This is a genomic window from Nonomuraea sp. NPDC050556, assembly GCF_044457355.1.
Taxonomy (GTDB): Bacteria; Actinomycetota; Actinomycetes; order Streptosporangiales; family Streptosporangiaceae; genus Nonomuraea.
The window spans coordinates 1354752-1411089 of sequence record NZ_JBITGU010000002.1; the positions used below are offsets into that span (position 1 = coordinate 1354752).

Here is a 56338-nt window from a genome sequence, read left to right on the forward strand (position 1 = left end):
CCAGATGCCCTCGGACTCCCCGGCGCGCAGCGCGTAGTCGCGGCACTCGGCCAGCACCTGGCACCCCGCGCACACGGCCTTGGCCCTGGCCGCCTGCAGGGGGGACGGCGCGAGCGGGAAGAACAGCTCAGGATCGCTTGACCGGCATGCGCCTTTACGCAGCCAGGTGATCTCGCCCAGTGGCATGGTTCAACCGTAGACGCGGCGCCCGCGGCCCGCATCCCTCTCGCGGTGGACACCCGCATACGCTCAGCGGCGTACGGGCTCAGCAACCTCCGACACCGTCGCGGTATCCGGTCGTGAAGGCGTTCTGCCGCTCCCGTGCCGTCCCGTGCGCCTGCGGGTTGAACCAGTCCTGGCTCGGATCCCCCGCCGCGGCCAGGTTGACCAGCAGCTCGGTGTCGTCGCCCGCCTCCGGCTGCAGCACCTTGGCGGAGACCAGCCCGCCGAGCGCCCCGCCCGCGTAGCAGTCGGCCTGCAGCTCCCGCTGGACGTTCAGCTCGAAGGCGGTGCCGAGCTGCTGCTGTACGGCGTGGCCGAGCTCGTGCGGGATGATCACGTAGACGGAGCCGTCGCCCAGCTCCTCGTAGAGCCCCTTCAGCCAGCCCTTGTCGTAGGCGATGAAGTGCCCGTCGGAGCAGTAGAAGGCGTTGTCGGGCACCGACGGCTGGCCGCCGCACGCCGGTCCGCCGTCCCCGCTGTAGGCGATGAACCCGCGCACCGGCCGGTAGGCCCTGCCGAGCGCGGAGAACTGCTGCGTCCAGAACGCCTCGGTCTGCTCCTGGGCGAGCCGCAGGTCCTCCTCGAACGTGTCGCCGGAGACGTCTGGCGACGTACCGCAGCCGGTGAGCAGGAGCAGGACCAGAAGGATCACACGTCCCATAGATGCACCGGCTCGTTGGTGTGCATGCGGTCGAGGTACTCCAGCGTCATCCTGCGCAGCGCCTCGTGCCGGTCGCCGCCGATGGCCCGCACCTTGTCCACCTGCCACGTGGCCCCGGTGCGCAAGCTGAGGCAGCGCCCCTCGATGACGCTGAGCAGGCGGTCGGCCACGCCCCTGTCGACGCCCCACGCGGCCAGGCCCTCGTGCGCCATCGGCAACAGCCTGCGCAGGATGAGCTCGGAGGCGGGCACCTCGCCCAGTCCTGGCCAGTAGAGGCGGGCGTCGATGCCGTTGCGCGCGGCGCTGTTCAGGTTGTCCTCCGCTGCCGCGAACGACATCTGGCTCCACAGCGGCCGTTCCATGTGCGGCAGGACGCGCATGAGCCCGTAGTAGAACGCGGCGTTGGCCGCGACGTCGACGACCGTGGGCCCGGCGGGCAGCACCCGGTTCTCCACGCGCAGGTGCGGAACACCGTCCACGACCGCGTACACCGGACGGTTCCACCGGTAGACGGTGCCGTTGTGCAGGGTCAGCTCGGGCAGCTCGGGGATGCGCCCCTGCGCCAGGGTCTCGCGCGGGTCCTCGTCCTCGACGAGCGGGAGCAGCGCGGGGAAGTAGCGCACGTTCTCCTCGAACAGGTCGAAGACGCTGGTGATCCAGCGCTCGCCGAACCAGACGCGCGGCCGTACGCCCTGCTCCTTCAGCTCGGCCGGGCGGGTGTCCGTGGCCTGCTCGAAGAGGGCGATCCTGGTCTCGCGGTGCAGTTCCCTGCCGAACAGGTAAGGGGAGTTGGCGGCGACGGCGACCTGGGGTCCCGCGATGGCCTGGGCGGCGTTCCAGTGCGCGGCGAACTCGTCCGGGCTGACCTGGAGGTGCAGCTGGACGCTGGTGCACGCGGCCTCGGGAGCGACGCTGTCGGCGTGGGTGTCGAGGTGTTCCACCCCCTCGATGCGCAGGTGCAGGTCCTCGCCCCGGGCGGCGAAGATCTGCTCGTTGAGCAGCTTGTAGCGCGGGTTGGCCGACAGCGTGCCCTCGGTGAGGTCCTCCTCGCGCAGCGTCGGCAGGATGCCGATCAGCGCCAGGTGGCCACCGACGCTCCGCGCCCGCTCCTCTGCGTGGTTGAGCCTGGCCCTGACGTCGTCCTCGAGCTCGCGCGCGCCTGCGCCGTCCAGGCCGCGCGGGGCGACGTTGATCTCGACGTTGAACTGGCCGAGCTCGGTGGCCCAGTCAGGTTGCTCGATGGCGGCGAGCACCTCGGCGTTGCGCATGGCGGCCTCGCCGTACTCGTCGACGATGTTGAGCTCGATCTCCAGCCCCGCCTGGGGCCGGTCGAACTCGAAGCGGGACTCGCGCAGCATCTGGGCGAAGACATCCAGACACCGACGCACCTTGTCCCGATATTTCCGGCGGTCTTCCCGACTGAACACGACGACTGGCACGTCCCTGCCCATATCCGGAATGTCCCACGCCAAGAGCGTTACGGGAACCCCTGGAGATCAGACGAGACGGCGCGCGGTGGCCCAGCGGGAGAGTTCGTGCCGGTTGGAGAGCTGCAACTTGCGGAGTACGGACGACACGTGCGTCTCCACGGTCTTCACCGAGATGAACAGCTCCTTGGCGATCTCCTTGTACGCGTAACCACGCGCGATGAGTCGCAGCACCTCGCGCTCGCGCTGCGTCAGCGAGTCGAGCTCAGGGTCGATCGACGGCGCCTCGGACGAGGAGAACGCGTCGAGCACGAACCCGGCCAGCCTCGGCGAGAACACCGCGTCGCCGTCGGCCACCCGCCTGATGGCGTCGGTGAGCTCGCGCCCGCTGATGTTCTTGGTGACGTACCCGCGCGCGCCGCCGCGGATGACCCCGATGACGTCCTCTGCCGCGTCGGAGACCGACAGCGCGAGGAAGCGCACCTGCGACCCGGACCCGAGCACGCGGCGCAGCACCTCCTGGCCGCCGCCGCCGGGCATGTGCACGTCGAGCAGCACCACGTCGGGCTCCAGCTCGGCGATGGCCTTCACGGCGGACTCGACGTCCTCGGCCTCGCCGATCACCTGGATGGAGTCGCCCAGCTCGGCGCGCACGCCGGAACGGAACAGCCGGTGGTCGTCGACGATCAGTACCTTCGTGGTCATGAGTCCTCCTTCGTCGGACTCATGACCAAGGTCCCGTGCTTATTTGTGCCCTCGCGATGCTCGGTCACGGTTTCTCCACCTTCATCGTCAACATCACTTCCGTCCCCTCGCCCGGCTCCGAACGAACCCTGGCGGCGCCACCGTGGCGTTCCATTCTCCCGATGATGGACTCCCTGATGCCCATCCGGTCGAGCGGAACCTCCTCGAGGTCGAACCCCTTGCCCCGATCCTTCACGAAAATGGTGACTTCTTCACCCTCCACCTCCGCATAGACCGAAATGACCGGGCTCTCAGAGTACTTCTCCGCGTTCACCATGGCCTGACGCGCTGCCCCCAGCATCGCACCCAGGCGCCCCTGCGCGTCGAGTTCGATGTCGCCGACGCAGACGATCTCGATCGGCACGCCGTGCGCGTCCTCCTCCTCTGCCGCGATCCGCTTCACGGCGGCGGCGAGGGTGGCGTCCGCGTCCTGCTTCGGCTGGTACAGCCAGTTACGCAGGTCGCGCTCCTGCGCGCGGGCGAGCCTGGTCACCTCGCGCGGGTCGTTCGCGACGCGCTGGATCAGGGTCAGCGTGTGCAGCACCGAGTCGTGCACCATCGCGGCGACCTCGGCGCGCTCCTCCTGCCTGATGCGCTCACGCCGTTCGAGCTGCAGTTCCTTCCACAGGCCGGCCAGCCACGGCGTGGCGATGACCAGCAGGCCGCCGACGACCACCGCGGTGAACAGCAGACCAGGCCTGGCCTCGCGCAGCTCACCCTGGGCGTAGAGGAAGCCGCCGCCGCCGATCACGACCAGGGCCACGCCGAGCAGCGTGCGCACCCGGTTCTTGCGCATGCCCTTGGTGGCGCCGGTCATCCAGCTCTTGCGCCGGTCGGGGTCGGCCTGCTGCCAGAGGATCAGCGCGCCGATGCCGCCCACGGCGAACGGCAGCATGCCGATCCCGCCCTGGGAGGCCCCGAGCAGCCAGCTGAAGGCGAACAGCGCGACGCCGATCGCCGAGAAGGCGGCGAGCTGGCTCCAGTCGCGCGCCGGTGCCTGACCTTCGTACGGCTTGCGCGGCGTGATCATCCAGAGCACGGCGTACACGACGACGCCGACTCCGTCCACCACGCTGAGCAGCACGAAGGCCAGCCGGATCACCACGGGATCCAGCCGCAACTGGGTGGCGAGGCCCTGGGCCACGCCGCCCACCAGATGCCCCTCCATCGGGCGCATCAGCCGGCGGAAGGGCGCGTCGCCGGTCTCTCGCAAAGTCTTCTGGTCAGCCATAACACCTGCATCGTCACATGGCGGACGCGCTGTCGGCATCAGGGGACAGCCCTGTTCGCCATCTAGGGGTCGGCTCAGGGGTGTCCCGGATGGAGTTCCCACGCAGGCCAGGCCACGATAGGAGGCATGACAGAAGCGCCTCCGGCAGAACCGGCCGCCCCGCCGCGCACCCTTCAGCGCAGCAGCGAGGGCAGGATCCTCATGGGGGTCTGCTCAGGGCTGGGGCGCTACACGGGGATCGACCCCGTCGTCTTCCGCGCCGCCTTCGCGATCCTCGTCCTGGGCTCCGGCATCGGGATCTTCCTCTACATCGCGGCCTTCCTGCTGATGAAGGAGCCGACCGGCCGATCCGGGCTGGTCGAGCAGTGGACGGGCCGCGACTTCGACGCGGACACGGTCATGGCGCTGCTGACCGCGGTGCTGGGCTTCGGCCTGATGATCAACCTGGCGACGGTGTGGCTCGGCACGGGCACGCTGGTCGTCGGCACGCTGCTGGCGATCGCGCTGCTGGCTGCGCACTCCAACGGGGTGGACCTGATGGGGCTGGCGCGCTCGATGCCCGAGCGGCTCAACCGGCGCCGCACGGCCACCGCTCCCCCGCACGTGGCTCCCCCGATGCCCGACTTCTCCGGCTTCAACCCGCCCACTGCCCCCATGGCAGCGGAAAGGCCCACAGCCGCCTTCGCCGCCGAGGCCCCGGCCGCCGCCACCCGCGTCAACGAGACGCTGGACGCCCCCAGGGAAGCGGCCCCCGGGGAGGCTCCCCCCAGGGAGGAGCCCTTCAGGGAGGAGCCTCCCCGGCAGGAGCCCCGCCCGACCAGCTACGCGCACGGCGAGCCGTTCGCCCCCCGCGGCCCGTACCAGCCGCTGGACCCGCGCAAGCGCGCCGGTTACGAGCCGCCCCCGTACGACTCGCCCTACGACCCGGCCCTGTACGGCAGGCCGATCCCCCCGCAGAAGCGGCAGGAGCGGCAGAAGCGCCCGAGGTCGTTCATCGGCGGCATCACCTTCCTACTCGCAGCGATCATTGGAGGGATCGTCGTGGCGGTCCAATCCACCTCTGGATCAGGACTCAGCATGACCGCCGTCGGCGGCGCGATGCTCATCACCATCGGCGCCGGCCTCCTGGTCGCGACGTGGTGGGGCCGCGGCGCCGGCCTGGTCGCCCTCGGCACCCTGGTGGCGCTGGTCGTGGGGTTCGGCCTGATGTTCGGCGGCGTCCCCAGGAAGATCGGCAGCCCCGTCTGGAACCCGACGAGCGTCGCCGAGGCGAGCAAGCGCTACGAGGTCGGCCTCGGCGACGGCAAGCTCGACCTGACCGACCTGGAGATGACCCCGGGCACGAAGGTGACGTTCAACGCGGAGATCTCGGTCGGCGAGCTCCTGGTGATCGTCCCGCCCGACGCGCGGGTCGAGGTGCACGCCAGGAACAAGTTCGGCGACATCAAGATCGACCACTCGGTGACCGGCGGCGCGGATGTCACGGTCAACGAGGTGCTCACCCCCGACGTGCCCCCCAAGGGAGACGTGTCCACCATCGTGCTGAACATCGACGGCGGCATCGGCGACATCGAGGTGCGCCGTGGCGCGTGACCTCGAAGCCCCGCGCCGCGTGCACAGGACGGACTGGATGGCCCTGCTCAGCGGCATCCTGTTCGTCGTGCTCGGCATCCTGCTGGTGACCGGCGCGCTCACCGAATGGCTGGTCCTGATCCCGGTCGTGGTGGTCGGGCTCGCCTTCGCCGGCTTCGTCGCGATCATCGCCAGGGTGTTCCGCGGGAAAGAGCACTAGAGATAGCACCTTGACCGGCGTAAGTACCGGCGTACGTTGGGCTTTGTCCACCTTTCCTCCGCTAACTGGGAGGACGTATGCCCCGAATCGCCGTCACCGTCGACGGAATCCGCTACGAGGAGGATGTCGAGCCGCGGCTCCTCCTCGTTCACCTACTACGCGAGCGGCTGGGCAAGACAGGCACTCCGGTCGGCTGCGACACCAGCAACTGCGGCGCCTGCACCGTGATGCTCGACGGCAAGAGCGTGAAGAGCTGCTCCGTGCTCGCCGTACAAGCTGACGGGTGCGACGTCGTCACCATCGAGGGCCTGGGCGCCAACGGCGCCCTCCATCCCATGCAGCAGGCCTTCCACGAGGAGCACGCGCTCCAGTGCGGCTACTGCACCCCCGGCATGGTGATGGCCGCGATCGACCTGCTCAGAACAGATCCCGATCCTTCTGAAGAAGCCATCAGAGACGGCCTCGAAGGCAACCTGTGCAGGTGCACGGGCTACTGCAACATCGTCAGGGCGGTACGGCGGGGCGCCCAGAACATGGGCCAGGCGGTGAAGACGACATGACGGAGCAACTGGAGGTCGGCAGGGCGCGCAAGCGCAAGGAGGACGCCCGGCTGCTCACCGGCAGGACCAACTGGACCGACAACATCCAGCTCCCTGGCCTGCTGCACGTCGCCTACCTGCGCAGCCCGATGGCGCACGCCAGGATCACCAGCGTCGACGTGTCAGGCGCCAAGGGCCTGCCCGGCGTGGTCGCCGTCTTCAGCGGGCAGGACTTCGCCGACGAGCAGGGCAGCCTGCCGTGCGCGTGGCCGGTCAGCGAGGACATCGTCATTCCAGACCACCCGCCGATGGCCGTGTCCGAGGTGCGGTACGTCGGCGAGGCCGTGGCCTGCGTGGTCGCGACCGACCGGTACAAGGCGGCGGACGCCCTCGACGCGATCGAGGTCGAGTACGACCCGCTGCCCGCCGTCCTGGACATGAACGACGCGCTGGCCGACGGCAGCCCGAAGGTCCACGAAGCGGGCAACCAGGCGTTCACCTGGAAGTTCGCCCAGGGCGACATCGAGGCGGCGATGCGCGACGCGCCCGTCGTCATCGACAGGACCTACATCCAGCAACGCCTGATCCCCACCGCGATGGAGCCGCGCTCCGTCGTCGCCACCACCGACGGCGAGTCGTTCACGCTGTGGTCGGCCACGCAGATCCCGCACGTCCTGCGGGTGATGCTGGCGCTGACCACGGGCATCGCCGAGCACAAGCTGCGGGTGATCGCCCCCGACGTCGGCGGCGGGTTCGGCTCCAAGCTCCAGGTCACCGCGGAAGAGGTGCTGGCGCTGCTGCTGACCCGCAGGCTGGGCAAGCCGGTCAAATGGACGGAGTCGCGCTCCGAGGGCAACCTGACCGCGCACCACGGCCGCGACCAGATCCAGCACATCACGCTGGCCTGCGAGGCCGACGGACGTATACGCGGGCTGAAGGTGGACCTGCTGGCCGACATGGGCGCCTACCTCATGCTGGTCACGCCGGGCGTGCCGCTGCTGGGCGCGTTCATGTACAACTCGATCTACAAGATGGACGCGCTCGACTTCGGCTGCACCGGCGTGTTCACCACCAAGATGCCCACCGACGCCTACCGCGGCGCGGGCCGTCCTGAGGCGACCTACGCCATCGAGCGCGTCATGGACGAGCTGGCCGCCGAGCTGGGGCTCGACCCCCTGGAGGTACGGCGGCGCAACTGGATCAGGCACGAGGAGTTCCCCTACACCACGATCGCCGGGCTCACCTACGACTCGGGCAACTACGAGGCGGCGACCGACCGGGCGATGGCGCTGTTCGGCTACGACAAGCTCCGCGCGGAACAGGCCGACCGGCGCGACCGGGGCGATCCCGTCCAGCTGGGGATCGGCGTCAGCACGTACACGGAAATGTGCGGTCTGGCACCGAGCAGGGTCCTGGGCAGCCTCGCCTACGGCGCGGGCGGCTGGGAGCACAGCTCCATCCGCATGCTGCCCACCGGCAAGGTCGAGGTCGTCACGGGCAGCTCGCCACACGGGCAGGGACACGAGACGGCGTGGAGCCAGATCGTGGCCGACGCGCTCGGCGTGCCGTTCGAGGACGTCTCCGTGCTGCACGGCGACACCGCGATCTCGCACAAGGGCATGGACACCTACGGCTCGCGCTCGCTGGTCGTGGGCGGCATGGCCGTACTGGCCGCGTGCGAGAAGGTCAAGGACAAGGCCAGGAAGCTGGCCGCGCACGCGATGGAGTGCTCCCCCGACGACGTCGAGTTCGACAGGGGCGCCTTCAAGGTCAGGGGCACCGAGACCCAGAAGACCATCCAGGAGCTGGCGCTGGCCGCCTTCGCCGCGCACGACCTGCCGGACGGGGTGGAGGCCAGGCTCGACGCCGACGCCACGTTCGACCCGGAGAACTTCTCCTTCCCGCACGGCACCCACCTGTGCGCGATCGAGGTGGACACCGAGACCGGCATGTCGAAGATCCGCTCCTATGTCGCCGTCGACGACGTCGGCAGGGTCGTCAACCCGCTGATCGTCGAGGGCCAGGTGCACGGCGGGCTCGCCCAGGGCATCGCGCAGGCCCTGTACGAGGAGGCCGTCTACGACGCGGAGGGCAACCTGCTCACCACGACGATGGCCGACTACCTGCTGCCGTCGGCCGCCGACCTGCCCGACTTCGTGACGGACAGGACGGAGTCCCCCGCGACGTCCAACCCGCTGGGCGTCAAGGGCGTCGGCGAGGCGGGCACGATCGCCTCCACCCCGGCCGTGGTCAACGCCATCGTGGACGCGCTGCGCCCGCGCGGCATCCACGACATCCAGATGCCCTGCACGCCGGAGCGAGTTTGGAGGGCACTGCAATGATCCCGGCGTCCTTCGACTACATCAGACCGCAGTCGCTCAACGAGGCCTGCCAGGCGCTCTCCGGCGACGACGACGCCAAGGTCATCGCGGGCGGCCAGTCGCTGATCCCGCTGCTGCGGCTGCGCCTGGCCTACCCGTCCGTGCTCGTCGACGTCGGGCGCCTGCCCGAGCTGTCCGGCGTGCACGACAGGGGTGACCACGTCTTCATCGGCGCGATGGCCACGCACGACGAGGTGATCAGGTCGCGCGTGGTCAACAACGACGTCCCGCTCGTGGCGTTCGCCGCCGCGACCGTGGCCGACCCGGCCGTACGGCACCGCGGCACGTTCGGCGGCTCCCTGGCGCACGCCGATCCGGCGGGCGACCTGCCCGCCGTCGTGCTGGCGCTGGACGGCGTCTTCGTGGTCAGGTCGGCGGACGGCGAGCGGGAGATCCCCGCCGCCGACTTCTTCGCCGACTACCTGGAGTCGACCATGGAGGCGGGCGAGATCCTGGTCGGCGTGAAGATCCCCAAGCTCGGCCAGGGCTGGGGGTTCCACTACGAGAAGTTCCACAGGACCGCGCAGGCCTGGGCGATCGTCGGCGTGGCCGCCGCGGTCCGCCGGTCCAACGGCGCGATCCAAGAGGCGCGGATCGGCCTGACGAACATGGGGCCGACCCCCGTGCGCGCCAGGGCGGTCGAGGCCGCGCTGCAGGGTGTGGAGCTCGGCGACGCGGTGCGTACGGCGTGCCAGGCGGCGGACGCGGATACCTCCCCGCCCGCCGACCTGCACGCGCAGCCCGACTACCGCAGGCACCTGGCCCGGGTGCTCACGCACCGGGCGATCCTGGCGGCGGCCGGAACGCCCTGACCACCGAGGGAGGCGCTCGCTCGCGCGGGTGCCTCCCTCCGGCGTAGTGTCGTAGACAGAAGGAGCGGATCGATGGCGATGCGGTTCGAGCACGAGTTCTCCGTCCCCGTCCCGGTCGAGCAGGCGTGGGCGGCGCTGCTCGACGTCGAGCGCGTGGCGCCCTGCCTGCCCGGCGCGACGCTCGACATCGTCGAGGGGGACGAGTTCACCGGCAGGATGAAGGTCAAGGTCGGTCCGATCACCGTCACCTACCGCGGCACGGCCGGGTTCGAGGACGTCGACAAGGACACCTACTCGCTCAAGCTCAAGGCGTCCGGCCGCGAGGCCAGGGGCTCGGGCACGGCGGAGGCGACGGTCGCGGCGGCGCTCGCCGCCGAGGACGACGGCGGCACCAGGGTCAGGGTCGAGACGACGTTCAACGTCACGGGACGGCCGGCGCAGTTCGGCAGGGGCGTGATGTTCGAGGTGGGCGGCAAGCTCATCGACAGGTTCGCGGTCAATCTGGCCGAGCTGCTCGCCGAGGAGCCCCAGGAGACGGAGAGGCATCTCGCCGCGGTTCCTGAACCCGCGGCCGACAACCATCCCGTCGGCACGCTGCGCACCTCGCGCACCCCTGACGAGGAGGCGCTCGACCTCATGGAGATCGCGGGCGCGCCGATACTCAAGCGCGCCGCCCCGATCGTCGGCGCGCTAGCACTGCTGGCGCTCCTTGTGTGGGTCATCCGGCGGATGCTGCGGTAATAATCCCACCAAGTCCGGACACATCCCCCGAAGACGGGGAATGCCTCCTGACATGCCGCGATGCACCGTTGTCGTCATCACCTTCAACGACGCCACCAGACTGCCCAGAGCGGTCCGGTCGGTACTCGGCCAGACCCTGCGCGACCTCGAGGTCGTCATAGTTGACGACGCCTCGACGGACGGCACCGAGCGGGTGGCCGCCGAGCTCGTTCGCGCCGACCCGCGCGTGCACTACCTGCGCCGCGAGCGCAACAGCGGCGGCTGCGGCGCGCCGCGCAACGACGGCATCGACGCGGCGGTCTCGCCGTACATCATGTTCCTGGACAGCGACGACGAGCTGCCCAGGCACGCGTGCAAGAGCCTGCTGACCGAGATCGAGCGCACCGGCGCCGAGTTCGTCTCCGGCCAGATCTCCCGGCTGTACGAGGAGACCGGCAGGCTGGAGCGCTACTACCCGTGGCTGTTCGCGGGGCGCCGGGTGGTCGAGGGCATCCGCGAGGAGCCCGAGCTCTTCCTGGACGGCTTCGCCACCAACAAGCTGTTCAGCGTGGACTTCCTGCGCAGGCACGTGCTGCGCTTCCCCGAGGACATCCACTACGAGGACCACGTCTTCAGCGCCGAGCTCTACGCGGCCGCCACCCGCTTCGCCGTCGTGCCGTGGGTGGTCTACCACTGGTACCGCGCGCCGGAGGACACCTCGATCTCGCTGAGCATCAAGGAGATGGCCAACGTGCGCCACCGCGTGGCCGCCGCCGAGATCAGCGACCGGATCCTGCGCGACCACGGCATGGGCGACCTGGTGCCCGACCGCCAGCACCGCTTCCTGCGCCAGGACCTGCGCGTCTACCTGAACCCGCTGCCCGGCCGCGACCTGGTGTGGGCCAAGGAGTTCGCCTCGGTCGCCAGGCCGTACCTGGAGCAGATCCCCGCCGAGGTGATCGACCGCACCGAGCCCATGGTCAAGGTCTGCTGCCACCTGATCCTCGACGAGCGCATCGACGACCTGCTCGTGGCGGCCCGCTCGCTGTCCGGGCCCAAGGCGCCGCCGCGCGCGGCGCTGCAGCACGAAGGGCGCACCTACTGGGGCACCACGCTCGACCCTGGCATGGACATCACCGCGCTGCACCTGGCCGAGCTGCCCTACACCGCCAGCAGGCTGCGCCACGAGATCACCGAGATCGCGGCGGACGGCGAGGCGGTCACGATGACTGTGCACACCTACGACCCGTTCTGCGCGCTGCCCCCCGAGTGGAAGGCCACCTTCAGGTACGGCTCGCGGCGCATCCCCATCACCCCCAAACCGGCCGGCGAGGGCGGCTACATCAGCGAGATCACCTTCGTCCCGACGGCCAAGTGCGACCCGCGCATCGGCTTCACCAGGAGCTCGGACGGACACACGACGACCGACCGGCTGCTGGTCGACCCGAACCTGGAGCCGCTGGTGCTGGACAGCGGGGTTGTCGTGAAGGCCGAGGGCACCTCGGCGTTCCTGCGGGTGACCGTACCGGCGGCCAGGCCGTCCCTGCTCAGGCAGCTCAAGCGCAAGGTGATCGCCAGGCTGAGCACGCCGGAGCTGAAGCTGAAGGTGTACAAGGCGCTGATCAGGGTCGTGCCGCAGCGCAGGAACCTGGCGCTGTTCGAGGCCGACTGCGGCAAGGGCTACACCGGCAGCCCGCGCGCGATCTACGAGGAGCTGCGCCGGCGCGACCTGGACGTCGACGTGGTCTGGTCGGTGGCCAGGCGCAGGTCCGACTTCCCCGCCGACGCCGGGAAGGTGCGCCGGTCGAGCTGGCGCTACATCTGGACGATGGCCCGCGCCGGCATCTGGGTGGACAGCCACGGCTTCCCGCTCGACTACCCCAAGCCGCCGCGCACCCGCTACCTGCAGACCTGGCACGGGCAGGGCATCAAGTCGATCGGCTTCGACGCGCCCGACCTGCGCTCCGACTTCGCCCAGCCGCGCGAGCAGTGGCGCAGGGCGATCGCCAGGTGGGACGCGCTGATCTCGCCGGGACCCGAGTTCGAGCGCACCTTCGTCCGCGCCAACAACTTCTCCGGACCGCTCCTGCGGTACGGCACGCCGCGCTGCGACGCGCTCGTCCGCGGATCCGAGGCCGAGGGCGTGCGCGAGCGGCTGGAGATCCCGCCCGACCGCAAGATCCTGCTCTACGCGCCCACCTACCGCGACACGGCCAAGGGGTCGGGCAAGTCGGTGCGCGCCGACCTGCGGCTGATGGCCGAGGCGCTGTCCGACGAGTGGGTGCTGATCCTGCGCACGCACCCGGTGGAACGGTACAAGGTGCCGCAGGACGTCAGGCACTTCGTCCGCCCGGCCGGGTCCTATCCGGAGATCAACGACCTCATGCTGGTCTCGGACGCGCTGATGACCGACTACTCCTCGGTGAGCAGCGACTACGCGGTCACCGGCAAGCCGATGCTCTTCTACATCGACGACTGGGACGAGTACCGGCTCAACGAGCGCGGCGTCTACCACGACCTGCCCGCGATCGCCCCTGGCCCGTGCGTCACGACGACCGAGGACCTGGTCGACTGCATCGCGAACCTGCCCGCCGTACACGCCTCGTTCGCCGAGAAGTACGCGGCCTTCCGCGAGCTGTGGTGCTCGCAGGAGCGCGGCAACGCCTCGGCCCGGGTGGTCGAGGACTTCTTCGCCGTGCCGCTGACCGTCCACGAACCGGCCTCGAACTTCCTGTGGGGTGCACCGTGACCGTTGTCTTCGCCTGCGTCGACGCCGACACGCTCGGCGGCATCCAGCAGGTCACCCACACCCTGGCCCAGGGCATGGCGGAGCGCGGGCACGAGGTGCACGTGGTCGGGCTCGACCCGACGGCCGCGCCGTTCACCTATGTCGAGGACCCGCTGTACGGCAGGCTCTCCCCCAAGCGGCTCGACGCGCTGTCCGACGGGTTCATCGTCATGACCTCGCCCGGTGTGGTCACCAGGCTGGCGGGCATGTACGGCGAGCTGCGCCCGATCGGCCAGTACCACGGCTCCTACCAGCACGCCCGCGGCTGCGCCCACCTCGGCTCGATCCGCAAGAACTACGGCGCGCTGGACCAGGCGGTGTTCCTCAGCGAGGACGACGCCTGGCTCTTCTCCGAGCACGCGCTGCTGCCCAACACGTGGGCGCTGCCGAACCCGCTGGCGACCTGGCCGTCGACGGTGTCTTCCCTGGAGACCCCGCGCGTGCTCGGCGTGGGGCGGCTGGAGGGGGTCAAGCGCTTCGACCGGCTGATCAGCGCGTTCGCCCTGGCCAGCGCGCCGCCGTGGGAGCTGCACCTGCTGGGCGACGGGGCGGAGCTGGGGCGGCTGCAGTCGCACGCGGCGCGGCTCGGGGTGGCCGACCGGGTGGTGTTCCGCGGCCGGGTCCCGGTATCGGAGATGTCAGCCGAGTACGCCTCGGCGGCTCTCCTGGGGTTGTCGAGCGAGCACGAGGGGCTGCCGCTGGTGCTCGTCGAGGCGGCCGCGCACGGGGTGCCGTCGGTGGCGTTCGACGTGTCGGGCGGCGTGCGGTCCGTCGGGCCCGTCCTGGTGCCGCCGGGCGACGTGGAGGCCTTCTCCTTGGAGATGGGCCGCCTCATGGGCTCTACAGAGGAGCGGCGGCGCCTGGGCGCCGCCGCTCGGTCACGCGTGGAGGTGTTCCGCCTGTCGAACGTGCTCGACCGGTGGGACGAGCTCTTCGCTCACATCACGCGCTGAGGCAGGTCGGCCGACGTCGCCCGCTGCTGCGGGAACCCGGCCAGCGTCTGCTGCCCCTTGGTCAGCAGCGCGGCGACCGGGCTCGGCTCGCGCAACCTGTTCAGCCGGTCGCGCATCCCCTTGCGCTTCCTGGCGGCCTTCCTGCGCTGCATCGTCTTCTGGAAGGCGATCACGTGCTCCCTGGCCGCCTTCGGCGCGCCGCTCAGCTCGTAGCCGTGCGACTCCAGCCGCTCGGCCAGCATCTGCTCGGTGAGCGAGATCTCCCAGTCGTCCAGCCGCTTGGCCCAGCTGCCCACCCGCGACCTGGTGACCTCGCTGTGGGTGTTGCTGTGCCAGACCTTGTGCAGCGGCACGGCCACGCTGGCCGCCTCGCGCGGCGAGACCATGGCCGGGTCGTAGTCCTCTTCGAGGAAGTGGCAGAGCTTCTTCAGCTCCGTCTCGGTGTCGTCGGTGAGGTCCTCGTACCGCAGCTCGTAGTAGCTGTCCTCGGGCATCGTCTTGGACAGCCTGCGCCCGGCGTCGATGGCCTCCGCCCAGGTCGAGGCGGCGTGGAAGGAGTCCAGGGTGTACCAGGGCATCTCCTTCAGCGACGCCACGCAGTCGCGGCCGTCCCTGATCAGGTGCACGAACTGGGCGTCGGGGAACAGGCGCGTGAGCAGGTCGACCTGCTTGACGTAGCTCGGCCGCTTGTCGCCCCAGCGGGCCTTGCCGAAGCGCTCGGCGTACATCTTGAACGCGGTGCCGATCACCGAGCCGAGGCTGCCGGGGCCCTCGGCCGCCTGCCGTACGAACTCCTGCCTGTCGATCCCCAGCTCGCGGAACTTCGTGCTGCGGTCGGTCGAGATCCACTCGGCCAGGGAACGACGGCGGTCGGCCAGGCGCATGTCACCGAACACGCGCCGCTTGTAATAAGCGGGAACCAGGAAGCGGGTCTCCGGAGCGACCGCGATCCGCGGGTGCGAGTGCAGCATGAGCTGCAGCATCGTGGTGCCCGAACGTGGACAGCCGATGACGAACACTGGCCGATCTGACATGTGGTTCTAACCCCCGATAAGCACGTGGCTCTTCTGCGGAACCGCCGTCGCCCGGCGGGTGAAGAGCCACATCCGATACACGACGAAGATCTCGTTGACGAGCAGCAGCGCGCTGGCTGCCACCGAGACGGGAATGAGCGCTGCCGCGCCGATCAGCGGGGCGATGACGAACACCGCCGCGTGGAACTCGATGCCGCTGATGAGGTGCGACCTGACCCTGCGCCGGGCCAGGAATCCGTTGAGCCTTCTGAAGAAGGACGGCCGGTTTCTCGGAGCTCTCTCCTCCTGTGAGATGGTTTCCCGCACCACCTCGCGCACGCGCTTCATCTGCGGCGCGTTCACGTACCTGAACAGGTCGAGCACCGCCACAGCCGCGCCCAGCAGGACGTAGGCCACGTCGCCCGTGAGCACGTACTGCCCGTAGGCCAGGCCGGCGGCGCAGAAGACCACCCTGATCCGGTCGCCCACATAGTCGAGCCAGAGCCCGAACGGCGTCCCCGTGCCCTTCAACCGCGCGATCTTGCCGTCGACACAGTCGATCATGAAGCTCAGGTAGAACAGCACCGCCCCGGCCACCAGGCCGTCCGTGGCGAAGCACGCCGCCGACAGCGCACCCAGGAACAGCGAGAACGCCGTCAGCGCGTTGGGCGTGACCCGCGTGTGGTTGGCCAGGACCAGCGCCACCCGGCACGCCAGCGGGTCGACGAAGTACACCGTCCACCACGAGTCGCGCGGCTTGCGGGTGGCCAGGACGTCGGCGAGCGAGTATCCGCCCATTCAGCCCACCTTCATCGGCACGCGCTGCCCGCTGGTCAGCATCGCCGCCACGGGACCGGGCTCGCGCACCCGGTTGATCCGGTCGCGGAACTGCTTGCGCAGCCTGCTGAGCGAGCGCTTGCGCGCCGTCTGCCGGAACGCGGCGACATGCGCCTTGTCCGCCTCTCCCGCCATTCCGGTCAGCTCGTACCCGTTGGCCTCCAGGCGCTCGCCCAGGACCTCCTCGCACAGTGCGATCTCCCACGGTTCCAACCTGTTCGCCCAGCTACCGACCCGTGCCCTGGTGACCTCGCCGTGCGTGTTGCTGTGCCAGACCTTGTGCAGCGGTACGGCGACGCCGGCCGCCTCGCGCGGCGAGCACATGGCGGGGTCGAAGTCCTCGCCCAGGAAGTGGCAGAGCTTCTTCATCTCCGTGGACGGGTCGTCGGTGACGTCCTCGTAGCGGAGCTCGTAGTAGCTGTGCTCCGGGAGCGACTTCCTGAGCTTGGCGCCCGCGTCCATCGCCTCGGCCCAGGCGGAGACCGCGTGGAAGGAGTCGAGGGTGTACCAGGGCATCTCCTTGAGACTCGACACGCAGTCGCGGCCGTCCCTGATGAGGTGGACGAACTGGGCGTCGGGGAAAAGCCTGGAGAGCATGTCGACCTTGCGGACGTAGCTGGGACGCTTGTCACCCCAGCGGGCCTTGCCGAAGCGGTCGGCGTACATGCGGAACGCGGTGCCGATCACCGACCCGAGACTCGCGGGGGCCTGCGTGGCCTGCCGTACGAAGTCGTGCTTGTCGAGGCCCAGGTCACGAAATTTCGTGCTCTTGTCGTACGCGATCCATTCGGCGAGCTTCCGCCGGTTCTGCGGGTCGCGCATGTCCCCGTGCACGCGCCGCCTGCTGTAGGCCGCCTCGAGGAACCGCGTCTCCGGCGGAACCGCCATCCTCGGGTGCGAGTGCAACATGAGCTGCAGCATCGTGGTGCCGGAGCGTGCACATCCGACAACGAATACCGGCCGATCCGACATGTGTTCTACCCCCCGTTACTCTCCAACACGAACGGCTGCGCGTCTGGCTGACGGGCCCGCCTCCCTGTTGCGAACGAATCTGGCCGAACGGGCGGAGGATGCCCCCGCATCCTCCGATCGCACGGTCACGAGGCTCCGGAACAGGTCCTCGCGGATCCAGCATGGACACCGAGAGTTCCAACACGATTACTCTCTGGAACTAATGGAGAATGTCCATGCCTCTTCTTGACCTTCAATTACCTGCGGCCCGCGATCGCGCCGCCGGCGGCGGCTGATCATCGCCGGACCATGAGGACCTGTGCTTTGCGGTCGGGATCCGCAAACTTTCCCGAAAGCCGCCTGAGTCCTGCGAGCCCGCTGTGCCTTGATGTGAGTGATCGGTTCGCCCAGAGGAGCTCCTATGCCAGAACCACCTCACGCCGAGGTCATCGAGGTTTGGCCGCGCGATCGAGCCATCCGCATCGTCGGCAGCCTGCCGCCCACGGCCGGCGCGCCGGCCAAGGGATGGCGGCTGCAGGTGAGCTGCCGTCCGGGCCAGCGATACGCCTGGCTGCGAAGGAAGCGCAAATACCCCGTCACCGTCACCGGCGACCGCTTCGACGTGGTGGTTCCGCTCGAGTCGCTCCCCATCCCGTCGCGGATGCGCCCGGTCGAGTCGTGGGACCTCCACCTGCGCCTCCCGCGGCACGCGCCCTTCAGGCTGGGCGCGCACGAGGACGGGATAGAGAACAAGGAGAAGATCATCACCTTCCCCCCGCAGAAGAGGGGCGAGGCCACGGTCCGGCCGCTCTTCGTCACAGGAAACCATCTGATCATCCGCTGCCGCCTGAGGGGCGGCCGATGAGGATCACCTACCTGCTGCTCACGGCGTACGGCATGGGCGGCACCGTCCGCACCGTGCTCAGCCAGGCGAACACCATGGCAGAGAACGGGCACGACGTCGAGGTCGTCAGCGTCTGCAGGACCCGCCGGGTGCCCCACTTCCAGATCAGCCCCAAGGTCCGCGTGCGCCGGCTGATGGAGACCTCGCTCGCCGAGCCCGACGTGTCGCCCGTGCTGGCCGAGAAGCTCATCCCGTTCCTCCGCGAGGAGCGCGACGGCATCCTCGTCAGCACCCGCCCCTCGATCGGCCTGCTCGTCGCCGAGCACACCACCTCGGACGTCATCAAGGTCACCCAGGAGCACACCCCGCTCTTCTCGCGGAGGGACGAGATCCAGGAGGCCATCGCCCGCACGTACGGGGCCTTCGACGCCATCGTCACGCTCACCGACGAGGACGGCGCCGCCTACGCCCGCTGGTTCGACACCGTGACGAGCATCCCCAACGCCGTCCACACCACGGACGTCCCGAAGACCGATCACCAGAGCAAGACCATCATCACGGCGGGACGGCTGGTCGGCGTCAAGGGCTACCCGCTGCTGCTGCGCGCCTTCAAGCAGGTCGTCGCCCGCCACCCCGACTGGCGGCTGCGGATCTACGGCAACGGCTGGCAGCAGGAACGGCTACGCCGGATCGTCGTGCGCAACCACCTCTACAACCACGCGTACGTGCTGCCCTCGACCACCGACCTCGACGCCGAGCTGGCCAGGTCCGCGATCTTCGCGATGAGCTCGCGGTCCGAGGGCTTCCCGATGGTGTTGCTCGAAGCGATCAACTGCGGGCTGCCGGTGGCCAGCTTCGACTGCCCGGTCGGTCCCCGGGCGATCGTCACCCATGGGCACGACGGGCTGCTCGTCGCGCCCGGCGACGTCGACGCGCTGGCACAGGCGCTGATCCAGCTGATCGAGGACGAGCCGCTCAGGCGCCGCATGGGCGCCAACGCGCTGGCCACGGCCGCCCAGTACGCGCCCGAGGCGATCCACCCGCGCTGGGAGCGGCTCTTCGAGGACCTCACCGCGCGCAGGCACGCCGACCCGACCACTCGTACGCAGGAGGATTCTTCATGCGCCTCGCACTAGCGTGGATGATCGTCGCCGCATACCCCGTCATGGTGCTCACCGGCCTGTGGCCGTCGCCGTGGCTGTTCGCCCCGGCCATCGCGCTCACCTACGCGGGCGAGATCGCCATCCAGCAGGCGGTGCCGCGCATCGGGCAGACGCTGGCCAGATGCCACCTCAAGGCCGGGTTGCGTTCGCGGATCAGGGAGCTGGCCGCGTTCCTGCTGCTCATCCAGGCGGGGCAGGCGGAGTCACCCTGGTTCGCCCCGCTGGCTGCCGGGCTGCTGGTCGTCCACTGGCTGTGGGCGGCGCAGACCGACCGGGCGCTGGCCCTGCTGAAGCGGCACAGGGAGATGGCGCCGGTCGAGACGCTCAACATCGACCTGCCGCCGCTCGGGCCCATCGCCGACCCGCCGGCGATCCTCACCCACGAGCGCGGCAAGCTGCGCCGCCGCCTGGAGATGCTCCTCGTCGGCTCGATCACCGTCGCCGTCCTGCTCGGCTCCACCTGGCTCGCGGCCGTCGCCGTGGCCGCCGTCCTGCTCCTGGAGACGGCCGGGATCGTCGCGCTCTCCCTCCACCTGCGCAGGATCGCCGGGATCGACGGGCGCGACCTCGTCCCCATGGTCGACGAGGCAGTGTCGCGCTACAACCCGCAGGTCATCGTCTACTTCTCCGGCTCCACCACCTCGGCCTACCAGGTCAACATGTGGCTGAGCACGCTGGAGCGGGTCGACGCCCGGGTGGTCGCCGTCCTGCGCGAGCGCAGGGTCTTCCAGCGGCTGGCGCCCACGTCGCTGCCCGTCGTGTGCTCGCCTGGCTCGGTCGACACCATGAGCTTCAGCTGGATGAACACGGCCAAGGTCGCGCTGTTCCCGGCCAACGCCGGCAAGAACATCCACATGCTGCGGGTCGCCGGGGTCACGAGCGTCTTCATCGGGCACGGCGACAGCGACAAGGAAGCGTCGTTCAACCCCTACTCCAAGGTCTACGACGAGATCTGGGTCGCCGGGCAGGCAGGGCGGGACAGGTACCTGCGCGCCCAGGTCGGCGTCCAGGACTCCCAGATCGTCGAGGTGGGCAGGCCGCAGCTCGACACCATCAGCTCCCTCCGCACCCGCCGGCCGTACAGCACGGTGCTCTACGCGCCGACCTGGGAGGGCTGGAGCGAGGACCTGCAGCACACCTCGATCATCGGCATGGGGCCGAAGCTCGTGCGCGCGCTGCTCCGCGAGAACGTGCGGGTCATCTACAAGCCGCACCCGCTGACCGGCGAGCGCGACTCGGCGGCGCGGCTGGCGCACGCGAGGATCGTGCGGATGATCGAGCGCGCGGACACGTCGGGCAGGCCGTACGAGCACCTGGTCGTGGACGGGCCTGAGCCACACCTGTACGACTGCTTCAACGAGGCCGACCTGCTGGTCAGCGACATCTCCAGCGTCATCGCCGACTTCATCGCCAGCGGCAAGCCGTACGCCGTGACCAACGTGGCCGACCGGCCGGCCGGCGAGTTCCGCGACCGCTACCCGACGACGCAGGCCGCCTACCTGATCGGCCCGGCGCTCGGCGGCCTGCCCGAGGCGCTCGCCGCCGCTCAGGACGAGCACGACGCGATGGCCGCGGAGCGGCTCAGGGTCAAGACCTACCTGCTGGGGCCGGACGAGCCGGACGCGTTCACCCGGTTCAACGACGCGATCAACAGGCTCGTCGGAGACGACGCGACCGTCGGGCGCGAGATGCCGGTGGGCGTCGGAGGTTAGCCTCAAGCACCGCATGGCATGCGTTTGGCAAAGAGAAAGGACACCCCGGTGACGCGCCCATAGAGTCGCGCCACCTGCGAACAAGGGGGGTCCATCTTGGACGGAAAACGAGCGCGGACCGTCGCGGTCGTGCTGGCCGGCGGGGTCGGCCAGCGGGTGGGGCTGAACACGCCGAAGCAGTTGCTGAAGATCGCCGGCAAGACGATCCTGGAGCACACGCTCGGGGTGTTCAGCGCCCACTGCGACATCGACGAGATCATCCTGCTGATGGCTCCCGGCTTCGTCGAGGACGCGGCGGCCCTCGTGGAGAAGAACGGCTTCCACAAGGTGAGCCGCGTCCTCGAGGGCGGCGCGAGCCGTACGGACACCACCTGGCGGGCCATCCAGGCGCTCGGCCAGGACGAGTGTGACGTCCTCTTCCACGACGCGGTGCGCCCGCTGGTCGAGCCGCGCATCATCACCGAGTGCGTCGAGGCGCTGCGCACCTACTCCGCCGTCGACGTGGCGATCCCGAGCGCCGACACCATCGTCGTGGCCGTCCCGCTGCCGCGCGGCGAGGTGATCCGCGACATCCCCGACCGCTCAGGTCTGCGGCGCGGGCAGACGCCGCAGTGTTTCCGCCTGTCGGTGATCCGCGCGGCCTACGAGCGGGCGTTCGCCGACCCCGACTTCGAGCGGCGCCCGCCCACCGACGACTGCGGCGTGGTCCTGCGCTACCTGCCCGACGTGCCGATCTACATCGTGCCGGGCAGCGAGCACAACATGAAGGTCACCCACCCGGTCGACGTCTACCTGGCGGACAAGCTGTTCCAGCTGGCGGCCGCCACCGCGCCGCACTCGTCGCCGCAGAGCCGCAACACCGCCATGGCGGGCAGGACCATGGTGGTGTTCGGCGGCAGCTACGGCATCGGCGCCGACGTCGTCGAGCTGGCCCGCCAGTGCGGCGCCTCGGTCTTCTCCTACTCCAGGTCCCAGACCGGAACCAGGGTCGAGGACGCCGACGCGGTGGAGGAGGCGCTCGCCTCGGCCTACGCGGCCACCGGGCGCATCGACTACGTGGTGAACACCGCGGCGGTCCTGCACGTGGGCGAGCTCGCCGACGTGAGCAGGAGCACGGTGACCGAGTCCGTCTCCGTCAACCTGCTCGGACCGGTCAACATCGCCCGCTCGGCCTTCCAGTACCTCGCCAAGACGCAGGGGCACCTGCTCCTGTACACCTCGTCGTCGTACACGCGCGGACGCGCCAACTACAGCCTCTACTCCGCCACCAAGGCGGCCGCGGTGAACCTCACCCAGGCTCTGGCCGACGAGTGGACCAAGTACGGCATCCAGGTCAACTGCGTGAACCCGGAGCGCACCGCCACCCCGATGCGGGTGCGCGCCTTCGGCGACGAGCCGGCCTCCACGCTGCTGTCCTCGGAGCAGGTCGCCCAGACCAGCGTCGACGTGCTCGTCTCGGCGCTGACCGGCCAGGTCGTCGACGTACGGCTGAACGCCTGAGCAACGCCAAAGGGGCCGGGGGTCTCCCCCGGCCCCTTTGGCGTTGGCGGTCTTCAGACCTTGAGCGCCGGCTGCGGGTTCTTCTCCGACGGCGCGAACAGGTGCCTGCCGAAGTAGACGGAGATCTCCTGCTGGCGCTCGACCGACGGCGTGAACAGGACGTAACGCTTGCGCGGGCCTCCCGCCTTCGTCGTCGCGACCTCCGGCAGGCGGAAGTCGACGTACACGTCGTTCTTGCGCGCGATGTGCGCCAGGGCCCTCGGCGAGTAGTACGAGGTGTGGCCCTTGATGAAGAGGTAGTCGTGGTTGTTGGCGTCGCGGCCGCTGTTGATGTTCGTCGAGCACACGACCAGCCCGTCGTCCTTGACGTACGACAGGGTCTTGGCGAAGTCGTTCGGCGGGTCGGTGAAGTGCTCGACCACCTCGCAAGCGATCACGATGTCGAACCGCTCGCTCACCGGCGAGTTGAGGTCCACCCACTCGACGTCGTCCACCAGCTTCATGAGGTCGGCGACCGCCACCTTGCGCACGTTCTTGAGCTTGGCGATCCAGCGGTAGTCGACGCTGCGGCCCGGCCCGCAGATGAGGACGGTCAGCTCGCCCCTGCCCATGATCTCGGCCGCCATCTTGGCCATGTGGTACTCGCGGCCCGGCGCCTCGTCCGAGCCCACCCGCGGGGTGTTGCCCAGCTGCGTGAGGGAGGTGAACTTGCTGTAGTCCTTGACGTTCGCCGGCGCGGCGATGTGCTCGCAACGACGGCACATGAGGACGCTCTGGGTCTTGTTCAGCCGCGCGTGGGACACGGTCTCCCAGGCGACCTTCTTGGACCCGCACGCGTAGCAACGGTCGACCCTGACCGTGTTGACGGGCGGGCGCCGCCCGATGAGCGCCTTGGCGGCGCGTCCGCGGCGAACCAGCCCCCTACGTACCTTCCGAAGAAGAATCATGCGACGAATACTGCCGGAGCCTGTACTCCCAGGGCCCCACCTGACCTGCTGTTACATCAACCTTGGCAGGGCATTGACCGATCAGGCAGTCGGTCCTCGACTCCCGCACCACAGCGGCGACGCCGTAGAAGCGGGCCACGAACCCGAGCAGCCAGTCGTGCTGGTGACCGTTCATGAACGGCTCGGCCAGCGCCGCGATGGGCAACGGCCGGTACGGCACGACAGAGGCGCCGAAGGCGCGCTGCCGGGCGATCGCCGCGCTCTGCGCGTCCCAGACTGCGGCCCGCTCGGTCATCTCCCGCCCGAGCTGCCCCAGGACGGCCGCGTAGCCGACGCACGCCAGCATCAGGCACGGGTAGACGGCCAGACCCACGGCCAGCCCGCCGCGCCCCCGCCTGACCAGCAGCGACGCGGCGAGGAAGCCCAGCCACACGAGCGCGATCACCATGACGACGGAGAAGTTCACCCAGACGCGGTAGACGATCCAGCCGATGTCGCCGTACCCGTAGCGCACCGCGTACTGCACGGCGAACCCGGCGCAGGCGACGGCGAGCACGGGCCCGGCCACCATCCAGACGAGCCGCCATCGGGCCAGCCGCACGTCACGCACGTGCAGGGCGACGACGCCGCCCAGCGCCAGCGCGGCGAGGAGGTAGCCGCGCCCGGCCAGCTCGCTGAAGGCGGCCACCGTCATGCTCGCTGCGTCCCCGATCACCTGCGGGTCCAGCGGGCTGGACGCCGCTCCGTGCCACGCGGGCGCCCCCGCCTGGCGCAGCCCGTTGCCCGGCGAGGTCAGGACGATCGCCAGCCCGGCGACCAGCCCCGCCGCCAGCACCGCGCCGAACACCAGCAGGAAGGTCCACCGCCTGGCGAACATCAGGTGGGTGAGGCAGATGAACCCGTACACCACCAGCCAGACCAGGGTCGCCGGCTCGCTGGTGGTCCCCAGCAGGAGCGCGAGTACGAAGGCCACCCCCAGGAAGGGGAGGCGGAAACGCGGGCCGCAGCGCAGCGCCAGGGCGACCAGGACGATGAGCACGATCGACGGCAGCGTGTGCGAGATGACGCCAGGAGCCCAGAACAGCGTCTGGTACGCCCGGGGCTGGCCCAGCAGCACCAGCGCGGCGACGCCCATGCCGACCAGCGCGGTCAGCGGCAGGTTGCGCGGACGCCCGGCCCGCGACAGCAACGCTCCGACGAGCATGCCCACCGCCAGGGCGAGCCCGAGGAAGGTCAGCGACGGGATGATCTTCAACATGATCTCGGGCCTGGCATAGAGGAGGACGGCCAGCAGCGCGTTGCCCACCCGGCCGGTCACCCGCAGGTAGAACTCGGCGCAGGCGTCGAGGATCCCGCCGTCCATGGACAGCACCGCCAGCCGGTAGTCGTCGGACGTCGGCCGCACGTAGAGGCCCAGCACGGCGACGACCGCACACAGGCCGGCGAGCGGCGCGAGGACGACCCAGGTCAGACGCGAATGGCTCACAGAAGGTCTCGGAATATCCATCGGTCGAGGAGCAGGAAACGGAGCGCCACCATGGCGAAGGCCGCCCCCACGACCACGGCGCTCTCCCACGGGAGGGACGAGGCCTGCGACAGCAGGAGCGCGCACGTGGAGATCGTGTAGGTGAGCGTGAACATCACGGCCGTGCGGACGTGACGGGGCAGCGCGCGTCCCACCCGGTTGAACGTCCACCGGCGGTTCGCCTCCGTGTTCGCTGCCGAAGTGAGGGCCAGTGCGGCCAGGTTGGCGACCGGGATCGCCCACACCTGGCGCGCGACGCAGTACAGCAGCACGTGCATGACGGCGGAGACCAGCCCGATCAGGGCGAACGTGGCCACCCTGCCGAGCGTCCCCGAGGTGGCCATGGCCGCGTCAGGATGGGACGGGCGCAGATCGGGGATCGGCGGGAGTTGCACCCGCGCCTGCCTGCTGCCGATCGCCCTGGCGACCCGGTGCAGGCCGCGCAGGTTGCTCAGCGAGGTGCGCCAGATGTCGACGCTGGAGTCCTCGTCCTCGATCCAGTCGACCGGCACCTCCCTGATCCGCGCCCCGTTGTACTGCGCGAGCAGGAGCAGTTCCGTGTCGAAGAACCAGCCCTCGTCCTTCACCTTGGGCAGCAGCGGGCGCACCACGTCGGCCCTGGCGGCCTTGAATCCGCAGGTGGCGTCGGTGAACCTGGCGCCGAACCCGAGCCTGAGCAGGCCGTTGTACGTGCGGGAGATCAGCTCGCGCTTCGTCCCGCGCATGGTGCGCGAGCCGTTGCCGAGCCTGGTCCCGATGGCCACCTCGCAGTGGCCCGCCGCCACCGCGGTCACCAGCGGGGGCAGCGCCTCCAGGCCGGTGGAAAGGTCGACGTCCAGGAAGGCGACCACGTCGGCAGGGCTGCGGCGCCAGGCCTCCTTGACCGCGGCGCCCTTGCCCCTGCGCTCGATGCGCATCGCGAAGACGCCGGGCACGGTGGCGGCCAGGTCCTGCGCGATCTCCCACGTGGCGTCGGTGCTCCCGTTGTCGGCGATCGTGATCCGCCACGGAAGTTGCAACGCCTCGCTCAGATAGGCGCTGACCGTCCTGATCGCCCCCGGCAGGGCGCGCTCCTCGTTGAGTACCGGGATGACGATGTCGACGGACGCACCCGTGCGTGACGGTCGCGCCTCGACGAAGAGGGCGCTTTTCAAGGCAGCCGGGTCCTGGCCATGAGCGAGACCCCGGGCAGCCGTCCCACCGGCAGATAGCGTTCCAACCTGACCACCCCTCCGATCGCGGCGTTCACCAGCGGCGGCAGGTCCTCCAGGTCGCAGCCCGTCGCGTTCTTCCGCCGCAGCGCCGCCACCGGGCGCAGGAGGACGTTCCAGCTCCACAGCCGGTCGATGACCAGCCCGGCGCCCTCGATCAGCTGGACGAGCCCCTGCCTGGAGTAGCGGCGGCGGTGGCCGAGCGCCACGTCGTGCGCCGACCAGAGCGCCATGTCGCACGGCACCGCGATCAGCGCCGTGCCTCCGGGACGCAGGAGCCTGGCGATCTCCGCCGCAGCCGCCCTGTCGTCGTCGAGGTGTTCGAGCACGTCGAAGGCGACGACCAGGTCGACCGTGCCCGACTCGAGCGGCATGGAGCACACGTCGGCGTGCAGGGTCTTGAGCCCGCGCTCGGCGGCGAAGGCCACGGCCTCGGCCGAGTTGTCGACGGCCGTGGCGTCCCAGCCGTTCTCCACCAGCACGCGGGTGTTGCCGCCCCCCGCCGCGCCCACGTCCAGCGCCGTGCCCGGCCGTCCCAGGCCGCGGACCTGCTGCGCCAGGATGGCCCTGCGCTCCCTGTACCACCAGTGGCGGTCCTCGAGCGTCACCACCCGGCCAATCTCCAGAGCATCCATCCCTACTCCTGAGTCTCGGGCAGAACGCACCTCATGCCGCTTAAGTGTGTCCCGTCCCTTCTAGGGGCTCACGGACCTTCGGTGCCTACCTGTGGTGGCTTAGGGCAACATTGACCAGACGATGACGAACGGAGGCGGCACGTGGTGATTCGAGGCTTGGCGGCTGTGCTTCTGGCAGCAGCGGTGTTTCCCGCCGCACCCGCGCAGGCGGCGCCGAAGGTGGACTGCGCCCGCATGAAGTGCCTCGCGCTCACCTTCGACGACGGGCCGGCGCCCGCGACGACGGGGAAGCTGCTCACACTGCTGAAGAAGGAGAAGGTCAAGGCGACCTTCTTCGTCGTCGGCAAGGCGGTGGAGAAGCGGCCTGCCGTACTGAAGCGCACCTACGCCGAGGGGCACGAGATCGGCAACCACACCTACGACCACCCATCGCTGCCCGAGATGATGGACCAGGAGATCACCCAGCAACTGCAGATCACCCAGGACGCCATCGAGGGCGTGATCGGGAGGCGGCCGACCATGTTCCGCCCGCCGTACGGGCATTCGGACGACAGGGTGCTCGGGCTCGCAGCCCAGGAGGGCCTCGCGCAGGTCAAGTGGACCGCCACAACGCTCGACTGGAGCCTGCGCGACACGGAGAAGATCACCAGAACGGTCCTGAAGCTGGCCAGGCGGAACGGCGTGATCCTCATGCACGACACCGTCCCGCAGACGGTCGCGGCGATGCCCGCAGTGATCAAGGAACTCAAGAAGCGGGGGTACCAGCTTGTGACAGTGTCCCAGCTCACAGCGGGTAAGCCGCTCAGGGCAGGTGACAAATTCCCGTAGGCTAAGGCGACATGCGCCGGACGCCCGTTGTCACGTTCCTAGCGATCCAGGCTGTCCTGTTGCTGTGGTGGCTGGCCTTTTTCCCTGGTCTCTTCAGCCGCGACTCCGTCCTCTATCTCAGCCACACCCTGGTCGGCCCGTGGATCAGCGACCACTCGGTGCTCTACGACGGCCTGACGTGGCTGTCGGTCAAGCTGACCGGCGACCTCGGCGCGCTCACGCTCCTGCAGACCACCGCGATGGCCGCGGCGCTGACCTGGCTGGCGCAGGCGCTCAGGCGGCTGGGGTCACCGCCGCGGACCACGACGGCGATGGCGATCGTGCTGGCGTTCCTGCCGCCGTTCGGCGCGTTCTCCGTGACCATGTGGAAGGACGTGCCCTTCACCGCGTGCGCGATCGCCATCGCCGCCGTGAGCTGCACGATCGCCGCGAACAAGACGGTCAGGACCCGCGACCTCGTGGCCCTGGGGCTGCTGTTCACCGGGCTGGGGCTGTTCAGGGCCAACGGGTTCCTGGTGACGGCGATCGCCGTCGTCGTCCTCGTCCTCGTGGTCAGGGTCATGAGGGTACGGCTGGCGCTGGTCGGGCTGGCGGCGGCCGCGATCCCGATGCTGCTCACCAGCGTGGTCCTGCCGATGGCTGGCATCTACGCGCCGTCGAAGACGTACGTCTACCACACGGCCTTCGGCGATCTGGCTGTCGCGTTCCGCGAGCGGCCGGAGCAGTTCGACCCGTGGGACCGGGCCGTCCTCGCCAGCGTGGCCCCCCTGTCCCGCTGGGCCAAGGGCGGGGCCTGCCACACGATCAACCCGCTGATCTGGCGGGGTGACTTCAGCTGGCAGCAGGCGGACGCGCACGCGTCCGAGCTGCTCGACATGTGGCGGCGCCTGCTGCTGCGCGACCCCGGGCTCGTGGTCGAGACCCGGCTGTGCCGCGGCGCCATCGCCTGGAAGATCACCGACAACCCCCACGCGGAGGGTGGCGGCACCTACCACTTCTCCAGGAGGCCGACGGCCGACTTCTACGTCGGTCCGGGAAAGGTGCCCTACTTCCCGGAGACCGCCCTCTACACGCTGCGGCCGCTGTCCCAGCCCCTCTACGACGTGGCGAGCGGCTGGCTCGACGCCTCGCTCAACCACGACCTCGACTGGCTGCTGTGGCGCGGCGCCTTCTGGTGCTATCTGTCCTACCTGGCCATCGGAGCGACCGCCCTCGTACGGCGGAGCCGTCACGTGCTCGCGGTCGGCGCCGTCATCGTGGGCCAGCAACTCGCGATCCTGGCCAACATCTCCGCCCAGGACTACCGCTACATGGCCTCGCCGATCTTCATCGGCTTCATGTTGCTGCCGCTGCTGGTCAGCTCCGCGAGTCGTAGGCTTCGCGAGACCTGGCGACGCACGCCGAGTGCCGGCGCGACCAGTTCGTCAGCGTGAGCATCGCCTCGTAGAGCTCCAGCGCCATGGGCGTGGCAACGTACTCCACCTTCGGCGGCACCGTCGGGTAGACGGTACGCACCAGCAGGCCGTCCCGCTCCAGGTTGCGCAGGGTCAGGGTGAGCATGCGCCGGCTGATGCCGTCGATCAGCCGCTCCAGCTCGGTGAACCGCAACGGCGCCTTGGCGACGGCGACGATGATCTGCACGGCCCACTTGCCGCCGATGGTGTCGAGCAGCTCGCGGGGCGGGATGGGGCACTCGCCCATCTCGATCATCAGTTGAGCGTCGTCCAACGTCCTGAGCTGGTCTGGTACAGCGGTGTTCCCCTGGGACATGAAAGTGCCTTCTTCCTGGTCGAGCCAATGGTCACACATGATGTCCACTGTTACAAACAGTTCCCCTAGGGAGACGTCGTGAAGAACAAGTGGGCCGCTCTCGCACTCCTGGCCGCCACGCAGTTCGTGCTGATTCTTGACCTGACCATCGTGAGCATCGCGCTGCCGCCCCTCGGCAGGGATCTGGGGCTCGACCAGCAGGACCTGTCGTGGCTCACCACCGCTTACTCGCTCGTGTTCGGCGGGCTGCTGCTCCTGGGCGGGCGGCTGTCGGACTTCGCTGGGCGGCGGCGCGTCTTCATGGCCGGGATGGTGTTGTTCGCCGCCGGGTCGCTGGTGGGCGGGTTCGCCTCTACCGGCGAGGTGCTGGTGGCTGTGCGTGCCGTACAGGGGCTGGCTGGGGCGCTGGTCGCGCCTGCGGCCATGTCGCTGGTGATGACGATCTTCGAGGGGGATCCGGCGTTCGGGAAGGCGATGGGGATCTGGGGCGCGGTCGGCGGGGTCGGCGGTGCTGCCGGGGTGGTGCTCGGCGGGTTGCTCACCGACTGGTTCGGGTGGCGCTCGGTCTTCTTCGTCAACGTGCCGGTCGGGGTGGTCGTGGCGGGACTGGCTTTGGTGATCCTGCCCGCAGCCGGGCCCGCGGCGGTCAGGAAGGGCTTCGACCTCGCCGGTGCGGTCACCTCGACCGCTGGGCTCGCGCTGCTGATCTACAGCCTGGTCGACCTCGACATCCGCTGGACCGCCGTCGCCGTCGCCCTTCTGGTCGTGTTCGTCGTCATCGAGTCGCGTTCGGCCAACCCGCTGCTGCCGCTGGGCATCTTCCGCAAGAAGCTGCTGCGGGCGGGCAACGTGCTGATGTTCCTGGTGGCGTCCGCGATGCAGGCGGTGTTCTTCATCCTGACGCTGTACACGCAGGTCGTGCTCGGCTACAGCGCCACGCAGTCGGGGTTGTCGATGGCGGCGATCGCCGTTTCCATCGCGCTGACCGCGTCGATGCTGGGCGGCCGTTCCGTGGCACGGTACGGCCTGCGGACGACGGCGGGGATCGGCATGGGCCTGATCGCGGTGGCGGTGGCCTGGTACACCCGGATCGGTGTCAACGGCGCCTTCCTCGCCGACCTGCTCGGCCCGGAGATCATCAGCGGGATCGGCTTCGGCCTGCTCGTCGTGGCGGCCACGATCGCCGCCACCTCCGAGGCCTTGCCTGCGGAGGCTGGGCTGGCGTCCGGGCTGTTCAACGTGACGCAGCAGGTGGGCATCTCCGTGGGCATCGCGGTGCTGATCACCGTAGCCTCAACCCGAACGGCAGGCGCGACAGACACGGCCTCCTTGGTGGCGGGCTACCAGGCCGCGATCTGGGTGGGCCTGGGCATCATCGTGGCAGGCGTGATCGCCGCCCTCACCCTGCTCCCCCGCAAGACGGCCACGAAGGAACCCCAGCAGGCAGCACCGGTCCCCACAGCGTGACCACCCCAGGGCCGGGCCCCGTCACAAGGACGGAAGCCCGGCCCTTCTACATACCGGCATTCGACAAATCTGCAAGGCAGCTATGAAATCGTCGATATTAGGCGATGCAAACAACCCGATTGCCATGCACGTCCCTTCGCGCGTGGCCTCTGCGGCTGGCAAGGGTGCCTGAGGCGCTCGCCCTACGATGTCGCGCCTTCAAAGACCACAGCAAGAAGTAGGGCAACCAGGCTGCGGAACTGCTTGAGGTGGACGATGCCGCGCCCGCGCAGGTCGGTGCCGGATGCCGCTGGAGCTGTAGCCCTGTCCGGCGGCCACAGCCAGGCGAATCTTGTTGGGCCCGTCCAAGGCCGACAGTCGAACCCGGTGTAGCGAGACTGCCAGGATCTGTACCGCTCAGGGACAGCCCGTCGGGCCGACGAGCGCCCGTCGATCATAAAGACACGGCGCGATGCCTCATGGGCAACCGACCACGCGCGCGGAGAACGCTCGTCCGTCGTTCGGGAAGGGCAGGATGCGTCGGACGCGAAGAGCGTCGAAATAAGAGCCCGAGCGTAGCGAGGTCCCTTTCCGGGGCGGAGCCCCGTGGCGAGGCCGGAGGCCTCGCCAGTCAGCGCAGCCCGAGCGACAGCGAGGCCCTCGCCGCTATTCCCACTCGATGGTGCCCGGGGGCTTGCTGGTGACGTCGATGACCACGCGGTTGACGTCGCGGACCTCGTTGGTGATGCGCGTGGAAATACGGCCCAGCACGTCGTACGGCACGCGGGCCCAGTCGGCCGTCATCGCGTCCTCCGAGGTGACCGGGCGCAACACCACCGGGTGACCGTACGTGCGGCCATCGCCCTGGACGCCGACCGAGCGGACGTCGGCCAGCAACACCACCGGGCACTGCCAGATCTCCCTGTCGAGCCCCGCCCGCGACAGCTCCTCGCGAGCGATCGCGTCCGCCTCGCGCAGCAGGTCCAGGCGCTCCTTCGTCACCGACCCGATGATGCGGATCCCGAGCCCAGGCCCGGGGAACGGCTGGCGCCAGACCATCGCGGACGGCAGGCCGAGCTCCTCGCCCGCCCGCCGTACCTCGTCCTTGAACAGCGTGCGCAGCGGCTCCACGAGGGAGAACTGCAGGTCGTCCGGGAGCCCGCCGACGTTGTGGTGGGACTTGATGTTCGCGGTCCCGGTGCCGCCGCCCGACTCGACCACGTCGGGGTACAAAGTGCCCTGGACCAGGAAGTCGACCGGACCGTCGGCCATGATGGCGCGCTGCTCGTCCTCGAAGACGCGGATGAACTCGCGACCGATGATCTTGCGCTTCTCCTCGGGGTCGGTGACCCCGTCGAGCGCCTTCAGGAAGCGGTCCGCCGCGTCGACGACCCGCAAACGAACCCCGGTCACCGCCACGAAGTCGCGCTCGACCTGCTCGGCCTCGCCCTTGCGCAGCAGCCCGTGGTCGACGAAGACGCAGGTCAGCCGGTCGCCGATGGCGCGCTGCACGATCGCGGCCGCCACGGCCGAGTCGACGCCGCCCGACAGCGCGCAGATCGCGCGCCCCTCGCCCACCTGGGCGCGGACCGCGTCGATGGCGTCCTCGACGATGTTGAGCATGGTCCAGGACGGACGGCAGCCGGCCGCCTCGAGGAAGTGCTTGAGCACCGCCTGGCCGTGCTCGGAGTGCAGCACCTCAGGGTGGAACTGCACGCCGTACAGGCCCATCGACGGGTGCTCGAAGGCGGCGACCGGCGTGGCCGAGGTGGAGGCGGTGACGGTGAAGCCGATGGGCGCCGCGGCGACGCTGTCGCCGTGCGACATCCACACCGTCTGCTCGGCCGGGAGCCCGGCGAACAGCACGCCCTCGCGCGTGACCTCGAGCGGCGTGCCGCCGTACTCGGCCGTGCCGGTCTGCGCGACCTCGCCGCCGAGCGCCTGCGCCATGACCTGGAAGCCGTAGCAGATGCCGAACGTCGGCACCCCGGTCTCGAACAGGCCGGCGGGCGCGGCCGGCGCCCCCTCGGCGTACACCGAGGAGGGGCCGCCGGACAGGATGATCGCCTTCGGGTTCTTCGCCAGCATCTCCTCGACGGGCATCGTCGAGGGGACGATCTCGGAGTAGACGTGGCACTCGCGCACCCGCCTGGCGATCAGCTGCGCATATTGCGCACCGAAGTCGACCACGAGCACTGTGTCGAACTCTGACACCGAGAAGACCCCCCAAAGGCGTATGCGGTGTCCCCAGTGTATCGAGCGCGACGGGTCACTCGTAGGCGGGCAGGTCAGGTAGGCCGCCACTGAGAAGGCGCTCGGTCTGCGTGCGCAGGCCCCTGTCGTAACCGGGGTGGGTGAGCACCAGGAATCGCTCCTCGTGGATCGCATCGACCACCTGGTCGGCCACGATGGACGGGGCGATGCCCTTCTCCACCAGGCCCTCGATGATGGCGCCCGCGTCGAGGTCGTCGCGGGTGCGGGCGACGGCCAGATCGGCCGGCCGTACCCGGTCGGATCGGTGGATCTGGGTCTTGACCCCGCCCGGGCACAGCGCGCTGACCCGCAGCTTGGAACCGACCAGGGCCAGGTCCTGGGCCAGCGACTGGGAGGCGGCGAAGGCGGCGTATTTGCTGACGGAGTACGCACCAGAGTAGGGAGCGGCGAACAACCCGGCGACGGAGACGGTGTTGACGATGTGCCCCTCGGTGTCCTGCTCGATCATGCGCGGGACGAACGCCTGGATGCCGTGCAGCACGCCCCACAGGTTCACCCCCAGGAGCCACGCGAAGTCCTCGCTGGTCCTGGTCCACATGTGGCCGCCCTGGAACACCCCGGCGTTGTTGCACAGCACGTGGACCGCGCCGAGCTCGCCGAACGCCCGGTTGGCCAGGTGCTGGACGGCGTTCTCGTCGGAGACGTCGGTGATCTGGGTGAGCACCTTGCCGTGGCCCGCCATGGCGGCGGTCTCGGCCAGCCCGCCCGGGTCGACGTCGGCGAGCATCAACCCCATGCCCTCTTCCGCGAACCGTACGGCCAGCGCCCTCCCGATGCCGCTCGATGCTCCAGTGACGACAGCGACTTTCCCCGATAAATCAAGCACGCGACGCCCTCCCTGTTCATGGCGACGCTTCGCGTCGCGACCGAGGTGCCCTGAAGGCCCGGGTCTTCCCTCGTCGCTCTGTCGCTACGCTCCGTCGCTCCTCAGTCCAGACCGGGCCGCACCTCGGCCTAGCGCTCGCTTGGATATCGACGTTAGCGTGATCTGATCGTCGTGGAAAGGAAGCCAATGAGTGCGGTCATCGTCACCGGCGGGGGCTCGGGCATCGGCAGGGCGTGCGCCGAAGCCCTGCTCCAGGCGGGCAGACCCGTCGCGATCTGGGACCTCAAGCCCTCGCCTCTCCACAACGCGCTCTCCGTGGAGATCGACGTCACCGACACCACGGCGTACGCGGAAGCGATCGAGAAGACCAGGAGCCTCGGCCCCATCGGCGGCCTCGTGCACGCCGCCGGAGTGGCCAGGCCGATGGCGATCGCCGACCTCACCGAGGAGTCGTGGGACTTCGTCCTCGACGTGAACCTCCGCGCCCAGGCCCTGCTCACCCGGGCCCTGCTCAAGGACCTCCAGGACGTGGAGAACGCCGCGATCGTCGGCATCTCCTCCATCGAGGGCCTCGTCGGCCAGGCGTTCATCCCCGCCTACTGCGCCTCCAAGGCGGGCCTGCTCGGCCTGACCAGGTCGATGGCCCACGAACTGGCCCCGATCAGGGTGAACGCGGTCTGCCCCGGCTACATCGACACCCCGATGCTCGGCAACGCCACCGGCGGCAACGAGGACTACCTGTCGGCCTTCAGGAACAAGTCCCTGGCCAAACGGCTGGGCAGGCCGGACGAGGTGGCTGCCGCCGTACGGTTCCTGATGAGCGACGAGGCGTCGTTCATCACCGGCACCCACCTCGTGGTCGACGGCGGCGCTACAGCTGTAGACCGCTAGCCAGCAGCCCGAGCGGCGGCGAGCCCAGGTCGAGCATCGCCTTGTGGAAGCGCTGCAGCGTGAAGGCCGCGCCCCACTGCCGCCGGGCGCGCGAGCGCAGGTCCATGATCTCCAGCTTGCCCCAGGTGTAACGGCCGTAGGTGGGGTCGAACGTGGCCCGCCTGGCCTCCGAGAGCGCGGCGGGCCCGGCCAGGTGGGTGTCGTTCTCGAAGCGCCGCGCGCCCTCCTCCACCGTGAGCGAGCCGGTGTGCACGCCGATCGCGCAGGCCAGCCGGGTGACGCGGATCAGCGCCTCCAGCCAGACGCCGATCTCGAAGCGCGGGTCGTCGGCGGAGAACCCCTCCTCCACGCACAGCTCCTCGGCGTAGTGCGCCCAGCCCTCGACGAAGGAGAGCGACTGGAGCATCCTGCGCACGTCGGACGAGACGTGACGCAGCGCCCTGCCGTGCGAGAAGTGCCCGGGGGCGACCTCGTGCACGTTGATCGCGGGCAGCGTGGTGTCGCTGAAGACCTCCAGCCACTCCTCCTGCTCCTGCTTCGGCCAGGAGGGGTCGGGCGGGGTGATGTGGTACCAGGACGGGCCTTCAGGCTCACCTGGAGAGTTCCAGCTCATCATCGCCATCGCCCAGCGCCGCGACTCCGGCGCCAGCCCGACCAGGCACTCGCCGTCGTGGTAGGGCACCAGGTCCTTCTCGCGGGTGAACGCGATGGCCTTCTCGGTGCCGATCCTGGCCGCCTCGATGACGCCGTCGGCGTCCGGGTGCTGCCTGACGAGCTCGCGCGCCACGTCGAGGGGGTTGTCCGTACGGCCCAGCTTGGCGCACGCCTCGGCGAGCAGCCCCATCAGGCGGTCGCGCTCGGCGTCGGCCCGCGTGGCGAGCGCGCCGAGGTCGACGTCGGTTCCCTCGGTCGCGCCCATGAGCCGGGCGAGCGCCGCGCCGCCGAGCGCGGCGTCCGGGTCGCCGACGGCCGCGGCGCGTTCGACGTGCGCGACGAGCAGGGCGTGCGCGTCGAGGGCCGCGGCGTCCGTGACCCCGGCGGCGAGGCCCCTGACGGCGCCGACGAGGGAGGCGGCGACCGGCTGGCTCAGGCGGTCGAGCGAGGCGATGGCCCCCTGGACGGCCTGCGGCCACAGCGACAGGTGCGCGGCCTTGGCCGCCTCGCGCTGCGCGAGGGGGGCGTAGTCGCGGTCGTAGCAGGCCAGGTCCATGCCGGCGATGTGCGTGTAGGGGTTGCTGCGGTGCAGTTCGAGCTCGCCGAACTGCACGCGCAGGCCCTCCTCGAACACCTCCAGGTGCGCGGCGTCGTGCGCGTCGGACGGCGGCGCGCCCTCGCCCAGCCTGGCCAGGCCCGCCTGGACCCCTTCCGGAGAGAGGTCCTGGATGACGCCGTCGTACTCGTGCCTGCCGCACTGCTCGCGCACCTCGGCCACCATGAGGTCGGCGACGGCGCGGAGCCTTCCGTTTAGGGTCATGCGACCGACGCTAGCGCACGCTCTTGATCTTCATCACGCCGAAAGCGGCGATGAGCGAGATGACCACGCCGACGACGAACAGCGAGGGGTATCCGCCCAGGCTGACCACGGTGGCGGCGATGCCGGGGGCCAGGATCTGCGGCCCCGCGTTGGCGATGTTGATGACGCCCATGTCCTTGCCGACCTCGTGCGCGTTGGGCAGCACCTTGGTCACCAGCGCCATGTCGACGGCCATGTAGATGCCGAAGGAGACGCCGTGGACGACGTTGTAGACGACCATGCCCTCGAAGGTCGGCATGAACAGCGGGATGGAGAGCGCCGCCGCCGAGACGAGCCCGGCGACCAGGGCGAACAGCTTGAACCTGTCGACCTTGTCGGACAGCGGTCCGACCACGAGGACGGCGGCCAGCGTGGCGACCTGACCGATGATCATGAGGATGCCCATCTTGGGCACGACCTCGTCCTGCGGGATCTTGATGAAGTCCTGGAGCAGGTAGGCGTTGAAGGTGAAGATGATCATGTATCCAGCCATGACCCCGAAGCGGGACAGGAAGGCCCACCGGAAGTCGGGGCTGGTGAGCGGCCGGAAGAAGGCGGCGAAGAAGGCGCCGAGCCGCAGCGGCTCGTTGACCCGCTCCCGGGACGACCGGTCCGGGCTGGCGAACACCATGAGCAGGGCGGCGACCGCGAGCACGACCATCACCACGTAGTAGGCGCCACCGGCCGCGAGCTGGGGGAAGCTGATGAACATCATCGAGCCCAGGATGGTCGCGATGGGTACGGCCAGGCCGATCAGCCCGGAGAAGGTGCCGTAGCGCCGGTCGGGCACCCGGTCGGGCAGGATCGCGGTGATCGCCGCCTGGTAACCGTTCATGATGGTCTGCACGGCCGCCCAGCTCAGCCCGAGCATGAGCACGGTGCTCGCGCTCGCCTGCACGGCCAGAGCGATGATGCCCAGCGCCACGCACCCGAGGATCCACGGCGAGCGGCGGCCGAAGCGCGAGCGGGTCCTGTCGGAGAGCTGGCCGAAGATCGGGTTGGCGATCGTGGCCATCAGCGGCCCGATCGTGTTGGCGAGGCCGAGGGCGGCCACGCTGTTCTCGCCGGTGATCGCCCGGACGTGCGCGGGAAGGACGAAGGCGCCGATCGTCATCCACAGGAAGAAGACAGCAACATTGGCGAAGGGCAGCGTCACGTACAGCGGGCCGAGCTTGTAACCGCTGACGTCCTTGGCGGAGGGGGGAGCACCCTTGATTTGGGTCATGGCGCCAGAACCTTTCGAGATGGTGATACGTATCACCGACGATTGCTCTGGAGCGTAGGTCGCAGAAAAAGAGCTGACAAGGCACGCGGCCAAGTTGTTACGTGCTGTCCCGCACCACGAGACGTCCGTTGAAGAGCTTCATCACCGCGCCGGGGGCGGCTTCGCGCTCCCCGCGCACGATGGCGTCGACGAGGGCGACCAGCTCGCCGGGCGAGGCCGTGGTGTCGAAGTGCACGCTGGTCAGCCTGGGACGCATCAGCGAGGCGAGCGGCAGGTCGTCGGCGCCCATGACGGCGACGTCCTCGGGAACCCGCACACCGGCGTCCTGCAGGGCGCTGATCAGCAACATCGCGTACTCGTCGTTGTAGGCGAAGATGCCGTCGGGCAGGTCGGGCCGCGCGGCGACCTTGGCCGCCTCCTCCTCGGAGAAGGCGAGGTCGATGCGCTCGGCGTCGGGGGCGTGGCGGCGCACGCCCTTCCACCGGCCCACGCCCATGGCGTCGATGCCCTCCTCGCGGGGGACGATCGCGCCCAGGCGGGTGCACCCGCGGTCGAGCAGGTGCCTGGCCGCGCAGGCGCCGATGACCTCGTGGTCGAGGACTACGGCAGGGACGAGCGGCGAAGGCCCGGCCGAAAAGCCGATCACCGCCTTGGTGCCCGAGGCCTTGAGCAGCTCGACGGACGCCTTGGTCAGCCGCGACGCGTCCACCATGATCGCCACGGGGCGCAGCGCCGCCCACGCCTTGGCCGCCGCGACGCCCTTGAGGCGGCGCTCGCCGTACTGGACGAGGGTGTAACCGCGGGCGCCGAACTCCTCGCCCATGTCGTCGAGCAGGTCGGCCACCAGGCGGCCCGTCCTGGCCGGGGCGAGCGGGACGAGCACGAGGCCACTGTGCCCCGTGCGCAGGGTGCGGGCGCTCTGGTCGGGCACGTAGCCGAGCCTGGCCGCCGCCTCGCGCACGCGCTGTCGCGTCTGCTCGCTGACCCGCGCGTTGGGGCTGTCGTTGAGCACGTACGAGACGGTGGCCTGCGAAACCCCTGCGGCACGCGCCACGTCCACACTGGTCGGCGGCCGCCTAGAGGTATGTTCTGTCAAAGTCCTTGTCCCATCCGTCCCTGGGATGTTATCAACTGCTTATACGTATAAGTGAGGTCAACATGAAGCTCAACACCCGCGAGTGGGGTACCGGCGACCGGATCGCCGTCCTGATCCACGGCATCATGGCCGACTCGCAGTGCTGGTGGCGGGTCGGTCCCGCGCTGGCGGAACGCGGTTACCGGGTCATCGCCGTCGACCTGCCTGGGCACGGCAGGAGCCCGCGCGCCGAGCACTACACCCCCGAGCTGTACGGCTCGTCGGTGGTGGAGTCCGTGCCCGCCAACCCGGCGCTGGCCATCGGCCACTCGCTCGGCGGGCTCACGCTGGGCGTGGCGGTCGAACGGCTCAAGCCGGGCAAGGCCATCTACTCCGACCCCGCCTGGCGCATGCCCGTCATGGAGGGCATGAACCTCGGCGAGATGATGGCGGCGGCCAAGAACCTCACCGGCGAGCAGATCGCCGCGATGCACCCCGGCTTCTCGGCCGAGGAGGTGGCCGTCGAGGTCGAGATGCTCAAGGGCTGGGACCCGCAGACGGCGCTGTCGCTCAGCTCGATCATGGGCGAGGACCTGACGCCCGCGCCCGTGGTCCCCTCGCTCGTCCAGCTCGCCGACCCGAGCCACCTGGTCTCTCCTGAGTACGCCGAGGAGCTGCGTACCAAGGGTTTCGAGGTCCGCGTGGTGAAGGGCGCGGAGCACACGATCCACCGGCATCTGTTCGACGACTTCATGACCGGCCTGGACGGCTGGATCTGAGGATCGCAACAATACGATCATGACGTTGCGGATCACTACCCTTGCCGAACGGCCCGAGTTCGCCGACTCGCTGTTCGACATGGAGCACTCCTGGGCGGAGTTCATGTTCAACGATCCGCTCGCCGATCTCTACTACCCCTTCGCGCACACCACGTACGCGGACTGCGTCATGGTCGCCGACACCGCCGACGAGCCGGGCAGGCTCGCGGCTAGGTCGTGCATGGTCGCCTTCGCCGACACCGCCGACGACCTTCCGGACGACGGCTGGGACGCGGCCGTCCGGAAGGGCTGGCTGACCAGGGAGAAGGGGCTGACGGCCAACCGGGTGTCAGCGCTGGAGATCACCGTGCGGAAGGACCTGCTCGGCGGCGGCCTGTCCGGCCTGATGCTCGCCGCGATGCGCGACAACGCGGCGAAGATGGGGTTCACCGAGCTGCTCGCTCCGGTGCGCCCCAACCAGAAGCACCTGGAGCCGCACACGCCCATGCAGGAGTACGCCTTCCGCACGCGCCAGGACGGCCTGCCGTACGACGCGTGGCTGCGGGTCCACGTGCGGGCGGGGGCCACGATCGTCAAGGTCGCGCCGCGCTCGATGACCGTCTCCGGCACGCTGGAGGAGTGGCGCGGGTGGACCGGCCTGCCGTTCGCCACCTCGGGCCCGATGGAGGTGCCCAAGGCGCTCACCCCCGTGCACGTGGACGTCGAGCACGACCACGCCGTCTACGTCGAGCCGAACGTGTGGGTCAGCCACCCGCTGACCTGAACGTCAGCGCAGGCAGAGCTCGTTGCCCTCGGGGTCGGTGATCGTGACCCAGAAGTGCGGGCCCTGGCTGCCCCGGTGCAGGAACGTCGCGCCCTTGTCGGTCAGCCGCTCCAGCTCGGCCTCCACGTTCTCGGCGCCGACGTTGACGTCGAGGTGCACGCGGTTCTTGGCCACCTTGGGCTCGGGCACGCGCTGGAACAGCAGGCGCGGCGCCGTCCTGTCCGGGTGGTTGATCGCCTGCCCGTCCTTCCAGACGAGGCGGCCGCGGTGGGTGATCGCGTCGTCCTCACTGGCGTGCCCTTCGGCGATCATGCGGCGGATGAACGCCTCGTCCTGCGGCTCGACCTCCCAGCCGAGCGCCTCCGCCCACCAGTCGGCCAGGGCGTGCGGGTCGGCCGAGTCGACGGCGATCTGAAAGTCGTATGCCATGGTCCGATCCTAGGATCAGCTGATTCCGACGATCGGCAGGCGCAGCGCTCCAAGCGCCGCCGAAGGGACGGCCGGGGAGCGGGGCGCGACCGGCGCCAGCCGTACGTAGGGAGAGCCCAGGGCGGGGCGCTGGTCGGGGTCGCCCGCGTTCGGCCAGAGCGCCATCGCCCGCTCCGCCTGCGCGGTGATCGTCAGCGACGGGTTCACGCCGAGGTTCGCCGACACGGCTGAGCCGTCGACGATGTGCAGGCCCTCGTGGCCGAAGACCCGGTGGTAGGGGTCGATCACCCCGTCCTCGGGCGAGCCGCCGATCGCGCAGCCGCCGATGAAGTGCGCGGTCGCCGGGATGTCGAACAGGTCCAGCCACGACCCGCCCGGCAGCCCGCCGATCTCCTCGGCCGCGTGCCGTACCGCCTCGTGGCCCGCGGGGATCCAGGTGGGGTTGGGTTCGCCGTGCCCCGGCTGGGAGCGCAGGCCGAACCGGGAGCGGCTGACCGTGATCGAGTTGTCCTTGGCCTGCATGACCAGCGCGATCAGCGTGCGCTCCGACCAGTGGCGCAGGTTGAGCAGGCGCAGGGCGGTCAGCGGGCGCCTGGCGACCTCCTTGAAGAAGGCGGGCCAGCGCTTCCTGTCGCCGTCGATCAGCAGCGTGCGCAGCAGGCCCATCGCGCCGGAGCCGTTGCCGTAGCGGACGGGCTCGATGTGGGTGTGCTCGTCCGGGTGGATGGACGAGGTGATCGCCACGCCGCCGTTGAGCTTCTCCCCCTGTACGGCGAGCCGCTCGATCCCCAGGAGCGCCTCGGAGTTGGTCCTGGTCAGCGCGCCGAGCCTGGCGGAGATACGCGGCAGCGAGCCGTCCGACCTGAGCTTGTGCAGCAGCCGCTGCGTGCCGTACGTGCCCGCCGCGAAGATCACCTGCTTGGCGGTGAAGGTGCGGCGCCGGAGGGCTGAACCGGTCTTCCTGACCGTGACCAGGTAACCGCCCCCGGCCAGCGGCTTCACCGAGGTCACCGTGCACTCGGGGAAGACCTTGGCCCCTGCCTTCTCCGCCAGGTAGAGGTAGTTCTTGATCAGCATGTTCTTGGCGCCGTGCCGGCAGCCGGTCATGCACTCGCCGCACTCGGTGCAGCCGTTCCTGGCCGGCCCTGCGCCGCCGAAGTAGGGGTCGACACCGTCCTCACCGAAGTAGACCCCGACCGGCGCCAGGTGGAAGGTGTCCTCGACGCCCATCTTCGCCGCGACGCTGCGCATGATCTCGTCGGCGCGCGTCACCGTGGGGTTGGTCACCACGCCGAGCATGCGTCTGGCCTGGTCGTAGTAGGCGGCGAGCTCGGCCTTCCAGTCGGTGATGCCGGCCCACTGCGGGTCGTGGAAGAACGGGTCGAGCGGCTCGTAGAGGGTGTTGGCGTAGACGAGTGACCCACCGCCCACTCCCGCCCCGGCGAGCACCAGCACCTTCGACCGCCCGCCGAGCAGGTGGATGCGCTGGATGCCCTTCATGCCGAGGAACGGCGCCCACAGGAACTGCCGCGCCCGCCACGACGTCTTGGGCAGCGTCGACTCGTCGAACCGCCGCCCCGCCTCCAGGACGCCGACCTTGTACCCCTTCTCGGTCAGCCGCAGCGCGGACACGCTGCCGCCGAACCCCGAGCCGATGACCAGGACGTCGAAGTTCACTTCAACCGGAGCTTCCGCATCGTCTTGAGCAGCGTCGCCAGCGTGTCCGCGTACTTCTCGTACGGCATGCCGAACATGGGCTCGAACCCCATCCACGTGGCCTGCGCCGCGACCGTCTGCACCTCGGTGTACTTCAGCAGCCCCTCGGTGCCGTGCCTGCGGCCGAGGCCGGACGCCTTCATGCCGCCCATCGGCGCGTCGTAGGAGGCGTAGGCCGAGCCGTACCCCTCGTTGATGTTGACCGTGCCCGCCTTGATCCGCTGCGCGAGAGCTCTGCCCCTTTCCACGGAACGGGTCCATACGGAGGCGTTCAGTCCGTAGGCGGTGTCGTTGGCCAGCTCGACGACCTCGTCCTCCGAGCGGTACCGGTAGAGGCTGACGACAGGGCCGAACGTCTCGTTGCGGCACAGCTCCATCTCGTCGGTCACGCCGGTGAGCACGGTCGGCTCGTAGAAGAGCGGACCGAGGTCCGGACGTGCCTTAGCGCCGGTAAGGACCGTCGCGCCCTTGGACACGGCGTCGTCCACGTGCGCGGTCACCCCGTCGAGCTGGCGCTGCGAGGTGAGCGAGCCCATCTGCACCGCCCAGTCCAGCCCGGCGCCGAGCCGCATGTTCCGCACCTGCTTGACGAAGCGCTCGGTGAAGGCGTCGAAGACCGACTCGTGCACGTAGAGGCGCTCGATCGAGATGCACAGCTGGCCCGCGTTGGTGAAGCACGCGCGCACCGCGCCCTGGGCGGCCACGTCGAGGTCGGCGTCGTCCATCACGACCATCGGGTTCTTGCCGCCGAGCTCCAGCGAGCAGCCGATGAGCCGCTTGGCCGCCTCCTCGGCGATCTTCCTGCCGCCGCGGGTGGAGCCGGTGAAGGCCACGTAGTCGGCGCCGTCCATGAGCGCGTCGCCGATGTCGGCCGGGTCGCCGAGCACGACCTGCCAGATGTCGCGCGGCATGCCCAGCTCGACCAGCAGCTCGATCGTCCACAGGGTGGAGAGAGCGGTCTGGGTGTCCGGCTTGTGCACGACGGCGTTGCCCGCCATCAGCGCGGGGACCACGTCGGTGACGCCGAGCGACAGCGGGTAGTTCCAGGGCGAGATCAGCGCGACCGTGCCCTTGGGCTGCCTGATCTCGACGACCTTGGTGGCGATCGGGAAGATGCCCTTGCGGTTGTGCGGCTCCAGCAGGCCGGGCGCGCGCCTGGCGTAGTAAAGGGTGCAGCCCGCGACGTCGAGCACCTCTTCGAAGGCGTGCCTGCGCGCCTTGCCCGTCTCCTGCTGCACGATGTCGAGGATCTCGTCGCGCCGGTTCAGGATGGCGTCGTGGAGCAGCAGGAACGGGCGCACCCGCTCGCGGGCGGGCAGCGCGGCCCACGCCTGCTGCGCCGTCCTGGCCTTGTCGTAGGCGGCCCTGACGTCCTCGGGCAGGGAGATCGGCATCTCGGCGAGCAGCTCGCCGGTGAACGGTGCGTAGATCTCCTGGGTCTTGCCACTGGAGGTCACGTGTGCTGTCGCTGGCATATTGGAAGGATATTCCGTTTTGCTACTTACGGGTAGCTTGGTGCTCCCCGGACAAAGGTGAAGAATCCCCCTCATGCCGTCATACACGCCGCTCAAGACCGGAGACCCCGAGAGGCTCGGCGAGTACACGCTCACCGGCCGCCTCGGCGAGGGCGGTCAGGGCGTCGTCTACCTGGCCCAGGACGCCGGGGGCGGCGACGTCGCCATCAAGTGGCTGCGCCCCGACCTCGCCGGCGACGACGTCAGCGTCGGCCGGTTCCTGCGCGAGGTGCAGATGGCCGAGCAGGTCGCTCCCTTCTGTACGGCGGCGCTGCTCGACTCTGGCCTGGAGCTGGAGCGGCCCTACATCGTCAGCGAGTTCATCGAGGGCCCGTCCCTGCAGCAGACCGTGCACAGCGAGGGCCCGCGCACCGGCTCCTCGCTGCACCGGCTGGCCATCGGCACCGCCACCGCGCTCGCCGCGATCCACCAGGCGGGCATCGTGCACCGCGACTTCAAGCCGGCCAACGTGATCCTGGCCGCCGACGGGCCGCGGGTGATCGACTTCGGGATCGCGCGGGCGCTGAACGCCAACTCGACGCTGAGCAACATGCCGGTGGGGACGCCGTCGTACATGCCGCCCGAGCAGATCATGGGCCACCCCGTGGGATCGGCGGCCGACCTGTTCTCGTGGGCCAGCTCGATGGTGTTCGCCGCCTCGGGGCAGGCGCCGTTCGGGAGCGACACGATGCCCGCGGTGATCAACCGGGTGCTGAACGGCGAGCCGGACCTCGGGCCGCTGCAGGGGCCGTTGCGTGAGGTGGTCGCCGCCTGCCTGGCCAAGGATCCGGCGCTGCGGCCTTCCGCTGAGCAGGTGATCCTGCGGTTGCTGCAGCATCCGGTGCCCGCTTCCGGGATCCTGCGCGAGGCGGCCGCCGTCGCCGCCGCGCCCATCACGGGGCCGCCGTCGGTGGGGTCGCCGGGGCCTTCGCTGGGGCAGCCTTCGCTGGGGCAGCCTTCGCTGGGGTCGCCGATGGGCGGGTCCATTCCGGCGCCCATCCAGGGCCCGTGGCCCGCCGCCACCGGCCCCCACCCTCCACCGGGCATGAGCCAGCCCGGCCCGTGGGGGCCGCAGCAACAACAGGACGCTTGGAGCGCACACCCCCAAGCGGCACACGCCCCGACCACGCATCCCCAGGGCGGGCCCCCGCCGATGGCTTCGCCGTACCCACAGCAACAGCAGCAACCCCCGCGCCCGCCGCAGAAGAAGAGCAGGGCAGGGCTGTTCATCGGCGCCGCCGTGGCGTTCGTGCTGGTGCTCGCCATAGGTCTGGCCATCATCTTCGTCCCCTGGAAGACCATCGTCGCCCCCCAGCCCACCGCACAACCCACCGCCAAGCCGACCAAGACCGCCACCCCCCTCCCGACCACAGGGCTGAAGGCGGTGCCGCTGCCCGGTGAGTCCATCACCGCCTACGAGCACCCCTCCGACCCCATCGAGCTGACCTCCTACGAGATCTACGACAGGAACCAGGAGGACTGGGTCGACTACGCCCGGACCAAGGCACACGGCACGTTCGCGAAGTACAAGGACAACTGGGAGTCCCTGGTCTCCCCCGACGGCCGCTACCTGGCCGGACGCGGCAGGAACTACACGACCGACAACTACGACTCCGTCGTGATCACCGACAGGAAGACCGGCGACAAGGTCACCGTCAAGACCGTGAAGAAGCCGCTCATCGGCAGCGTCCGCGCCTGGTCGAAGGACGGCTCCAAGCTCCTCCTCAACGTGGAACGCCTGAACGGCTCCAAGTGGGTCGCCCCCGGCTTCGCCATCGTCGACGTCGCGGCGGGCAAGGCCGATGTGGTCGACCTCGGCGCCAACTACAGCACGCTGTTCGCCTGGGACCAGAAGGAGACCGGCGTCGTCAACGTGTCCGGCACCACCCTGCGCTTCTTCACCGCCGGCGGGAAGATGACCAGGGAGATCGCCGGCATCGGGGCGCTCTCCTCCGGCACCCGCGGCATCTTCTCCCCCTCGGGCGACCGGTTCTTCACCGACTGCGACGAGGGCCTGTGCATCTGGCGGGTCTCGAACGGCGAGCGCATCGACCGTTTCACCACCAAGTGCGACAGGACGCTCGGCTGGTTCGACGAGAGCCACCTCTACTGCCAGGCGGGCGACTCCATCCAGGTCTTCGGCTTCGACGGCAAGCTCGGGCGCAAGCTCGTCACCATGCCTTCCGGGGTGAAGTTCAGCCCGATCTTCACCCCCAGATGAACCGGTTCGGGGGGACATCCGTCTAGAGGACATGAAGACGCTGATCCGTACGGCAGTGACCGTCGTGACCCTCGCGACGGCCGCGGCCGCATGCACCTCTTCCCCGCCTCCCGTGGCAAAGAAGAGCACGCTCGACCTGAGCGACGTCCGCCTGGTTTCGTACAACAGCTGCGACGACCTGCTCTCCGGCCTGCGCGAGCACGCGGCCAAGAACGTCAGCGCCTGGGGCTTCGGCGGCGGACCCATCATGTACAAGATGGAGCGCGACACCCAGCAGCCCATGGCCACGGCCGACGACTCGGCCACCGGCAGAGCCCCCGACCACTCCACGACGAACGTGCACGAGGCCGGCGTCGACGAGCCCGACCTGGTCAAGACCGACGGCAACCGCATCATCACCGTCAACAAGGGCACGCTGCGGATCATCGACACCGCCACCAGGAAGGTCACCGCGTCGCTCAAGCTCATCAAGGACGCCAAGCTCGGCTGGTCACCCGCCGACCTGCTGGTGTCCGGCGACCGTGCGCTCGTCCTCTTCCAGGGCGGCGGCATGGACTTCGACGGCGTCGGCAAGCGCTTCGCTCCGTCGTACGGCCCGCAGTACGTCGTGGTGGACCTGGCCGGTGAGCCGAAGGTGCTGTCCACGATCAGCCCGCAGGGCTCGCACGTGGACGCCAGGATGGTCGGCTCGCAGATCAGGCTCGTGACGCGCAGCCAGCCGGACATCAGGTTCCCCGAGACCCGCGACCCGGTCTCGGACGAGGAGCGCAAGAAGGTCAACGCCGAGGTCGTACGGCAGGCGCCGCTGGACGCGTGGCTGCCCAAGATCCAGATCACCGACGCCTCGGGCACGGTGAAGAAGGACTCGGTCAAGTGCGAGCAGGTCAGCCACCCCGAGGACTACACCGGCACGTCGATGCTGACCGTGCACACGATCGACCTCAACCAGGGGATCACGGCTGAGGGCACCAACCCGATCAGCGTCGCGGCCGACGGCGACACCGTGTACGGCACCGGGACCAGCCTCTACGTGGCCAGCAACCCGCGCTGGTGGTTCCCCGTCCCGATCGACGTGGCCGTGGTGGACGACGCCCCGGTGGAGCCCACCTCCAAGCCGACCCTGTCGCCGTCGGGCGACGCCCCGGCCGTCGAGCCCACTCCCTCGGACCCGCCCACGCCGGTCATCCCGCCGGAGGAGACCGAGGTCCACCGGTTCGACATCGCCCAGCCGGGCGCGCCCCGCTACGTCGCGTCGGGCAAGGTGCCCGGCAGGCTGCTCAACCAGTACTCGCTGTCGGAGTACGACGGGAACCTGCGCATCGCCACCACGCTGGCCACCCAGAAGAGCAGCTCCAGCAGCGTCTACGTGCTCAAGGCCGACACCATGGCCAAGGTCGGCGAGGTCGGCGGCCTGGGCGAGGGCGAGCGCATCTACTCGGTGCGGTTCATCGGACCGGTCGGCTACTGCGTCACCTTCAAGCAGGTCGACCCGCTCTACACCCTCGACCTGCGCGACGCCACGGCGCCCAAGGTGACGGGCGAGCTGAAGATCACCGGTTACTCCGCCTACCTGCACCCCGCTGGGGACGGCAGGCTGATCGGGGTCGGCCAGGAGGCCAGCGAGAAGGGCAGGACGCTCGGCACGCAGGTCTCGCTGTTCGACGTCAGCGACCCGGCCAACCCGCGCAGGCTGTCGCAGATGTTCCAGAAGGACTCGGGCTCCGACGCCGAGTGGGACCCGCACGCGTTCCTCTACTGGCAGAAGACCGGCCTGTCGGTGATCCCGCTGAGCACCTACACCGCCAAGACCGGCGAGGCGGAGAGCGGCGCCGTCGCCCTGCGCATCACCGACTCCGGGGTGACCAAGCTCGGCATGATCAAGCACCCGAAGATCACCGCGAACAACTACACCTACGAGCCGAACATCCAGCGCTCGATGGTCATCGGCGACTCGCTGTGGACGATCTCCGAGGGCGGCATCCAGGTCAACGACGCCAACACCCTCGACAAGCAGGCGTGGATCCCGCTCGACTGACCTACTCGGACAGCTCGGCCACGATGTCCAGGTGGCCGGCGTGCCTGGCGTACTCCTGGAGCACGTGGAAGAGGATCCAGCTGAGTGACGGGGTCTCGCCCTCCTTGAAGCGAGGCCCCGCAGGTGCTCTTTCCGCAAGGTCGGCGGCGCCCACGATCTCGCGGGTGCGCCGGCCCTGCTCCAGCAGCAGGGCCTTCAGCTCGCCGTACGACTCCCCCGCCTGCCACTTCGTCTTGCCCGCGTCCCAGTCGCCCCAGGGGTCGGCGACCACCTCGCCACCGAAGCCCCACCGGATCCAGCGTTGCTCCATGTAGGCCAGGTGCTTGATCAGCTCCAGCGGCGTCCACCCGGAGGGCAGCACCGACTCGTCCGGCAGGCCGTCCGCCTTGCGCAGCACCTCGTCGCGGTAGTGGTCGAGGTAGCCGAGGAACAGCTCCTTCGGGTCGGACAGCTCGGTGGACGGTTCGTCGATCATGAATGCTCCGGTACGGGGACTATTTCCGGCGCGCCCAGCCTGATCGCGTCGGCTTCCTGGTCGGTGTCCTGCTCCTGCGACAGGCGCTCGGCCTCCACCCGCTTGGTGAAATACTCCACCTCACGCTTGACCTGGTCATCGTCCCACCCCAGCGGTTCCGCCAGCAGTTCGGCCGCCTCCTGCGCGACCCCGAGGCCGCGGTGGAAGGTCTCGATCGAGATGTGCGTGCGCCTGGTCAGCACGTCGTTGAGGTGCCTGGCCCCCTCGTGGGTGGCGGCGTAGACGATCTCGGCGCGCAGGTAGTCGTCGGCCCCGGTGAGCGGCCTGCCGAGCGACCTGTCGTCCTCGATCAGCTCCAGCACCTCCTCGATCAGCGAGCCGTACCGCTGGAGGAGGTGTTCGATCCTGGCGACGTGCAGGCCGCTGTCGTGGGCGAGGCGGTGCCTGGCGTTCCACAGCGCCTGGTAGCCCTCGGCCCCGGCGAGCGGGATCTGGTCGGTGCACGAGCGCGGGACGCGCTGGTCGAGGCCGTGCGCGACGGCGTCGACGGCGTCCTTGGCCATGACCCGGTAGGTGGTGTACTTGCCGCCCGCGATCATCACCAGCCCCGGCACCGGGTGCGCCACGACGTGCTCGCGCGACAGCTTGGAGGTTTCCTCGGACTCCCCGGAGAGCAGCGGCCTGAGCCCCGCGTAGACGCCCTCGACGTCGTCGCGGGTCAGCGGCACGGACAGCACGGCGTTGACGTGGTCGAGCAGGTAGTCAATGTCCACCCGCGACGCGGCCGGGTGCGCCTTGTCCAGGGTCCACTCGGTGTCGGTGGTGCCGATGATCCAGTGCCGCCCCCACGGGATCACGAAAAGCACAGATTTTTCGGTACGCAGGATGATTCCGGTCAGGGAGTGGATGCGGTCGCGCGGCACGACCAGGTGGATGCCCTTGGAGGCGCGCACGTGGATCTGGCCGCGCCCGCCGACGAGCTCCTGGATGTCGTCGGTCCACACGCCGGTCGCGTTGACGACCTGGCGGGCCCTGATGTCGATCTCACCGCCGTTCTCCAGGTCGCGCACGCGCACCCCGGTGACCCGCTCGCCCTCGCGCAGGAACCCCACGACCTGGGCGCGCTGCGCCACGTGCGCGCCGTAGCTCGCCGCCGTGCGCAGCATCGTCATCACGTAGCGCGCGTCGTCGACCTGGGCGTCCCAGTACTGCACGGCGCCGGTGAACGCCGTGCGCTTCAGCGCGGGCGCCAGCCGCAGCGCCCGGCTCCTGGACAGGTGCCGGTGCCCGGGGACGCCGCGGGTGAGCCCGGAGGCGAAGCCGAGCGTGTCGTAGAGCGCCACCCCGGCCCCCACATACGGACGCTCCCAGGCGTAGTGGGTCATCGGGAACAGGAACGGCACCGGACGCACCAGGTGCGGCGCCAGCCGCTGCAACAGCAGGGCACGCTCCTGCAGCGCCTCCCTGACCAGCTCGAAGTTGAGCTGCTCCAGGTAGCGCAGGCCGCCGTGGATGAGCTTGGAGGAGCGGGAGGAGGTACCGGAGGCGAAGTCGACGGCCTCCACCAGGCCGACGGACAGACCCCTGGTCGCCGCGTCGAGGCACACCCCCGCGCCGACCACGCCGCCGCCGACCACGATCACGTCGAGCTCCTGGGCCGCCATGCCCGCCAGCGCGGCCACCCGCTCCGCTGGACCAAGCCGGGCGCTGCCCATCTTCGCCGTCATAAAATCCCCCTGAGGTCTACGCCCTACTTACCCGGCGCCATGCGGGCATCACATCGAACATGTTCGCGGTCTTGGCCGGGTCGCGCTCCACCAGCTCGTCCAGGGTGTCGTCGATGCGCCGCATCAGCTCGGGCGCCAGCCGTACCCCACTGACGGCAGCGTTCTCGGCGACCTGCTCGGGCCGGGAGGCGCCGATGATCGCGCCGGACACGTTCGTGTTCTGCAGCACCCACGCCACGGCGAGCTGGGCCATCGTCAGCCCGGCCTCGTCGGCGATCGGCCGTAGTTTCTGCACCCTCTCCAGGACGGTGTCCGACATGTAGCGGCCGACGAACCTGGACCCGCGCTCGTCGCCCGCCCGGGAACCCGCGGGGAGCGCCTGGCCCGGCAGGTACTTTCCGGCCAGCACACCCTGCGCGACCGGCGAGAACACGATCTGGCCCAGCCCCAGGCGCTCGGACGCCGGGACGACCTCCTGCTCGATGACCCGCCACAACATGGAGTATTGCGGCTGGTTGGAGACCAGCGGCACGTCGAACTCGGCGGCCCTCTCTATTTGCGCGGCCGTCCATTCCGAGACGCCGACGTAGAGGATCTTGCCCTGCCGTACCAGGTCCGCGAAGGCGGACATGGTCTCTTCCAGCGGGGTCTCGTCGTCGAAGCGGTGCGCCTGGTAGAGGTCGACGTAGTCGGTGCCCAGGCGGCGCAGGGACGCGGCGCAGCTCTCGGCGATGTGCTTGCGCGACAGGCCGCGGTCGTTGGGGCCGTCGCCGGTCGGGAAGAACACCTTGGTGGCGATGACCAGCTCTTCGCGGCGGGTGCCCTTGAGCGCGCGGCCGAGGACCTCCTCCGCGCGGCCGCCGGAGTAGACGTCGGCGGTGTCGAAGGTCATGATCCCGGTGTCGAGCGCGGCCCTGACGCAGGCCTCCTGCGCGTCCTCGCCGATCTGGCCGTCCAGCGTGAGCCAGTTGCCGAAAACGATCTCACTGATCCTGAGCCCGCTGGCCCCCAGTGCCCGATATTCCATGTTCTGAGTCTCTCAGGCCCTGATGACCTTGATTCCCGCGTCGATGAGTTGCCCGGCCGCTTCGTCCGACAGCCGCTCGTCGGTCACCAGTGTGTCGATGGCCTCCAGCGGACAGATCCGCGCGAACGCCCGCTTGCCCACCTTGGACGAGTCCGCCACCACGACGACCTGCCCCGCGCGGCTCACCAGCAGGTTGTTGACGCTCGCCTCCCCCTCGTGATGCGCGGAGGCCCCCAGTTCCACGTCGATCGCATCCACCCCGAGGAACGCCACGTCGAGCGTCACCTGCTCCAGCACCCCCGACGCGAGGGGACCGATGAGCTCGTACGACTGCTGACGCGCCACCCCACCGGTGACCACGATCTTCACGTGCTGGCGGACGGTGAGCTCTGAGGCGATGTTGAGCGCGTTGGTCACGATCGTGAACCCGGACTCGAGGGTGGAGCGGGTCGCCAGCGTACGGGCCAGCTCCGACGTGGTGGTACCGCCGTTCATCCCCACCACTGCGCCGGGCGCGACCAGCTCGGCGGCCGCGGCCGCTATGCGATGCTTCTCGTCGGCATGCCTGGCCGTTTTGTACCGCAGGGGAAGATCGTAGGAGACGCTCTGCGAGACGGCGCCGCCTCGGGTGCGCATGAGCATTTGCTGCTGGGCGAGCTGGTCGAAGTCGCGGCGGATGGTGGCGGTGGACACGTCGAGGGATTCAGCGGCCTCCTCGACGGTGAGCCTGCCCTCTTGGGAGAGCAGCTCGAGAATCGCGTTCCACCGGTCGTAACGACTCACGAGTCCTCCTTGAGAGATCCATCCCGCCCAAGCCTGGCACACATCCCCCCAGATACCGCCTTCCCACCCTTCAGCCCCTGGTCCTGCTGTGGCCGGCCACATCCGGCAGTCCCCGACCGCACGCGGCTGGGCGCTCCTGCCTTGCCTCACCCCAAACCCTGCAGCCCCGACACATGACCGCGGCAATCTCATCCGGTGTTCCACGACGAGAGACCCTCGTCCGCATGGGCAGAACCCCAACGCGAGGTCGCGATCCTGCGCGTGGACCGTCTGGCCTGCCCGGAAGAGCAGTCGCGCTCGTCATCGGCTATTCCGTGACAGTGGGTGCCTTGACCAGACGCCACCCGCCGTTCACCATCGAGAAATCTGAGAAATTTGCTCGAAGGGACAAGCAAATGCAGCTGCGTTTCCTCGGCAGTACCTCCGATGGAGGGGCGTGCCCCAACCTGTACGAGACCGACCGCGGGACGTACCTGGTGCAGGGTGAGAAGGTCACCGACCCCGCAGCGCTCGCCACTCTCAGGGCTCGCGGCCTGCCCGATCACGAGACGGTCGTCGAGATCCCCCGCGAGCTCCTACGATTCGCTCCCCGCCCGGAAAGCGAAGCATGACCTTCGTCAGCGGCGACGGCTTCACCGCCCTGTTCCGCGACTTCACGCGTACGGCCTTCCGGCTGGAGGTGCGCGATCAGTATGACGCGCCCGACGAGGTAGAACGCTTCAGGAAGTTCCTGGCGGGCGAGGGCTACGACACCGCCTCCCGGCTTGCCGCCCCGTGGTGGCAGATGATCCACAAGGCCACCTCAGAGCAGGGCAAGCAGGTCCGCCGAGTGCGGGTCGTCACAGAACCCCACGGCGACTACACCAGGTACGCACTCGTCGGCGCCCGCATCAACCTCGACGGCGGCGAGGACATCCGCTACCTACCCAGAGACCGAGCACGCGAGATCGGCCTGCCCGAGCACGACTTCTGGCTCTTTGACGAGCGGCTCGTGGCGTGGATGCACTTCGACGACAACGGCGCCCTGACGTCGACAGAGCTCATTGAGGAGCCTGCCGTCGTGGAGCAGCACCTGGCCTGGCAGGCGCTCGCGTGGGAGCACGCCATCCCCTATGACGACTACATCCGATAGAAACAGCACGTGTCCGACGTCCACCAGGTCCGTGCAGCACTAGGCAAGCGACTCCGCGGCCTGCGCATCCGGGCAGGCATGTCCGGCAAGCAGCTCGCAGAGTCGCTCGGGTGGCCGCAGTCGAAGATCTCAAAGATCGAACTCGGCAACCAGACGCCGACGGCAGAGGACATCAACGCCTGGGCACACGCCTGCCGTGCTGACGCCAGCGCCTCCGACTTGCTGGGACTCCTCGCCAACCTGGAAACCCTTTACGCCGAATGGCAGCGGATCCTCAGGGCCGGCACCGGCAAACGACAGCAGACCTATCAGGAGCTCGAGGCGGCGACCCGTACGCTGCGGGTGTTCGAGTCCATGCTGATTCCCGGCCTGCTGCAGACGCCGGACTACGCGCGCGCCCGGCTGGCCGAGAACATCAAGACGTGGGGCGGAGCCGACGACCTCGACGCAGGTGTGCGGGAGCGGATGCGGCGGCAGGAGATCCTCTATGACTCGGGCCGGAACTTCTATTTCATCCTCACCGAAGGCGCACTGCGCACTCTGCTGTGCCCGGCCCGAGTGATGGCGGGCCAGTTGGAGCGGCTGGTGGCGTTGTCGTTGATGGACACGCTCCGGCTGGGAGTCATCCCCTTTACGACAATGCTCCCCGTCAGCCCCAAGCACGGCTTCTGGATCTACGACGATCGCCTCGCGACTGCGGAAACAATCACGGCCGAGCTCCACCTCTCACAGCCTGACGAGGTCGCGCACTATCGACGCGTGTTCGACGCCCTGTCGGGGGTGGCCCACTACGACAGAGACGCCAGGCGGATCATCACGCGGGCGCTGGAGGATCTGACCAGCCGCGACGCCTGAGAAATCGCAAGAAATTTTCTTCACGGCGGGTCGGCAGGCTCCTACCGTCCGGGTCGTGGCCATCCCCGACTGGTGCGGCACGCGATGACAACCCCTGCGCTCCGACAGGCCGATCACGTGATCGCCCGCCTCCACGTGGATGGCCTGTTCCACCTGGAGAAGGACGGCCGGATGTCCAGGCGAGGCTGGGCACCTTCCAATACCTATGACGTGCGACTGCTGGACATGCTCATCGCCCTCCTGAACGGCCGTGACGACACCTTCGCGTTCACTGCCGAGGAACTGGAGATCGCGCGTGCTGCGGGGATGAACGAGGAGACCCTGCGCCAGGAACTGCGTCGCGAGGCGTTTTCCCTCTATATCAAGTCCCTGGTGTAGCCCAGATGCGATCGTCACCTGTCGGCGTTCACCCAGGAGCGGCTCATCCCAGTTGACGCTCACACACGGAGGCTGCGCGTCAGCCTGCCCACACGATCTCGTAAACCCGGATCAGCTCCGCATCCTCATCCACGAGGAACCGCATGATCCCGACAGCACCGAATGTCGTCTCTCGGTAGTCCGAACGCCCCGGGTAGAGCGCTGACGCATCCCACGGTTCGTCGACTAGCGTCGCCGACCGCTCCACCAACGCTGCGAGCGCGTCTGACGGGAAATTGCCCAGCTTCGCCAGAGCCGACGATTCGAGTTTGATTCGATAGCTCACCCCTGGCGGCCCTGATGCCTCAAGAGGCGCTGCTGGAACTCGGGAAGTACATCCTCCAGGTAGGCGCCACCGTCGCCAGCGGCCAGCTCCGCCTCGATCTCTTCCGGTGTCCGGTCGAAGTCAGGGTCGCGGGCATACATCCTGGCCTTCAACGACCACAGATGCAGCAGCTCATGCAGACGGTGGAAGTTCTCCGGCTGGCGTGCCGCCTCCCACGCCTGCCTGTACAGGAAGAGGAAGTGTTCCCGCTTTGCCGGCGGCAGCGCGTCCAGGATCACGGCCGGGTCGTACGCCGGTGGCTCCTCAACAGGCTCCGCGCTCATGACCTCAGCGTATCGCGGCGGCCTTCCGAGGCTGCCAGATTCGACTCGCTCGCGCCCCGAGGGCTGGGATTTCACCAGGAGGAGCATCCGAAAGAAAGCACGAGCGTTCACCAGCGCCTCTGGCCAGATAACCCCCTGCGAACGGCCACTGCCAGAGGTGACCAGCCCGAGCGGGACCGAGGGCGGGTGGGTGGGTGGGCGGAGGGCGGGCAGGCGGCAAGCGCAGCATGGAAGGAAGGGGTTGGGGCTTGGGAGGGGTATGCACAAATGTGCGTTGTTCTGGTATAAAAAGTGCAGAAACAATCAATCACGGGGAGGTAAGCGGTGACCACTCACACCGAAGCCGAGATCGCGTCACAGCCCGCCTGCTGGCGTCGCGCCGTCGAGAACATCCCGACCGACGCGTTGCCCCAGCCAGGTGAGCGCGTGGCCGTAGTCGGCTGCGGCACGTCGTGGTTCATCGCCATGGCCTACGCCACCCTCAGGGAGCAGGCGGGTCTCGGCGAGACCGATGCCTTCGCCGCCTCCGAGGCCCCGGTCGGCAGGCCGTACGACAGGATCCTGGCGCTCAGCCGTTCCGGCACCACGACCGAGGTCCTCGAGCTGCTCAGCAAGGCCACCACCAGGACCACGGCCATCACCGCCGACCCGAAGACGCCGATCATGAACCTGGCCAAGGACGTGATCGTGCTCGACTACGCCGACGAGCAGTCGGTGGTGCAGACGCGGTTCGCCACCACGCAGCTCGCTCTTCTCCGGGCCAGTCTGGGTGAGGACCTTACGCAGGCGATCGCCGATGCCGAGGATGCCCTCACCGCGCCACTAGTCGGAGTAGACGCGGAGCAGTTCAGTTTCCTCGGCGCGGGCTGGTCGAACGGGCTGGCGCAGGAAGCGGCGCTCAAGATGCGCGAGGCGTCCAGGTCGTGGACCGAGGCGTACCCGGCGATGGAATACCGGCACGGCCCGATCAGCATCGCCGGACCCGGCCGTGTCACCTGGATGCTCGGCACCGCCCCGGAAGGCCTGCGCGAGCAGGTGGAAGTCACCGGCGGCACGTTCGTCGAGAGCGCCAGGGACCCGATGGCCGAGCTGGTTCTCGCCCAGCGGGTGGCGGTCGCGCGCGCGTTCGCCCGCGGTCTCAACCCCGACGAGCCCCTTCACCTCACGCGATCTGTGATCCTTTCTTCATGAGTCTCACTCTCGTCGACGCCAGGATCGTGACCCCGGAAGGGGTGCACGAGGGCTGGCTGACCATCGAAGACGGCCGCATCACGCACGTCGGCCACGGACCCGCCCCCCGCCCCGGCCACAGCCTGGGCGGGCGGCACGTCGTGCCCGGCTTCGTCGACATCCACAACCACGGCGGAGCGGGCGGGTCGTTCCCGACCGGCGACCAGGCG

53 protein-coding genes (2 of these 53 only partly in view) are annotated in these 56338 nt (G+C 69.3%); 26 read left to right on the top strand and 27 right to left on the bottom strand.

Features of this window, described 5'->3' with window-relative positions:
* The 5 genes from ACIBG8_RS24350 to ACIBG8_RS24370 all read right to left on the bottom strand — a co-directional run.
* Positions 1-186 carry the 5' portion of a WhiB family transcriptional regulator gene (locus ACIBG8_RS24350; protein ID WP_397345215.1) on the bottom strand. It extends 72 nt beyond the left edge of the window, so 186 of the gene's 258 nt are visible here — the first part of the coding sequence; it begins with the start codon at positions 184-186; its stop codon lies beyond the left edge, outside the window.
* A gap of 79 nt (positions 187-265) precedes the next feature.
* Complete coding sequence (locus tag ACIBG8_RS24355; protein WP_397345216.1) at positions 266-883, bottom strand: neutral zinc metallopeptidase; 618 nt, start codon at positions 881-883, stop codon at positions 266-268.
* The gene (locus tag ACIBG8_RS24360) at positions 871-2310 is read right to left on the bottom strand and encodes a glutamate--cysteine ligase (RefSeq protein ID WP_397345217.1); all 1440 of its coding nucleotides are present in this window, start codon (positions 2308-2310) and stop codon (positions 871-873) included. Before ACIBG8_RS24360 ends, ACIBG8_RS24355 begins: the two co-directional genes overlap by 13 nt.
* A gap of 69 nt (positions 2311-2379) precedes the next feature.
* A complete protein-coding gene (locus ACIBG8_RS24365) occupies positions 2380-3015 on the bottom strand; it encodes a response regulator (protein ID WP_397345218.1) in 636 nt (211 codons plus the stop codon).
* 64 nt (positions 3016-3079) lie between these two features.
* The gene (locus tag ACIBG8_RS24370; protein ID WP_397345219.1) at positions 3080-4285 is read right to left on the bottom strand and encodes a PspC domain-containing protein; all 1206 of its coding nucleotides are present in this window, start codon (positions 4283-4285) and stop codon (positions 3080-3082) included.
* Positions 4286-4411: 126 nt separating this feature from the next.
* Here ACIBG8_RS24370 and ACIBG8_RS24375 point away from each other — a divergent pair, with 126 nt between their 5' ends.
* The 8 genes from ACIBG8_RS24375 to ACIBG8_RS24410 all read left to right on the top strand — a co-directional run bounded on the left by ACIBG8_RS24375 (position 4412) and on the right by ACIBG8_RS24410 (position 14270).
* Positions 4412-5878 (top strand): PspC domain-containing protein, encoded by a 1467-nt coding sequence (locus ACIBG8_RS24375; protein ID WP_397345220.1) that lies wholly within the window; start codon positions 4412-4414, stop codon positions 5876-5878.
* On the top strand, positions 5868-6077 hold the full coding sequence (locus tag ACIBG8_RS24380) for a hypothetical protein (RefSeq protein WP_397345221.1): 210 nt from the start codon (positions 5868-5870) through the stop codon (positions 6075-6077). The genes ACIBG8_RS24375 and ACIBG8_RS24380 overlap by 11 nt, the downstream gene beginning before the upstream one ends.
* Positions 6078-6154: 77 nt before the next feature.
* Positions 6155-6637, top strand: coding sequence for a (2Fe-2S)-binding protein (locus ACIBG8_RS24385; RefSeq protein ID WP_397345222.1), 483 nt, complete (start codon positions 6155-6157; stop codon positions 6635-6637).
* Positions 6634-8958 carry a xanthine dehydrogenase family protein molybdopterin-binding subunit gene (locus ACIBG8_RS24390; protein WP_397345223.1) on the top strand — a complete coding sequence of 775 codons (2325 nt, stop codon included), beginning with the start codon at positions 6634-6636 and terminating at the stop codon, positions 8956-8958. Before ACIBG8_RS24385 ends, ACIBG8_RS24390 begins: the two co-directional genes overlap by 4 nt.
* Positions 8955-9809: an FAD binding domain-containing protein gene (locus ACIBG8_RS24395; RefSeq protein WP_397345224.1), complete on the top strand. Its 855-nt coding sequence runs from the start codon at positions 8955-8957 to the stop codon at positions 9807-9809. The genes ACIBG8_RS24390 and ACIBG8_RS24395 overlap by 4 nt, the downstream gene beginning before the upstream one ends.
* Before the next feature lie 72 nt (positions 9810-9881).
* Entirely contained in the window at positions 9882-10550 is a 669-nt protein-coding gene (locus ACIBG8_RS24400) for an SRPBCC family protein (protein ID WP_397345225.1), read from the top strand.
* Positions 10551-10602: 52 nt separating this feature from the next.
* Positions 10603-13278, top strand: a complete 2676-nt coding sequence (locus ACIBG8_RS24405) for a CDP-glycerol:glycerophosphate glycerophosphotransferase (protein ID WP_397345227.1) — start codon at positions 10603-10605, stop codon at positions 13276-13278.
* A complete protein-coding gene (locus ACIBG8_RS24410; protein ID WP_397345228.1) occupies positions 13275-14270 on the top strand; it encodes a glycosyltransferase in 996 nt (331 codons plus the stop codon). Before ACIBG8_RS24405 ends, ACIBG8_RS24410 begins: the two co-directional genes overlap by 4 nt.
* Here ACIBG8_RS24410 and ACIBG8_RS24415 read toward each other — a convergent pair.
* The 3 genes from ACIBG8_RS24415 to ACIBG8_RS24425 are packed head-to-tail and all read right to left on the bottom strand — an operon-like array spanning position 14255 to position 17092.
* Positions 14255-15304 (bottom strand): sulfotransferase family protein, encoded by a 1050-nt coding sequence (locus ACIBG8_RS24415; RefSeq protein ID WP_397345229.1) that lies wholly within the window; start codon positions 15302-15304, stop codon positions 14255-14257. The genes ACIBG8_RS24410 and ACIBG8_RS24415 overlap by 16 nt on opposite strands.
* A gap of 6 nt (positions 15305-15310) precedes the next feature.
* Complete coding sequence (locus ACIBG8_RS24420; protein ID WP_397345230.1) at positions 15311-16081, bottom strand: CDP-alcohol phosphatidyltransferase family protein; 771 nt, start codon at positions 16079-16081, stop codon at positions 15311-15313.
* Positions 16082-17092, bottom strand: a complete 1011-nt coding sequence (locus ACIBG8_RS24425) for a sulfotransferase family protein (protein ID WP_397345231.1) — start codon at positions 17090-17092, stop codon at positions 16082-16084.
* Between the two features lie 400 nt (positions 17093-17492).
* On the opposite strand from ACIBG8_RS24425, the gene ACIBG8_RS24430 reads away from it, so the two are divergent.
* From ACIBG8_RS24430 to ACIBG8_RS24445, 4 genes are all read left to right on the top strand, one after another.
* On the top strand, positions 17493-17936 hold the full coding sequence (locus ACIBG8_RS24430; RefSeq protein WP_397345232.1) for a hypothetical protein: 444 nt from the start codon (positions 17493-17495) through the stop codon (positions 17934-17936).
* Positions 17933-19051: a glycosyltransferase family 4 protein gene (locus ACIBG8_RS24435; protein WP_397345233.1), complete on the top strand. Its 1119-nt coding sequence runs from the start codon at positions 17933-17935 to the stop codon at positions 19049-19051. The genes ACIBG8_RS24430 and ACIBG8_RS24435 overlap by 4 nt, the downstream gene beginning before the upstream one ends.
* Complete coding sequence (locus ACIBG8_RS24440) at positions 19036-20790, top strand: CDP-glycerol glycerophosphotransferase family protein (protein WP_397345234.1); 1755 nt, start codon at positions 19036-19038, stop codon at positions 20788-20790. Before ACIBG8_RS24435 ends, ACIBG8_RS24440 begins: the two co-directional genes overlap by 16 nt.
* 96 nt (positions 20791-20886) lie before the next feature.
* Positions 20887-22290: an SDR family NAD(P)-dependent oxidoreductase gene (locus tag ACIBG8_RS24445; protein WP_397345235.1), complete on the top strand. Its 1404-nt coding sequence runs from the start codon at positions 20887-20889 to the stop codon at positions 22288-22290.
* A 53-nt stretch (positions 22291-22343) separates the two neighbouring features.
* On the opposite strand, the gene ACIBG8_RS24450 is transcribed toward ACIBG8_RS24445, so the two are convergent.
* The 4 genes from ACIBG8_RS24450 to ACIBG8_RS24465 are packed head-to-tail and all read right to left on the bottom strand — an operon-like array spanning position 22344 to position 26608.
* Positions 22344-23237: a methyltransferase domain-containing protein gene (locus ACIBG8_RS24450; RefSeq protein WP_397345236.1), complete on the bottom strand. Its 894-nt coding sequence runs from the start codon at positions 23235-23237 to the stop codon at positions 22344-22346.
* Positions 23212-24723 (bottom strand): DUF6056 family protein, encoded by a 1512-nt coding sequence (locus ACIBG8_RS24455; protein WP_397345237.1) that lies wholly within the window; start codon positions 24721-24723, stop codon positions 23212-23214. Before ACIBG8_RS24455 ends, ACIBG8_RS24450 begins: the two co-directional genes overlap by 26 nt.
* The gene (locus ACIBG8_RS24460; protein WP_397345238.1) at positions 24720-25916 is read right to left on the bottom strand and encodes a glycosyltransferase; all 1197 of its coding nucleotides are present in this window, start codon (positions 25914-25916) and stop codon (positions 24720-24722) included. Before ACIBG8_RS24460 ends, ACIBG8_RS24455 begins: the two co-directional genes overlap by 4 nt.
* Positions 25913-26608 (bottom strand): class I SAM-dependent methyltransferase, encoded by a 696-nt coding sequence (locus tag ACIBG8_RS24465; protein ID WP_397345239.1) that lies wholly within the window; start codon positions 26606-26608, stop codon positions 25913-25915. Before ACIBG8_RS24465 ends, ACIBG8_RS24460 begins: the two co-directional genes overlap by 4 nt.
* Positions 26609-26773: 165 nt before the next feature.
* Between ACIBG8_RS24465 and ACIBG8_RS24470 the strand changes: the two genes are divergently transcribed.
* Positions 26774-27436, top strand: coding sequence for a polysaccharide deacetylase family protein (locus ACIBG8_RS24470; protein ID WP_397345240.1), 663 nt, complete (start codon positions 26774-26776; stop codon positions 27434-27436).
* A gap of 11 nt (positions 27437-27447) precedes the next feature.
* A complete protein-coding gene (locus ACIBG8_RS24475) occupies positions 27448-28869 on the top strand; it encodes a hypothetical protein (protein ID WP_397345241.1) in 1422 nt (473 codons plus the stop codon).
* Here the strand turns inward: ACIBG8_RS24475 and ACIBG8_RS24480 are convergent.
* On the bottom strand, positions 28793-29206 hold the full coding sequence (locus ACIBG8_RS24480; RefSeq protein WP_397345242.1) for a winged helix-turn-helix transcriptional regulator: 414 nt from the start codon (positions 29204-29206) through the stop codon (positions 28793-28795). The genes ACIBG8_RS24475 and ACIBG8_RS24480 overlap by 77 nt on opposite strands.
* 78 nt (positions 29207-29284) lie before the next feature.
* Between ACIBG8_RS24480 and ACIBG8_RS24485 the strand changes: the two genes are divergently transcribed.
* Positions 29285-30673: an MFS transporter gene (locus tag ACIBG8_RS24485; RefSeq protein WP_397345243.1), complete on the top strand. Its 1389-nt coding sequence runs from the start codon at positions 29285-29287 to the stop codon at positions 30671-30673.
* 645 nt (positions 30674-31318) lie between these two features.
* Here the strand turns inward: ACIBG8_RS24485 and guaA are convergent.
* Both guaA and ACIBG8_RS24495 read right to left on the bottom strand, forming a co-directional pair.
* Positions 31319-32866, bottom strand: coding sequence for a glutamine-hydrolyzing GMP synthase (gene guaA, locus ACIBG8_RS24490; RefSeq protein WP_397345244.1), 1548 nt, complete (start codon positions 32864-32866; stop codon positions 31319-31321).
* Between the two features lie 55 nt (positions 32867-32921).
* Entirely contained in the window at positions 32922-33752 is an 831-nt protein-coding gene (locus ACIBG8_RS24495; protein ID WP_397345245.1) for an SDR family NAD(P)-dependent oxidoreductase, read from the bottom strand.
* A 186-nt stretch (positions 33753-33938) separates the two neighbouring features.
* Between ACIBG8_RS24495 and ACIBG8_RS24500 the strand changes: the two genes are divergently transcribed.
* Entirely contained in the window at positions 33939-34643 is a 705-nt protein-coding gene (locus ACIBG8_RS24500; protein ID WP_397345246.1) for an SDR family NAD(P)-dependent oxidoreductase, read from the top strand.
* On the opposite strand, the gene ACIBG8_RS24505 is transcribed toward ACIBG8_RS24500, so the two are convergent.
* The 3 genes from ACIBG8_RS24505 to ACIBG8_RS24515 all read right to left on the bottom strand — a co-directional run bounded on the left by ACIBG8_RS24505 (position 34624) and on the right by ACIBG8_RS24515 (position 38435).
* Positions 34624-36117: a DUF885 family protein gene (locus ACIBG8_RS24505; RefSeq protein ID WP_397345247.1), complete on the bottom strand. Its 1494-nt coding sequence runs from the start codon at positions 36115-36117 to the stop codon at positions 34624-34626. The genes ACIBG8_RS24500 and ACIBG8_RS24505 overlap by 20 nt on opposite strands.
* Positions 36118-36127: 10 nt before the next feature.
* The gene (locus tag ACIBG8_RS24510) at positions 36128-37381 is read right to left on the bottom strand and encodes an MFS transporter (protein ID WP_397345248.1); all 1254 of its coding nucleotides are present in this window, start codon (positions 37379-37381) and stop codon (positions 36128-36130) included.
* A 97-nt stretch (positions 37382-37478) separates the two neighbouring features.
* On the bottom strand, positions 37479-38435 hold the full coding sequence (locus ACIBG8_RS24515; protein ID WP_397345249.1) for a LacI family DNA-binding transcriptional regulator: 957 nt from the start codon (positions 38433-38435) through the stop codon (positions 37479-37481).
* A 104-nt stretch (positions 38436-38539) separates the two neighbouring features.
* On the opposite strand from ACIBG8_RS24515, the gene ACIBG8_RS24520 reads away from it, so the two are divergent.
* Together ACIBG8_RS24520 and ACIBG8_RS24525 are read left to right on the top strand one after the other, a co-directional pair.
* A complete protein-coding gene (locus ACIBG8_RS24520; RefSeq protein ID WP_397345250.1) occupies positions 38540-39235 on the top strand; it encodes an alpha/beta fold hydrolase in 696 nt (231 codons plus the stop codon).
* Between the two features lie 19 nt (positions 39236-39254).
* The gene (locus ACIBG8_RS24525; RefSeq protein WP_397345251.1) at positions 39255-39998 is read left to right on the top strand and encodes an N-acetyltransferase; all 744 of its coding nucleotides are present in this window, start codon (positions 39255-39257) and stop codon (positions 39996-39998) included.
* A 3-nt stretch (positions 39999-40001) separates the two neighbouring features.
* On the opposite strand, the gene ACIBG8_RS24530 is transcribed toward ACIBG8_RS24525, so the two are convergent.
* The 3 genes from ACIBG8_RS24530 to ACIBG8_RS24540 are packed head-to-tail and all read right to left on the bottom strand — an operon-like array spanning position 40002 to position 43618.
* On the bottom strand, positions 40002-40427 hold the full coding sequence (locus tag ACIBG8_RS24530) for a VOC family protein (RefSeq protein WP_397345252.1): 426 nt from the start codon (positions 40425-40427) through the stop codon (positions 40002-40004).
* Positions 40428-40442: 15 nt separating this feature from the next.
* Complete coding sequence (locus tag ACIBG8_RS24535) at positions 40443-42104, bottom strand: FAD-dependent oxidoreductase (RefSeq protein ID WP_397345253.1); 1662 nt, start codon at positions 42102-42104, stop codon at positions 40443-40445.
* Positions 42101-43618 carry a succinic semialdehyde dehydrogenase gene (locus ACIBG8_RS24540; protein WP_397345254.1) on the bottom strand — a complete coding sequence of 506 codons (1518 nt, stop codon included), beginning with the start codon at positions 43616-43618 and terminating at the stop codon, positions 42101-42103. The genes ACIBG8_RS24535 and ACIBG8_RS24540 overlap by 4 nt, the downstream gene beginning before the upstream one ends.
* Before the next feature lie 73 nt (positions 43619-43691).
* Between ACIBG8_RS24540 and ACIBG8_RS24545 the strand changes: the two genes are divergently transcribed.
* Both ACIBG8_RS24545 and ACIBG8_RS24550 read left to right on the top strand, forming a co-directional pair.
* Positions 43692-45878, top strand: coding sequence for a serine/threonine protein kinase (locus ACIBG8_RS24545; protein WP_397345255.1), 2187 nt, complete (start codon positions 43692-43694; stop codon positions 45876-45878).
* A 31-nt stretch (positions 45879-45909) separates the two neighbouring features.
* The gene (locus tag ACIBG8_RS24550) at positions 45910-47913 is read left to right on the top strand and encodes a beta-propeller domain-containing protein (protein WP_397345256.1); all 2004 of its coding nucleotides are present in this window, start codon (positions 45910-45912) and stop codon (positions 47911-47913) included.
* 1 nt (position 47914) lies between these two features.
* On the opposite strand, the gene ACIBG8_RS24555 is transcribed toward ACIBG8_RS24550, so the two are convergent.
* The 4 genes from ACIBG8_RS24555 to ACIBG8_RS24570 are packed head-to-tail and all read right to left on the bottom strand — an operon-like array spanning position 47915 to position 51925.
* Positions 47915-48388 (bottom strand): DUF664 domain-containing protein, encoded by a 474-nt coding sequence (locus tag ACIBG8_RS24555; protein ID WP_397345257.1) that lies wholly within the window; start codon positions 48386-48388, stop codon positions 47915-47917.
* Positions 48385-50115 carry a glycerol-3-phosphate dehydrogenase/oxidase gene (locus ACIBG8_RS24560; RefSeq protein ID WP_397345258.1) on the bottom strand — a complete coding sequence of 577 codons (1731 nt, stop codon included), beginning with the start codon at positions 50113-50115 and terminating at the stop codon, positions 48385-48387. The genes ACIBG8_RS24555 and ACIBG8_RS24560 overlap by 4 nt, the downstream gene beginning before the upstream one ends.
* A 16-nt stretch (positions 50116-50131) precedes the next feature.
* Positions 50132-51142, bottom strand: a complete 1011-nt coding sequence (locus ACIBG8_RS24565) for an aldo/keto reductase family protein (protein WP_397345259.1) — start codon at positions 51140-51142, stop codon at positions 50132-50134.
* A 12-nt stretch (positions 51143-51154) separates the two neighbouring features.
* On the bottom strand, positions 51155-51925 hold the full coding sequence (locus tag ACIBG8_RS24570) for a DeoR/GlpR family DNA-binding transcription regulator (RefSeq protein ID WP_397345260.1): 771 nt from the start codon (positions 51923-51925) through the stop codon (positions 51155-51157).
* A 395-nt stretch (positions 51926-52320) separates the two neighbouring features.
* Between ACIBG8_RS24570 and ACIBG8_RS24575 the strand changes: the two genes are divergently transcribed.
* From ACIBG8_RS24575 to ACIBG8_RS24590, 4 genes are all read left to right on the top strand, one after another.
* Positions 52321-52536 carry a hypothetical protein gene (locus ACIBG8_RS24575; RefSeq protein ID WP_397345261.1) on the top strand — a complete coding sequence of 72 codons (216 nt, stop codon included), beginning with the start codon at positions 52321-52323 and terminating at the stop codon, positions 52534-52536.
* Entirely contained in the window at positions 52533-53057 is a 525-nt protein-coding gene (locus ACIBG8_RS24580) for a DUF6879 family protein (protein ID WP_397345262.1), read from the top strand. The genes ACIBG8_RS24575 and ACIBG8_RS24580 overlap by 4 nt, the downstream gene beginning before the upstream one ends.
* Before the next feature lie 9 nt (positions 53058-53066).
* Complete coding sequence (locus tag ACIBG8_RS24585) at positions 53067-53912, top strand: helix-turn-helix domain-containing protein (protein ID WP_397345263.1); 846 nt, start codon at positions 53067-53069, stop codon at positions 53910-53912.
* 117 nt (positions 53913-54029) lie between these two features.
* Complete coding sequence (locus ACIBG8_RS24590; protein WP_397345264.1) at positions 54030-54290, top strand: hypothetical protein; 261 nt, start codon at positions 54030-54032, stop codon at positions 54288-54290.
* Between the two features lie 79 nt (positions 54291-54369).
* On the opposite strand, the gene ACIBG8_RS24595 is transcribed toward ACIBG8_RS24590, so the two are convergent.
* Complete coding sequence (locus ACIBG8_RS24595; protein WP_397345265.1) at positions 54370-54615, bottom strand: hypothetical protein; 246 nt, start codon at positions 54613-54615, stop codon at positions 54370-54372.
* Complete coding sequence (locus ACIBG8_RS24600) at positions 54612-54938, bottom strand: DUF6247 family protein (protein WP_397345266.1); 327 nt, start codon at positions 54936-54938, stop codon at positions 54612-54614. Before ACIBG8_RS24600 ends, ACIBG8_RS24595 begins: the two co-directional genes overlap by 4 nt.
* A 324-nt stretch (positions 54939-55262) precedes the next feature.
* On the opposite strand from ACIBG8_RS24600, the gene ACIBG8_RS24605 reads away from it, so the two are divergent.
* Both ACIBG8_RS24605 and nagA read left to right on the top strand, forming a co-directional pair.
* The gene (locus tag ACIBG8_RS24605) at positions 55263-56129 is read left to right on the top strand and encodes an SIS domain-containing protein (RefSeq protein ID WP_397345267.1); all 867 of its coding nucleotides are present in this window, start codon (positions 55263-55265) and stop codon (positions 56127-56129) included.
* Positions 56126-56338 carry the 5' portion of an N-acetylglucosamine-6-phosphate deacetylase gene (gene nagA, locus ACIBG8_RS24610; protein WP_397345268.1) on the top strand. It continues 921 nt past the right edge of the window, so 213 of the gene's 1134 nt are visible here — the first part of the coding sequence; it begins with the start codon at positions 56126-56128; its stop codon lies beyond the right edge, outside the window. The genes ACIBG8_RS24605 and nagA overlap by 4 nt, the downstream gene beginning before the upstream one ends.

Coding starts and splice junctions, on each gene's coding strand:
- ACIBG8_RS24355 (WP_397345216.1), bottom strand. CDS start 883: ATGGGACGTGTGATCCTTCTGGTCCTGCTCCTGCTCACCGGCTGCGGT.
- ACIBG8_RS24365 (WP_397345218.1), bottom strand. CDS start 3,015: ATGACCACGAAGGTACTGATCGTCGACGACCACCGGCTGTTCCGTTCC.
- ACIBG8_RS24370 (WP_397345219.1), bottom strand. CDS start 4,285: ATGGCTGACCAGAAGACTTTGCGAGAGACCGGCGACGCGCCCTTCCGC.
- ACIBG8_RS24375 (WP_397345220.1), top strand. CDS start 4,412: ATGACAGAAGCGCCTCCGGCAGAACCGGCCGCCCCGCCGCGCACCCTT.
- ACIBG8_RS24385 (WP_397345222.1), top strand. CDS start 6,155: ATGCCCCGAATCGCCGTCACCGTCGACGGAATCCGCTACGAGGAGGAT.
- ACIBG8_RS24390 (WP_397345223.1), top strand. CDS start 6,634: ATGACGGAGCAACTGGAGGTCGGCAGGGCGCGCAAGCGCAAGGAGGAC.
- ACIBG8_RS24395 (WP_397345224.1), top strand. CDS start 8,955: ATGATCCCGGCGTCCTTCGACTACATCAGACCGCAGTCGCTCAACGAG.
- ACIBG8_RS24400 (WP_397345225.1), top strand. CDS start 9,882: ATGGCGATGCGGTTCGAGCACGAGTTCTCCGTCCCCGTCCCGGTCGAG.
- ACIBG8_RS24405 (WP_397345227.1), top strand. CDS start 10,603: ATGCCGCGATGCACCGTTGTCGTCATCACCTTCAACGACGCCACCAGA.
- ACIBG8_RS24415 (WP_397345229.1), bottom strand. CDS start 15,304: ATGTCAGATCGGCCAGTGTTCGTCATCGGCTGTCCACGTTCGGGCACC.
- ACIBG8_RS24420 (WP_397345230.1), bottom strand. CDS start 16,081: ATGGGCGGATACTCGCTCGCCGACGTCCTGGCCACCCGCAAGCCGCGC.
- ACIBG8_RS24425 (WP_397345231.1), bottom strand. CDS start 17,092: ATGTCGGATCGGCCGGTATTCGTTGTCGGATGTGCACGCTCCGGCACC.
- ACIBG8_RS24430 (WP_397345232.1), top strand. CDS start 17,493: ATGCCAGAACCACCTCACGCCGAGGTCATCGAGGTTTGGCCGCGCGAT.
- ACIBG8_RS24435 (WP_397345233.1), top strand. CDS start 17,933: ATGAGGATCACCTACCTGCTGCTCACGGCGTACGGCATGGGCGGCACC.
- ACIBG8_RS24440 (WP_397345234.1), top strand. CDS start 19,036: ATGCGCCTCGCACTAGCGTGGATGATCGTCGCCGCATACCCCGTCATG.
- ACIBG8_RS24450 (WP_397345236.1), bottom strand. CDS start 23,237: ATGATTCTTCTTCGGAAGGTACGTAGGGGGCTGGTTCGCCGCGGACGC.
- ACIBG8_RS24465 (WP_397345239.1), bottom strand. CDS start 26,608: ATGGATGCTCTGGAGATTGGCCGGGTGGTGACGCTCGAGGACCGCCAC.
- ACIBG8_RS24475 (WP_397345241.1), top strand. CDS start 27,448: ATGCGCCGGACGCCCGTTGTCACGTTCCTAGCGATCCAGGCTGTCCTG.
- ACIBG8_RS24480 (WP_397345242.1), bottom strand. CDS start 29,206: ATGTCCCAGGGGAACACCGCTGTACCAGACCAGCTCAGGACGTTGGAC.
- ACIBG8_RS24500 (WP_397345246.1), top strand. CDS start 33,939: ATGAGTGCGGTCATCGTCACCGGCGGGGGCTCGGGCATCGGCAGGGCG.
- ACIBG8_RS24505 (WP_397345247.1), bottom strand. CDS start 36,117: ATGACCCTAAACGGAAGGCTCCGCGCCGTCGCCGACCTCATGGTGGCC.
- ACIBG8_RS24510 (WP_397345248.1), bottom strand. CDS start 37,381: ATGACCCAAATCAAGGGTGCTCCCCCCTCCGCCAAGGACGTCAGCGGT.
- ACIBG8_RS24520 (WP_397345250.1), top strand. CDS start 38,540: ATGAAGCTCAACACCCGCGAGTGGGGTACCGGCGACCGGATCGCCGTC.
- ACIBG8_RS24525 (WP_397345251.1), top strand. CDS start 39,255: ATGACGTTGCGGATCACTACCCTTGCCGAACGGCCCGAGTTCGCCGAC.
- ACIBG8_RS24530 (WP_397345252.1), bottom strand. CDS start 40,427: ATGGCATACGACTTTCAGATCGCCGTCGACTCGGCCGACCCGCACGCC.
- ACIBG8_RS24540 (WP_397345254.1), bottom strand. CDS start 43,618: ATGCCAGCGACAGCACACGTGACCTCCAGTGGCAAGACCCAGGAGATC.
- ACIBG8_RS24545 (WP_397345255.1), top strand. CDS start 43,692: ATGCCGTCATACACGCCGCTCAAGACCGGAGACCCCGAGAGGCTCGGC.
- ACIBG8_RS24550 (WP_397345256.1), top strand. CDS start 45,910: ATGAAGACGCTGATCCGTACGGCAGTGACCGTCGTGACCCTCGCGACG.
- ACIBG8_RS24555 (WP_397345257.1), bottom strand. CDS start 48,388: ATGATCGACGAACCGTCCACCGAGCTGTCCGACCCGAAGGAGCTGTTC.
- ACIBG8_RS24560 (WP_397345258.1), bottom strand. CDS start 50,115: ATGACGGCGAAGATGGGCAGCGCCCGGCTTGGTCCAGCGGAGCGGGTG.
- ACIBG8_RS24565 (WP_397345259.1), bottom strand. CDS start 51,142: ATGGAATATCGGGCACTGGGGGCCAGCGGGCTCAGGATCAGTGAGATC.
- ACIBG8_RS24575 (WP_397345261.1), top strand. CDS start 52,321: ATGCAGCTGCGTTTCCTCGGCAGTACCTCCGATGGAGGGGCGTGCCCC.
- ACIBG8_RS24580 (WP_397345262.1), top strand. CDS start 52,533: ATGACCTTCGTCAGCGGCGACGGCTTCACCGCCCTGTTCCGCGACTTC.
- ACIBG8_RS24600 (WP_397345266.1), bottom strand. CDS start 54,938: ATGAGCGCGGAGCCTGTTGAGGAGCCACCGGCGTACGACCCGGCCGTG.